This is a genomic window from uncultured Massilia sp., from assembly GCF_913773735.1.
Taxonomy (GTDB): domain Bacteria; phylum Pseudomonadota; class Gammaproteobacteria; order Burkholderiales; family Burkholderiaceae_D; genus Telluria.
Map to the genome: position 1 here is coordinate 1 of NZ_CAJYEB010000004.1, position 57,671 is coordinate 57,671.

Sequence of the window (57,671 nt, forward strand, 5' to 3'; positions counted from 1 at the left end):
GCATCCGCACGCGCGGCGCGATCCACCTGCAGAACGTGAACGGCTGGCACAGCCGTTTCAAGACCTGGCTGCTGCGCTTTCGCGGCGTGGCCAGCCGCTACCTGATCGACTACTCGGGCTGGCAGCGGATGCTGGACGACAAGCGGTTGACGACGCCGGCGCTGCTCTTGCGGGCAGCGGTCCAGTTCGGCAAGCGGCTGGACAGGAAACGCAATTAACGCGAACAGCGCCTTTTTTTTTGCGCGGACGCCGGAGGTTCAGGCGTCCCCGTGCACGATTGCCAGCTTGCCCATGTGCGTGCGTCCTTCGGCCAGCATCGCATAGGCCGCGGCGGCCTCGTCGATGCCGAAGCGGCGGTCGATCACCGGCACGATGCGGTGCACGGCGACGGCCTGCGCGGCCTCGCGCAGGTCCGCCACCGAACCCGTGTTGTTGCCGATGATGCGCAGCGCCTTGGACATCACCGCCAGCACGTCGACCGTCGCGTGCACCCCGCCGACGAAGCCGACCGTGAACACGGTGCCGCCCGTCGCCGCGGCGGCGACCGAGCGCGCGAACGTGGAACCGCCGACACTTTCCACGACGAGGTCGGCGCCCCGGCCGCCCGTGATGTCCAGCACGGCCGCATCCCAGTCGGGCCGGGCGACGTAGTCGACCAGGTGGTCGGCGCCGAGGCGGCCGCCGCGTTCGAGCTTTTCCTCCGACGACGACGCCAGGATCACTGTGGCGCCGCTGGCCTTGGCAAATTGCAGCGCGAACAGGCTGACGCCTCCGGTGCCGAGGACGACCACCACTGAACCGGGACGCACCCGGGCCGCACGCACGGCGTTCCAGGCCGTCGTCGCGGCGACCGGCAGGGCGGCGCCCTGGGCGAAGTCGAGGTGGGCGGGCATGGGGACGACGCTGGCGGCCGGCACCGCGACGTAGTCGGACAGCGAACCCGGCAAGGTGATGCCGCGCATCCTGCGGACGTTGCGCTGCTGCAGCGGCCCGCTGTGCCAGTCCGGCATGAAGTGGGGAATGACGTGCATGCCGAGGTGGACCTCCTCGACGCCGTCGACGTCCGGACCGAGGGCAACGATCTCGCCGGCGCCGTCGCCGACGGGAACGATGGGAAATTGCGCACCCGGAAAGCGCTGGGTGGCGACGGCGAGGTCGATGTAGTTCAGCGTCGCGGCGTGCAAGCGCACGAGGACTTCGCCCGGACCGGGCTGGGGGTCGGGCAGCGTGGTGCTGCGCAGGGAAGAGAGGGAAGGGGCGACGAGTTGGATGGCGTGCACGATGGACTCCTGGAAAAAGAGCCGCCAGTGTGATTGCGAATCAGAAAGAGATAAACTGCCAATCGCTTGAATGATTTCAAACCGGAGCTTGCGAATGGACTTGCTGGACAGTATGCGGATGTATGTGCTGACGGTCGACAAGGGCAGCCTGAGCGCGGCGGCCGCGCAGGCGGGTATCTCGGCGACGATGGCCGGCAACCACCTGCGTGCGCTGGAGGAGCGGCTGGGCATGCAGCTGATGCGCCGCACCACCCGGCGCCAGTCGCTGACGGCGTTCGGCGAGGACTACTACCTGCGTTGCAAGGAGATCCTCCGGCTCGTGAGCGAGACCGACGTGCAGGCGCAGGCGATGCGGCTGGCGCCGGCCGGCAGGCTGCGCGTCAGCGCGCCGGTGACGTTCGGCACGCAGGCGCTGGTGCCGGCGTTGCCCGACTATCTGCAGCGTCATCCGCACGTCGACATCGACCTGGACCTGTCCGACCACGTGGTGGACTTGATGGAGGGCGGCTTCGAGGCCGCCATTCGCATCGGCCAGCTGCCGGCCGACGCCGGCCTGGTCGCCCGGCCGCTGGCGCCGTACCGCCTGATGATCTGCGCTTCGCCCGACTACCTGGCGCGGCGCGGCGTGCCGGTCCTGCCGTCGGACCTGCGTGGGCACGACTGCCTGGCGTTCAGCGCCGCCAACGTCACGCAGTGGCGCCTGCAACGCGACCTGGACGTGTGCAGGGTGCCCGTCGAGGGCCGCGTCAGCATCAACAACGGCCAGGCGCTGCGCGAGGCGGCCCTGCACGGCCTGGGTGTCGTGCTGCAGCCGGCGCTGCTGCTGGAGGCCGACGTGCGGGCGGGGCGGCTGGTCCGCCTGTTGCCGGACTATGCGTTGCCGAGCCGGCCGATGCACGTCGTCTACCTGCCCGACCGCTACCGCTCGCCCAAGCTGCGCAGCTTCATCGACCACGTGGCGCAGCGTTTCGCGCCGGAGGAGGCATGACGGCCGATGCGGCGTGCGCGGCAACCGTCCTCCCTCATCGATTATTATCGAATACACTGTTTCCGCCCCTGCATCCTCAACCTGAACGATCCCGAAAGGAGACGGTATGAACATTCGATCCCTCGCCACCCTGCTGGCCTGCACCTGCGCCACGGTCGCCGGCGGCGCCATGGCCCAGTCCACCGACAAGCTGGACGTGCCGATGACCCTGGTGACGCCGGACGGCACCGGCAAGATGATCGGCTCGGTGACGATCGCCGAATCGAAGGCGGGCCTGGTGTTCACGCCCAAGCTGACCGACCTGCCGCCGGGCCAGCGCGGCTTCCACGTGCACGAGACCGGCAGCTGCGGCGCCAACGAAAAGGATGGCAAGAAGGTCGCGGCCGGCGCCGCCGGCGGCCACCTGGATCCGCACGGCACCAAGCACCACGAAGGCCCGACCGGCAACGGCCACATGGGCGACCTGCCGCCGCTGGTGGTGGCGGCCAACGGCAGCGCCGGCACCGCGGTCACGGCGCCGCGCCTGACCAAGCTGTCGGAAGTGAAGGGCAAGGCCCTGATGATCCACGCCGGCGGCGACAACTTCTCCGACCAGCCGAAACCCCTGGGCGGCGGGGGCGATCGCATCGCCTGCGGCGTCATCCAGTAACGCCATCGGCACGGCGTCCGCGCGAACGGACGTCCGCCATGATCACAATCCCAGGTCGGACAGGCCGGGATGATCGTCCGGCCGCCGTCCCAGCGGCCAGTGGAACTTGCGGTCCGATTCCTTGATCGGCATGTCGTTCAGGCAGGCGAAGCGGCGCTGCATCAGGCCGTGCTCGTCGAACTCCCAGTTCTCGTTGCCGAAGGTGCGGAACCAGTTGCCCGAATCGTCGTGCCACTCGTAGGCATAGCGCACGGCGATGCGGTCGCCCTCGACCGCCCACAATTCCTTGATCAGGCGGTAGTCCAGCTCCTTCTTCCACTTGCGGTCCAGGAACTGCACGATCTGTTCGCGCCCGGTCACGAACTCGGCGCGGTTGCGCCAGCGGCTGTCCGGCGTGTAGGCCAGTGCGACTTTTTCGGGATCGCGGCTGTTCCAGCCGTCTTCGGCCAGGCGGACCTTCTGGAGGGCGCTCTCGCGGGTGAACGGGGGCAGCGGCGGGCGGGATGCGATGTCGGACATGGTGATTTCCTTTCTGTTGTGATGTAGACAGGTCTGTATCGTAATCGTGCCGACGCGCCTCCAGACCTGTCAGTGGTGATAGGTTGAGGTAGACAGGTCTGTATGCCATACTGGAGTCCCATCGTTCATCCGCGAGCTTTCCAGCATGACCCAGCCTTCCGCGCGCGAGCGCATCCTCGACGTCGCCCGGCGCCTGTTCTACCGCGACGGCTTGCGTGCCACCGGCATCGACCGGATCGTCGCCGAGTCGGGCGTGGCCAAGATGTCGCTGTACCGCCATTTCCCGTCGAAGAACGACCTGATCGGCGCCTTCCTCGACTGGCGCCACGAACACTGGATGACCTGGTTCACCGGCGCGGTCGAGGCGCGCCTGGCGCACACGCCGGAACTGGCCGTGCTGGCCGACGCGCTGGGGGAGTGGTTCGCGCAGGACGACTTCCGCGGCTGCGCCTTCATCAACGCGGTGGCCGAAACCGGCGCCGGCGACGAGCCGCGCCACTTGGCGCAGGCCTTCGCCCACAAGCAGGCCCTGGAAGCGTATATCGCCGACGTGGCTGCGCGCCTCGGCCTGGCCGGGCGCGAGGCGGTGGCGCAGGAAGCGATGCTGTGCGTGGAAGGGATGATCGTGCGCGCCCAGTTCCGGCCCGATCCGGCGATCGTGCAGGCCGGCCGCAGGCTGCTGGCGCGCATCGAGCACGACGCCAGGCCGGCCCGGCGCCGCAGGGAAACGACGCACGCGGCCTGAGCGGAGGGCGTGCGGTTCCCAGGCGTGCATACGCAAATTTAACATTGCTGTATCATGGGAAACTCAGCATCACGGTTTTCCACTCCGCCCACCACCTATGCCCTGGCCCTTCGACCTCGACGCCGCCGACGATCCGCACCGGACGATGAGCGACATGGAACGGCAGATGCACCGCTTCCCGTGGGAGACGACCAGCGTCGGACCGGTGCCGTCCTGGCCGGCCGGACTGAAGTTCGCCGTGCGCACGCTGCTCGACTGCCAGTTGCCGGCGCACCTGTCCTGGGGCGACGACTGCATCCAGTTCTTCAACGACGCCTACACGCCGCTGCTGGTCAACAAGACCCGCGCACTCGGTTGCGACCTGCGCGAGACCTGGCCCGAAATCTGGCCCGACGTCGCGCCCCTGTTCGACCGCGTGCGCCGCGGCGAGACGCTGGGCGGCAGCGGACAGCGCCTGCGGATGAACCTGCACGGCTATCTCGAAGACCGCTATTTCACCTATTCGTACAGCCCGGTCTACCGCGATGACGGCCGGCCCGGCGGCGTGCTGGCCACCTTCCTCGACACGACCGCGAGCACGCGCGCCGAGCGCCGCCAGGCGCTGCAGGTGGCGCTGGCCGACGTGCTGCGCCGCGAGGCCGCGCCGCTGGCGCTGGAAACGGCGGCGGTGCGCCGCATCGCCGAGTATTTCGACGGCGCCCGCGTCGGCTATGCCGTCATCGACCAGGCCAGCGGCGCGGCCGTCGTGCAGGTCGACGTCGAACGCGGCGACGATGCCGGCCGCCTGGACGCCGCCGTGCCGCTCGGGATGCTGTGTTTCGGCCTGGAAGACAGCTTGCGCGCCGGCGCGACGGTGTGCTCGGCCGACGTCGGCGCCGACGCCCGCATCGCCGATCCGCTGTGCTGGCGCACCCTCGGCATCGGGGCCGGCATCGTGGTGCCGCTGATGGAGGACGGCCGCCTGGAGGCGCTGGTGTTCGTGCACGAAGCGGCGCCGCAGCGCTGGATCCCGGACGAAGCCGGCATGCTGGAAGACCTGGCGCAGCGCATCTGGGAAGCCGTGCGCCGCGTGCGCGCCGAGCACCTGCTGCGCGAGGAGACGCGCGTGCTGGAGCTGATGAAGAGCGCCAGCGAGACGCTGGCCTCGACCATCGACTTCGGGCCGCTGATGCAGGCGATCACCGACGCCGCCACGCAGCTCACCGGCGCGGAAGCGGGCGCCTTCTTCTACGACGGCGCCGACGACAACGGCGACGCCTGCCTGCTGCACACGTCGTCCGGCCCGCGCGGCGCCGCCTTCGCGGGGCTCGACGCCGTGCTGGCCGGCCAGCCGCGCAACGCCGCCGCCGCGGTGCGCAGCGACGACATCCAGGCCGATCCGCGCTACGGCGCGATGGCGGCGCACCTGGACGGCGGCCCCGGCCAGGCGCCGCTGCGCAGCTGGCTGGCGGCGCCGGTGGTGTCGCGCGCGGGCGAGCCGATCGGCTGGCTGGTGTTCGGCCATGCGAAAGCGGCCATGTTCGGCGCCCGCATCGAGGAACTGGTCGGCGCTTTCGCCGTGCAGGCCGCGATCGCGATCGACAACGCGCGCCTGTACGGCATGGCGCAGCGCTCGGCGCAGGAACGCGACCAGCTGCTGGCGTCCGAGCGCGCGGCGCGTTCCGAGGCCGAGCGCCACAACAAGATGAAGGACGAATTCCTGGCGATGCTGGCGCACGAGCTGCGGAACCCGCTGGCGCCGATCACCAGCGCCGCCCAGCTGCTGCGCCTGCCCGAGGTGAACGAGGGCCTGCGCCTGAAGGCCAGCAACATCATCTCGCGCCAGGTGCGCCACATGACGGAACTGGTCGACGACCTGCTGGACGTGTCGCGCGTCACGCGCGGCCTGGTGAAGCTGGAAAACGAGATCCTCGACCTGAACAAGGTCGCGATGGCCGCGGTGGAGCAGGCGCGCCCGCACATCGAGGAACGCCTGCACGCGCTCAGCGTCGAGCTGCCGCCCGATCCGGTGCCGGTCGAAGGCGACCGCACGCGCCTGATCCAGGTGCTGGTCAACCTGCTCAACAACTCGGCCAAGTACACGCCGCAGGGCGGCAGGATCACCATCGCCGTGGTCGACGACGGGAGCGCGGCCGAGGTCTGCGTGCGCGACAACGGCAGCGGCATCGACGCCCAGCTGCTGCCGCACGTGTTCGACCTGTTCACCCAGGCCGACCGCGCGCCGGACCGTTCGCAGGGCGGGCTGGGCATCGGCCTGGCGCTGGTGAAAAGCATCGTGCGCATGCACAACGGCCGCGTCGCCGCGCACAGCGCCGGCGCCCAGCAGGGCACGACGATGACGGTGACGCTGCCGCTGGCGGACGCCGAGGTCGGCCAGGCGGTGCGCACCGGCGAGGGCGCCGGCGAGGCGCGGCCGCTGGCCGTGACCATCGTCGACGACAACGGCGACGCCGGCCATTCGCTGGCGGTGCTGCTGCGCGCCCACGGCCACGCGGTGCACGTGTACGAGGACGCGTCCAGCACCCTGAAGGCGGCGCAGGGCGCCGATGCCGACGTGTTCATCCTCGACATCGGCCTGCCGGACATGACGGGCTACGAGCTGGTGCGGCGCCTGCGCCGCGACCCGCGCCACGCGGGCGCCGTCTACGTGGCGCTGACCGGCTACGGCCAGCAGCGCGACCGCGAACTGTCGCGCCAGGCCGGCTTCGACCACCACCTGGTCAAGCCGGTGGAGATCGGCAAGCTGGCGCAGATCCTGGCGGCCGCGGGGGAGCGCAAGGCGGCGGGATAAGGACGGCCGTCGCACCGGCGCAGGCCGGTGCCCAATATCTCGTCCGGAACCGTATCCCACGCCCGGCCACGCGGCTCGACGACTTCGAAGAAATTGGGCCCCGGCCTGCGCCGGGGCGACGGTGGCGCTTACTGCTTCCCTTCCCGCACCTTCCCGAACTGGTCGCCCGCTTTCCACGCCGGCATCTGCGGCGCATCCGCCACCGCGCGACCCAGGTTCAGCGTGAACTGCGCCTGCTGCACCATGCCCGACAGGTCCCAGTTCGGATCATATTCGTCGCTCACCTGGTGGTAGCGCGCGCCATATGCCTTCTGCTTCGCGTCGCTGGCCTCCTTGTCCTTCACCCAGTCGCGCCCGCCCGAGATCGAGAATGCCGGCACGCCGGCCTTGGCGAAGCTGAAGTGGTCGCTGCGGAAATAGCCGCCGCCCAGGTCGGGGCGCGCCGCCGCCACGTTCAGGTGCATCGACTTCGCGACCGCCGCCGCCGTCGCGCCCAGGCTGCTGCGTTCGCTGCCCTGCACGCCGATGTCCTTCGCCGCGCCGACGAAGTTCAGGCTGTCCAGGTTGAGCGCCGCCGCGGTCTTGTCCAATGGCCAGAGCGGCTTGGCGGCGTAGGCCGCGCTGCCCAGCAGGCCCTGTTCCTCGGCCGCGACCCACAGGAACATCTGGCTGCGCTTCGCAGGATGGCGCGCCGCTTCCTGCGCCATGGCCAGCAGGCCCGCGCTGCCGGAGGCGTTGTCGACGGCGCCGTTGAAGATCGTGTCGCCGCTGTCACCTTGCTTGCCCAGGTGGTCCCAGTGCGCGCTGTAGATCACCACTTCGCTCTTGAGCTTCGGGTCGGTGCCCGGCACCACGCCGGCGACGTTGAACTGCTCCAGCGTGCGCACCGCGGCCTGTTCCCGGCCCTGGGCGCGGGCGTTCAGGACCACCGGCTTGAACGCCTTGTCCTCGGCGGCGGCACGCAGCTTGTCCAGGTCCTGGCCGCCGGCCGCGAACAGGGCGCGCGCGCTGGCGTCGGTCAGCCAGCCCTGCAGGCCGGAGCCCAGGTCGGCGTCGGCCAGCTGGAAGCGCTCGGCCATCCAGCTGTTCTGCACCACGCCCCAGCCATAGGAGGCCGACGCGTCGGTGTGGATCAGCAGCACGCCGGCGGCGCCGCGGCGGGCGGCCTCCTCGAATTTATAGGTCCAGCGGCCGTAGTAGGTCAGGCCCTTGCCGGCGAAGCGGTTCGGTTCCGCGGCCGTGGGGGCGGGGTCGTTGACCATCATGACCAGCACCTTGCCCTTGACGTCCAGGCCCTTGTAGTCGTCCCAGCCGCCTTCTTCCGGCGCCGCGATGCCGTAGCCGACGAACACCAGTTCCGCATCGACGTCGTGCACCGCCTGCGCATCGCCCGGGGCCCACACCCAGTCCTTGCCGAAGGCGAGGGCCAGCGGCTTGCCGCCCGCGACCAGCGCGATCGAGCTGTCCTGCGGCAGCGCCTTCACGCCGGCGATCCTGACGCTCTGGCGGTAGCTGTTGCCGTTGGCCGGCTGCAGGCCGGCCGCCATCACCTGGTTTTCCAGGTAGCTGACGGTGAGGTCGCCGCCGCGCTGGCCGGTGCCGCGGCCTTCGAGCAGGTCGGACGACAGGAAGGCCAGGTGGGCGCGCAGCGGCGCTTCCAGGACGGTGGCCGGCCGGGCCGGCGCGGCTGCGCCGGCAGGGGCGGAAAAGGCCAGCGCCAGGCTGGCGGCGATGGCGGAGGATACGATCTTGTGCATGGAATCCTGCTGCGAGAATGGTTGGACGGACGCGCCGGCCCGGCTCGTGGCCTGGCACATGACTCGGCGGCGCGCCTGCATTGTATTGCATGTCCGCTCAGGGAAAGCGCAGGACCGCGGCCACCACCGTGGCCTCGGTCAGCGGCAGCAGGGTGGGACGCAGGCCGGGGGGGCGCGGCGGCAGCGCGTCCGGCAGGCCGGGGATGCGCTCCTGGATGAAGATGGTGAACGACGGATCGCCGACCAGGTCGAAGGCGAAGCGCAGCTCCCGGTCGCCCATGCCATGCAGCGTCATCCGCCAGCCGCGGTAGCGGCGGTCGGTCAGCACGCGGCCGTTGACGCTGGTGCGCAGCGACTGGGCGCCGACCATGCGCAGCGTGAGCTCGGGCGCGGCATTGTTCGAGCGCAGCACGAATGCCACGTGGCGCACGTCGCCGCGCCGGTCGTCCTTCTCGATGAGCAGGTACGGATGGGCGACCGTCTCGACGGGCGGCGCCGCCGCATACCACACCGGCTCGCTGTCGGCGCCGAAGGTGTAGGGCATCACGTAGGGGCGCAGCGCGTTCGGGAACACCTGCCGGGTCCAGGCGTCGACCGGTCCCGCCGGGTGCACCCAGTAGGCCTGCCAGCTCGGCGTGTCCTTCAGGTAGACCAGGCGGTTCGGCGCCGGCAGTGCCGGCACGGCGGGAGGGGCACCGTGGGCCACGGCGGCGCAGGCGGCGCCGGCCAGCAGCAACGGCGCGGCGGTCCAGCGCAGGCGCAGCTGCGCCAGCAGCGGCGCGCACAGCGCCACCAGCAGGCATGCCAGCAGCGCCGGCAGCAACAGCCAGCGCGGCGACAGCCAGGCGGCGCCGTCCCAGGCGGCCGGCACGACGAGCAGCAGGGCCGGCACGGCCGCCGCGGCGCGCAGCGCCTGGCGCCGGGCGCGCGGCCAGGACCGGGCAGCGGGCGAGGCCAGCACCAGCCACGCCGCCTGCGCCGCCAGCAGCGGCCACGCCAGCACGTAGCTGGCGCCCGGCGCGACGGCATTCGTGGCGCACAGCGCGACGGTCGCCGCCAGCAGCACGCCGAGCGCCGCGCACGCGCCGCCCAGGCGCGCCTGGAGCTGGCGCTGCAGCACGGCGAACAGGCCGGCCGGCAGCAAGAGGAAGGCCGCGACCGTCCAGCGCGTGCGCGCGTCGCCGGCCAGCACCCCGGCGTCGTAGCGCGGCTGCAGGTCCGCCAGCAGTTCGCGGCACAGCCAGGTGGCGAACACCGCCGCGGCGGCCATGAACAGGAAGCCGAAGGCGCCGTGCACGATGTCGCTCCCGGCGATGCCCAGGCGCCGCACGGCCGCGCGGCAGGCCAGCGCGTCCAGCACGCAGGCCAGCAGCGCCAGCGGCCAGGCCAGCGCCAGGCCGTAGTGCACGTGGCCGATGCCGGGCAGGGCGAAGAATATCTGCCCGCGCCCGCCCGCGTGCGCGCCGGGTTCCGGCAGGGCGGCGTCGCCGAAGTGGCGCAGCAGCGCCAGCATCGTGTCGCCCTCGTGCTGCAGGCTGGCGCCGGACAGGCGCGCGGGAATGTCGGCGGCGCCGGCGCCGCCCAGCGTGCCATCGAGCGTGGCGAAGTGCAGCACCGACGCGCCGTGCATGGCCAGCGGCGCCGCCGCGGCGCGCTGCGGCAGGCCCCGCGTCAGCTCGGCCATGAACGAGGAACCGTGCGTGCCGTGGACGCCGGACGCCAGGCGGGTCCAGGCGGCGAGCGCGAAGCCGTCGGCATGGGTGGCGTCGACCAGCGCCAGCGGACCGCGGTTGCCGGCATGGTCGAAGCGCAGCGCCACGCGCACCCGCCGCGCCCACGGATGCGCTTCGGCGAAGCCGCGCGCGCCCAGCGCCTGCACGTCGGCGTCGGTGAACACGACCAGCAGGTCGTTGTGCAGCGGCGCGCCGGCCTGCAGCACGCGCAGCGCCTCCAGCAGCGCGGCGGCGTCGGCGGCGCCGTCGGCCGCGCCCGGCGTCGCATTGCCGGAATCGTAGCGGGCGCTGGCCAGCACCGCCTGGCGCGTGCCGCCGCTGCCGCGCTTGCGCACGACGACGTTGCGCACCTCGGCCAGCACGACGCTGGCATTGGCCACGTGGTCGGCGCTCGCCTGCTGCACGGTGGCCACCTGGATTTCCGGCTCCAGGCCGAGCGCGCGGACCTGCGCCACCAGGTAGTCGCGCGCGCGCGCATTCGCCGCGCTGCCGGCGGGGCGGGGCGCCGCCGCCAGCATGTGCACGTGCTGCAGCGCGCGCGCCGTCGAAAAATCGGTGGCCGGCGCGGCCGGCGGCGTGGGCAGGGGACGCCACGCCAGCCAGGCCAGCGCCGCCGCCAGCAGCAGGAGGGCGCCGCAGGCGGCGAACAGCAGGGGGCCGGCGCTGCCGGGCAAGGCGGGGTCCTGGCGCATCGCGCGCCTCCTTTGCGTGAACAGGTGAAAAAAAACCCGCCGAGGGGGGGCGGGCGAAACGGGTCCGGCGCCTCAGTGCATGCGTGTGCTCATTCGAGCGTCCAGACATAGGCCAGCCTGGCCCATCCTGCCTCCGCCACGCCGTTGTTCATGGCCGGCTTGAACGTGCACAGGCTGAGCGCGTGCAGGGCCGCCTGGTCCAGTTCGCGCGAGCCGGACGAGCGCTCGACGCGCGCCGACGTCACGCGGCCGTCCACGCCTACCAGCAGCGCCAGCGTCGTCGTACCGCTTTCCTCGTTGCGCAGGGCGCGCGTCGGATAGGCGGGCAGGGCGCAACCGTTGGCGTCGGCGAACACGGCGCTGCGGATGCCGCCAGTGGCCGCCGGCTTCGTGGCCGGCGGCGCGTCGGGCACGGGATGCGCCGCCGGCGCCGGCGCGGGATCGGGGACGGCTGTCGTGGCCTGCAGCGGTGCCGGGTCCGGCGGCGGCGCCACGTCGACGTCGATCTTCGGCACGAACAGCTTGGGCGGGGCGACTTGCGGCAGGGCCTGCGGCGGATTGGGCGGCGGCGGGGCCGGCGGCACCGGTTCCGGGTGCAGCAGGACCGTGAGGTCGTCGGGCAGGCCGGGCAGGGAAATCCGTTGCGTGTCCAGGCCGTGGATGAAGAGCGCGGCGAGCAGCGCGTGCAGGCCGGCGACGAGGGCGAACTTGCCGAACCTGCCGCCGCCTGCCCGATTCGTATGCGAAAACTGCATGGTCATCCTCCTTGTCGTTGCCGTTCGGGAATTCGTGGAAGTCTTTATTTCTAACTGTTGGAATCAATATATTCCATGAGATAGCAATGCGTAAAGCGTTTTCTTGGTGATTTTTAATGCGACCTCCGTTCTCGGTCGCCACCAGGCACCGGAATCTCCTCGCGCCCCGGGCGCTTGTATGAAATAATCGCAAGGTGCGCCTGTCGACGAGGTGGCACGCTTCGCTGCCAGTGTCTGGCAAGCGACACCAGCCAGGAGAAAGCAAGTGCAGAAAGACCAACAGCCGATCCGCGTCATGCTGGCGGACGACCACCCGATCGTGATGACGGGCTTCGCCATGTCGCTCGGCGCGCAGGGCATGGACGTGGTCGGCCAGGCCAAGAGCCCGAGCGAGGCGGTGGCCATGCATGCCGAGCAGAAGCCCGACGTCGCCGTGCTCGACATCCGCTTCGGCACCGAGCTGACGGGCCTGGACGCCGCCCAGAACATCCTGAAGGCCGACCCGAAGGCGAAGATCGTGTTCCTCAGCCAGTTCGACCAGGACAGCCTGATCAAGGAAACCTACCGCCTCGGCGCGCACGCCTTCGTGACCAAGGATTGCGATCCGGCCGACCTGGCCGACGCGGTGCGCCACGCGCACGAGGGCCGGCTGTACTTCCCGCCGCAGATCGCGGAACGCCTGGCCAGCCTGGCCGTGCGCGGCGACGTCTCGCCGCAGTCGCAGCTGGACGAGCGCAGCCTGGAAATCTTCAAGCTGATGGCCGAGGGCCTGACCAACGCGGAGATCGCGGAACGCCTGGACCTGTCGACCAAGACCATCAGCAACATCAGCCAGGCGGTGAAGGAAAAGCTGGGCGTGCACCGGCAGGCCTACATCACCAAGCTGGCGGTCAAGCATGGGTTGATCGAACCCTGATCGGCTGACCCGACGTGCCGCGTCGCTTGCTTCGGATGCTGAAATTGGGTCCCCGCCTGCGCGGGGACGACGTGTCGAAGGCGCAGGCCGACGTCGCTGCCTCAGCGCCGCCGCGCCCTGTAACAACGTCATCCCCGCGCAGGCGGGGATCCAATCTCCCGCGCGCCGCCGCCATCGCCATCCTGGCCGCCATCGTCCCGGTCCACGCCGCCAGGTACGACCCCGCCCAGGGCTTCCGCTTCCAGATCGTCGCCACCGACGACAGCGCCGTCACCCGGCGCATCGTCGACGACCTGTCGCGCCGCCTGGTCCCGCTGTTCGCGGCCTTCCGCACCGAGCTGGCCCAGCGCCGCCGCCTGGTCTACGTGGCCGTGGGCCCGGACGCGCTGCGCGACGTGGCCGCGCGCCGCTGCGATTGCGTGGTGGTCTCGGCCTTCACCGCGAGCCAGGTGGTGCGCGCGATCCAGGCCGCGCTGCCGGCGCAGCAGGCCGCCGCCATCACCGCCGTGTACGCGGAACCGGCGCCGGCCGACCAGCTGCGCCTGGCCGCGCTGCTGTACCGGCGCCCGGTGCGCCTGGCCGCGATCCTCAGCCCCGACGCCGCCTTCCTCAAGCCGGCGCTGGAGGCGGCCGGCGCCGGGGCCGAGGAGCGCGGCAGCCGCGTCACCGTGCTGGACGCGGCGGCCGGCGAGGACATCAACCGCCTGCTCAACCAGATCGCCCAGACCGACGCGCTGCTGGCCCTGCCCGACAGCGCGGTCTACAACGCCGAGAACTTCCGCAACATCCTGCTGTCGACCTACCGCCACAAGCAGGGCGTGATCGGCTTCTCCAGCGACATGGTCAAGGCCGGCGCGCTGGCGACCACGTATTCCGAGATCGAGGACATCAATGCCCAGGTCCAGGAACTGGTGGCCGGCTACGTCGCCAGCGGCGAGCTGCCGGCGCCGCAGTTCCCGCACTACTTCCGCACCGTCGTCAACGAGGGCGTGGCGCGCTCGCTCGACCTGGACGTGAGCGACGCCGTGCGCGGTTTCGCGCGCCCGGCGCCGGCGCGCAAGCCATGAACCCGCGCTGGCAGTTCTGGCGCGGCTGGAGCATCGGCCTGCGCATGGCCTTCATCACCATGCTGCCGGTGGCGCTGCTGTTCACGTCCTTCATCTGGTATTCCTGGTATGCGCACCGCGCCCAGGTGGACGAGGAACTGGCCGAGCGCGGCCGCATCCTGGCGCGCGCGCTGGCCGAGACCAGCGAGTACAACGTCATCTCCGGCAACCTGGCCGACCTGCGCCTGACGATCAACGGCCTGGTGCAGTCGGACAGCAGCGTCTACCGCATCGACGTCGTGGAGGCCAGCGGCCGCAATGCCGTGTCGGTGATCTCCGAGCACCCGATCGAGGCCGAGGAGCGCGCCTTCGAGGCGCAGATCCGCAAGCAGGTCCTGTGGATCAACCTGTTCTCCGACAACGGCACGCCGCACGTCTCGGCCTCCAGCGACACCCGGCCGCCGACGCTGACCACGCAGGTCGTCGGCCACGTCCGGGTGACGATGTCGCCGACGAACATGCTGGCGCGCCAGCTGCGGCGCTTCCGCATCGAACTGGCGATGGCGGCGCTGGCGCTGCTGGCCAGCGGCGCGCTGGCCTGGGTGCTGGCGCGCAGCCTGATCGTGCCGCTGCGCGAGGCGATCGCCCGCCTGCGCCAGATCCGCGGCGGCGACTACCGCGTCGAGCTGCCGGTGACCACCGGCGGCGAGGTGGGCGAGCTGCAGGGATCGATCGGCGAGATGTCGGTGGCGCTGGACGAGTCCAAGAAGGACCTGGAAAACAAGGTGGCCGAGCGCACGCGCGACCTGCTGGCCTCGCGCAACGAGGCGCTGCGCGCCGACGCCGACAAGCGGAAGCTGATCCAGAAGGTCAACAGCATCATCGAGGACGAGCGCAAGACCATCGCCATCGAGATCCACGACGAACTGAACGCCTCGCTGATCGCCGTGCGCCTGGAATCGCAGACGATCCAGCAGCTGGCCGCGCGCGCCGCGGCCGCGGCGGGACCGGACCCGGCGCCGGAACTCGCGCAGATCGGCGCCAAGGCCCAGGCCATCACCCGGCTGGCGCTCGACCTGTACGCCAACGGCCGCCGCCTGGTGCGCCGCCTGCGTCCGGAAGTGCTGGACATGCTGGGCCTGCACGGCGCCGTCGAGGAGATGGTGAACCACTACCGCAGCGCCGGCGTGCACTTCGAGTTCGACACCCGCGGCGACTTCTCCAGGCTCGGCAACGAGCTGGCGATTTCCGCCTACCGCATCGTGCAGGAAGCGCTGTCCAACGTGATGAAGCATTCGCATGCGGGCTTCGCGCACGTCAGCCTGGCGCTGTCGGAAGAGGACGGCGCGCTGCACATCGCGGTGCGCGACGACGGCGACGGGTTCGACCCGGCCGTGGCGTCCGAGGGCATCGGCATCATCGGCATGCGCGAGCGCGCCTACGCCGCCGGCGGCAGCGTGCGCGTGCAATCCAGCCCGGGCGAGGGCACGCTGGTGACGATCACGCTGCCGCTCGACCCGCAACTGGGTTAACATCCCCGGCAGATTCCACTCCACCATCGTGAACGACATGCTCAACGCCATGACCACGCCTTTCGAGAAGGGCAACCAGAACCAGACCACCACCTGGGCCGAATGCATCGCCTGGTACGAAGACCTCGCGCGCCAGTACCCGAACGTGCTGCGCTTCGGCGTCGTCGGCACCTCCGATGCCGGCGTGCCGATCCACGCCGGCGTGGTCTGCGCGGACGGCGTGTTCGAGCGCGAGCAGGTCAAGCGCGAAGGCCGCCCGGTCTTCTTCAACAACAACGGCATCCATCCGGGCGAGCCGGAAGGCGTGGACGCCTGCATGGCGCTGGTGCGCGACTTCTGCCAGCAGCCGCAGCGCCTGGCGGCGCTGGGCCGCACCGTGTTCCTGTTCGTCCCGCTGTACAACGTCGACGGCGCCTTCAACCGCGCGAACACGTCGCGCGTGAACCAGGACGGCCCCGAAGCGTTCGGCTTTCGCGGCAACAGCCGCCACCTCGACCTGAACCGCGACTTCGTCAAGTGCGACACGCTGGCGGCGCAGACCTTCAACAAGCTGTTCGCGTCCTGGGATCCGGACGTGATGGTCGACACCCACACCTCGAACGGCGCCGACTACAGCTACACGATGACGCTGATCCACACCCAGGCCGACAAGCTGGGCGGCGACCTGGGCGGGTTCCTGCGCGAGACCATGCTGCCGCACATGTACGCCGAGATGGCGCGGCGCGGCTGGCCGACCTGCCCCTACGTCAACCCGGTCAAGGACAGCCCGGACGACGGCATCGCCGAGTTCCTGGAAACGGCGCGCTTCTCGACCGGCTACGCGGCCCTGCACCACACGATCGGCTTCATGCCCGAGACGCACATGCTCAAACCCTTCGCGGACCGCTATCATTCGATGCGCGCGCTGGTCGAGACGGCGCTCGACTTCACCGTCGCCCACGGCGAGAAGATCGTCGCGCTGCGCCGCGCCGCCAAGGCGGACGGCCGCACCCGCGGCACCTGGCCGATCCACTGGGCGCTGGACGAGGCGAATCCGTCCAGCTTCCGCTTCAAGGGCTATGCCGCGAAGTACAAGGCAAGCGTGCTGGGCGACTACCAGCGCCTGTGGTACGACCGCAGCGCGCCGTTCGAGCGCGACATCCCCTACTACAACAGCTTCCCGGCCGACATCACGGTGCCGGCGCCGCTCGCCTACGTCGTGCCGCAGCAGTGGCGCGAGGCGATCGAGCGCCTGCAGTGGAACGGCGTGAAACTGGAGCGCGTGGACAGCGCGCGCGAGCAGGAAGTCACGACCTACCATATCGTGTCCGTGTCCTCGCGCCCGCACGCCTACGAGGGCCACATGTTCCACGACGACGTGCGGCTGGAGCGCCGCCGCGAGACGGTGACGATCCGCCCCGGCGACTACATCGTGACGCTGGACCAGGACAACGCGCGCTACGCCGTCGAGACGCTGGAGCCGCAGGGCCACGACAGCTTCTTCCGCTGGGGCTTCTTCAACAGCGTGCTGGAAAAGAAGGAAGCGTATTCGGACTACGTGTTCGAGGACGAGGCCGAGCGCCTGCTGGGCGCCGAGCCGGAACTGGCCGCGAAGTTCGCGGCCTGGAAGGCGGCCAACCCGGACCTGCTGACGGACCAGGGCGCCGTGCTCGACTTCATCTTCGCCAACTGCGCGCGCTGGCGCGAGCCGGAATGGCGCCGCTATCCGGTCTTCATGATCGACTGAACATCAGAGGGGGAGACATGCACGGGAAGAACACCATCGCGGCGGCCTGGCTGGCGCTGGCTTGCGCGCCGGCAGCCTGGGGCGCGCCGCCGGCGGGCCAGGCCTATTTCGAGCGCAACTGCGCCAGTTGCCACACGGTCGACAGCAAGCTGTCCGCGCGCGCCGGCCCGGGCCTGTACAACGTGGTCGGCCGCAAGGCCGGGGCGGTGGCCGGCTACAACTACACGGACGCGCTGGCCAGGGCCGGCGCCGCCGGCAAGACCTGGACCAGGGAGGAACTCGACGTCTTCCTCGCCGATCCGACCAGGGACGTGCCGGGCACCGCGATGCCGATGGGGATCGCGGATGCGAAGCAGCGCGCCGCCGTCGTCGACTGGCTGGCCACGCAGGGCGGCAAGCCGGCGGCCGCCGCCGCGCCCGCGCCGGTAAAAGCCGCCGCCGGCGCCAAGGCCGGCGCCTGGACCGAGGACATGCCGGGCGACCTGCACCACATCACCGCCGACCGGCTCGTGGCACCCTACGCCAGCGAGAGCGCCGGCAACGGCCCGAAGGTGGCGAAGCGCCCGGACGGCGCGCTGCCGGCCGTGCCGCCGGGCTTCAAGGTATCGGTCTTCGCCGCCGGCACCGGCCGTGCGCGCTACGCGCTGCGCGCGCCGAACGGCGACATCCTGCTGGCCGACACGGGCCGCGACCGCATCATGGTGCTGCGCCCGGATGGCGACAAGGCGGGCGAGGCGGCGGTGTTCGCGGACGGCCTGGCGCGTCCCTACGGCATGGCGCTGTGGCCGGCCGGCCCCGATCCGCAATACCTGTACGTCGCCAACGTCAACTCGGTGGTGCGGTTCCCGTTCGCGGCGGGCGACCGGAAGGCGCGCGGCCCGGCCCAGACCATCGTCAAGGAGATCAGCGACACCAGCGGCGGCCACACCACGCGCACGCTGGCGTTCTCGAAGGATGGCAAGACCCTGCTGCTGTCGGTCGGCTCGGCAACCAACGTCGCCGAGGGCATCGGCGCCCGGCCGCCGCAGCCGCTGGCGCAGTGGGAAAAGGTCCACGGCCTCGGCGGCGCCTGGGGCGAGGAGACCGATCGCGCCGCCGTGCTGGCCTTCGACCCGGACGGCGGCAACCGCCGTTCCTACGCCAACGGCCTGCGCAACTGCGTCGGCATGCTCGTGCACCCGGGCAGCGGCGACCTGTTCTGCAGCGTGAACGAGCGCGACGAACTGGGCGACAACCTGCCGCCGGACTACGTCACGCGCGTGAAGCAGGGCGGCTTCTACGGCTGGCCGTGGTACTACCTGGGCGCCCACGAGGATCCGCGCCTGAAGGGCATCCGGCCCGACCTGAAGGACAAGGTCATCGTGCCCGACACGCTGGTCCAGGCGCACTCGGCGCCGCTGGGCATGGTGGTCTACCACGCACCGGCGGGGGCGAAGCACGCGTTCCCCAGGGAGTACGAGGGCGACATCTTCCTGGCGCTGCACGGCTCCTGGAACCGCGGCATCCGCACCGGCTACAAGGTGGTGCGCGTGACGATGAAGAACGGCGTGCCGACCGGCCAGTACCAGGACTTCATGACCGGCATGGTGCTGTCCGACCGCGACGTCTGGGGCCGGCCGGCGGCGGTGGAGGTGGCGCAGGACGGCGCGCTGCTGGTCGTGGACGACGCCGGCGGCGTGGTGTGGAGGATCGTGCCGGCCGGTTGAGGTATGCATCGGAAAAAGCGTGATTCCCGGCCGGCCGGGCCGTATGATGCGACGACGTCTTGTCGTGTCCGCATACTGTCTGTCCGGAGGGTACATTGAACCATCACGTTGTTCGCGTATCGAGGGCGGCCCTGGCCGCGCTGGCGGCATGTTCCATCGGCGCTGCAGCCGCCGAGCCTGCGCTGCCGCAGAGCGCCGTCCAGTGGCGCCAGGCCGCGGTCGACGACATCGAGGAGGCGGTCAGGCTCACGCGCGACAACCACCCGGGCACCCATGACCGCGCCAATCCCGCCTTTCCGGCGCGGCTCGACGCCGCGCGCCGCGACGCCCTGGCCCTGGCCGCCAGGGTGGACGGCCCGGCGGCCTACACCGCCGCGCTGATGCGCTTCAACGCGACGCTCGGCGACGGTCATGCCGGCATCGTTCCCCAACTCGGCCCCGCGGCGCAGCCATCCGCGCGCTGGCCCGGTTTCGTCACGGCCTGGCGCCAGGGTGGCCTGTTCGTCCAGGCGTCCGGCGGCGACGCGCCGCCGGTGGGCGCGCAGGTGCTCGATTGCGACGGCAAGCCCGTCGCGCAGCTCATCGAGCGCAATGTATTTGCCTTCGACGGACGCAGTGACGAACCGGGGCGCTGGTGGAGCCGGGCCAGGACGCTGTTCCTCGATACCGGTAACCCGTTCATCGCGTTGCCGGGGCGCTGCCGGTTTGCCGTGGACGGCAAGACCGTCGAGCGCGACCTGGCGTGGCGGGCCGTGGACGCGCAGGCCACGGGCTGGCTCAAGGATGGCTACAACGGCCCCGTACTGGAGGTGGGCCTGAGCGAGCCGCGCAAGGGCCTGTTCTGGGCTGCGATGCCGACCTTCGACCCCGACCCCGCGCAGCGCGAGGCCTACCGCGCCATGACGGCGCAGGTGGCCGGCCAGCGCCAGCGCTTCCTGGATGCCGATGCGGTTGTCATCGACCTGCGCCGCAACCAGGGCGGTTCCTCGGCCTGGAGCCGCATGTTCGCCGCGGCGCTGTGGGGCGAGGGCAGGGTCGAACGCCGCCTGAACGCCAGGTCGGCGAAGACCGAGACCTGGTGGCGCGCCTCGCAGGGCAATGCCGACTACATGGCCGAGGTGCTGGACGAATTCACGCGGGAGAACCGGGTCGAGAGCCTGGCATGGGCGAAGCGCAACAGCGCCGGCCTGCAAGCCGCGCTGGCGCGCGGCGACACCTATTACGTCGAGAAGGACGATGCGCCCGCCGGCGCGGTTGGCGCCGCCGCCGACGACCTGCCGGACGATCCGCCGCCGTTCACCCGGCCCGTGTACGTCATCGTGCCGGGGCAGTGCGCCAGCGCCTGCCTCGATGCGCTCGATGCGTTCACGCAGTTCCCGAACACGATCCTCATCGGCGCGCCCAGCTCGGCCGACTCGACCTACATGGAGGTGCGGCTCCAGAAACTGCGCTCGGGACTGGCCTCGGTGGTCATCCCGAACAAGGTCTACGTGAACCGCGCCCGCGCCAACGGGCAGGTGTACCTGCCGGCCATCTACGTCAACGATGTCGACTGGTCGTTCGATACGTTTCGGCAGGTGGTCGAAAAGGACCTGGCGCGCCGCCGGCGTTGAACGAGGTATCGTGGTTCGGAGTGGTTCAAAGTGACGGAAATTATTGACATTTACCGACACTATGGAACAATCGATGCATGAAGAAAAATCCATCTCCCGTCATGGCGCTGGCGCACTCGCGTGCGACCTTCAGCGCATCGGACGCCGTCGCCCTCGGTATTTCGCGCGTCACGCTGTCACGCCTTGTCGAACGGGGCGAACTGTCGCGCGTTGCTCGAGGCATATACACGAGCACGAAGCGGCAACCGACGGAATTCGACGGGATGCTCGAAGTCGCGGCGCAAGTTCCATCGGGTGTGTTCTGCCTCCTGACGGCGTTGCGCTTCCACCGGTTGACAACCCAATCTCCGTTCGAAATCTGGATGGCGATTCCCGGCAAGGCGCGCGTACCGAACATCGATTATCCGCCGGTACGTGTGGTCTGGTATTCCGGTGATGTCTTGAGTGAAGGTATCGAAAGCCATCTGATCGAAGGGCAGTCGATTCGTGTTTACAGCGTGGCCAAGACGGTCGCCGACTGCTTCAAATACCGGAACAAGATCGGTATCGACGTCGCCATCGAAGCGCTCCAGGATGCGTGGAAAAAGCAGGCCGTGACCATGAGCGAACTGCACCGCTTCGCAAAAATCTGTCGCGTGGAGAAGATCATCCGCCCATATCTGGAGTTCCTTGTATGAGCGTGGTGAAGAACGTTTCCGCTTCGGTCCTGGCAAAGCTGAAGAGCAAGGCCAGGGAAGATGGCGTGGAATTTCAGCAGATGCTGACACGATACGGCCTGGAGCGCATGCTTTACCGGCTTTCCCGGTCGGCACATGCAAGGTCGTTCCTCTTGAAAGGAGCGATGCTCTTCAATTTGTGGTTCGACATGCCGCACCGGCCGACGACGGACGTCGACATGCTGGGCTATGGCGATTCCGGATTGGACACGTTGGCCAGTATCTTTCGCGATGTGTGCGAGATCGCCTGCGAGGATGGAATCGCATTCGATCCCGGAACGGTGAAGGCGGAAGAGATTCGCAAGGACGCGAATGACGAGGGTGTGCGCGTGACTTTTCTCGGGTTCATCGACAAGGTGCGTTGCCCCATCCAGGTAGACATCGGGTACGGCGATGCGGTAACGCCGGAGGCGCTCGATGTCGAATATCCTGTCCTTTTATCCGATCTCCCACGCCCCAGCTTGCGCGCCTATCCGAAAGATACGGTCGTAGCCGAAAAGACCGAAGCGCTCGTCAAGCTTGCCATGGCAAATACCCGGTTGAAGGATTATTTCGACCTGTGGATATTGAGTCAATATACGAGCTTCGATGGCCGCATATTGGCGAGCGCCTTGGCTGAAACATTTGGAAGGCGCAAGACCACCGTCGAGGCAAGTCCGATCGGCCTGTCGGATGAGTTTGCCAGTGACGCGATGAAGGTCCGGCAATGGGATGCGTTCATCAAGAAAAACCGCTTGCAAGCCCCGATGTTGCCGGAAGTCGTGCAAGGACTTCGGCAATTCCTGCAGCCCATGCTTGCCAGTATCGATCATGCCGACGTCTTTTCCGGACATTGGCCCGGCGGCGGCCCCTGGCAAAGCACAGCCTTGGGTATTTGCCAGGATTGAGCCAAGCGGGCATGGCATGCCCGCCCTACCTCATTTCGATTCGGCGATCCAGCGATCCACCTTCTTCTCCAGCAGCTCGAGCGGCAAGGTGCCTTCGCCCAGCACGATCTCGTGGAACCTGGGCAGGCTGAACTTGTCGCCGAGGGCATCCTGGGCGCGGCGGCGCAGTTCCTGGATCTTCAGCGCGCCGATCTTGTAGCCCAGCGCCTGGCCCGGCCAGGCCATGTAGCGTTCGGTCTCGCTGCGCGCGATCGATTCCGGATAGCCCAGCGTCTCGCGCATGTAGCGGATCGACTGCTCGCGCGTCCAGCCCTTGGCGTGCATGCCGGTGTCGACGACCAGGCGCACGGCGCGCAGCATCTCGTCGTTCAGGTGGCCGAAATAGTCTTCCGGCTTGTCGAACAGGCCCATCTCCTTGCCGAGCGTCTCGGCATACAGCGCCCAGCCCTCGGTGAAGGCATTGTTGCCGCCGAACTGGCGGAAGTTCGGCAGGCCGAGTTCCTGCATCAGCGCGATGTGGAAGTGGTGCCCCGGCTTGCCCTCGTGCAGGAACAGCGTGACCATGCCGGTGCTGCCGTACTGGGTCGGGTCGTTCACCACAGACCAGAACACGCCCGGACGCGAGCCGTCGGCGGCCGGCGGGGTGTAGTGGTCGGACGCCGTCGCGCGCGACAGTTCCGGTTCCAGGCGCAGGTCGAGCGGGATCTTCGGGCGCAGCGTGAACAGCGCCGGCAGCTTGGTGTCCAGTACGCCGTCGAGCTTGCGGTAGACGTCGATGACTTCGCGGTCGGTCTTGAACGGCTTGTATTTCGCCTGTTCCGAGACCCAGGTCGGCAGGCCGGCGGCCGGGCCGTCGTAACCCATCTGCGGGCCGATGCGCGCGTACTCGCCCTGGATGCGCGCCACTTCCTTCAGGCCGGTCTGGTGGATCTGTTCCGGCTGCAGCGCGGTCGTGGTCTGGCTGGCCACGCGCACGAGGTACCAGTCCATCCCCTGCGGCAGCGCGCTCCAGCCGGTGCTGGCGCGGCAGGCCGGGAGGTAGTCGCGTTCCAGGAAATCGGCCAGGCGCTTCAGGGCCGGGTTCAGCTTGCCGTCGATGGTGGCGCGGTAGGCGCCCGCCAGGGCCTTCCTGTCCGCATCCGCGAACGCGTCCGGGAAGGATTTTACCGGCGTGTAGTAGATGCTGTCCTCGGCGCGCGCCGCCACCAGCTGCTTGAACTGCGGCAGCGCCGACACCATGATCGCCTTCGGCTGCACCACGCCGCGCCGCATCCCTTCGCGCATGTTGGCGATGGCCTGGTCGATCCACGGGCCGAGCTGGTCCAGGCGGCTCAGGTAGGCGCGGTAGTCCTTGACGCTGGACAGCGGCTGGGCGCCCTGGCCGCTGGCGTAGTTCGCCAGCGTCACCGGCAGGCTGTCCATCTGGTTGATCGGCAGCAGGTGCTCGGGGAAGGGCTCGAAGCGCAGGGCGGTCTTGAGCTCGTAGTCGAGGATGTCCCAGCTGGTCTGCTCGCGCTGCGCCAGGCCGGCGCGCGGGATCGCGTGCAGGCGCTTGAGGAAGCCCTTGTACAGCGCGAACTGCGCGGCGCGTTGCTTCGGCGCGATCGACATGCCGAGCTGGTCGGCGAAGCGGTTGTCGCCGCTTTCGCCGGCCGACACGGGGTCGAAGCGGGCCAGCGCGTCCCAGTAGTCGTCGGCCAGCTTGTTCAGCTGCCTGGACGCGGCGGCGGCGGCCGGCTTCGCGGTCGCGGCAGGGTCGGCAGCGGTGGCGGCGCCGGCCGGGGCGCAGGCGATCATGGCGGCGCAGGCGAGCGCGCCCAGTTTCAGGAGGTGGTTCATGGGTCGGTGGTCTCGTCGGGGAAAAGAGAAGGGGGCGCCAGCGATGCCCGCGCCGCCCCGGGCCCGGTCTTTACCGGGCGGTGTTCAATAGCTCGCCAGCGGCGCCAGCTGGCCGCCCTTGAAGGTGTAGACCGTGACGGCCGTCTTCTTCAGGTTGCCGCCCGCATCGTAGCCGTAGGTGCCGGCCACGCCCTGGTAGCTGGTCGTGTGCAGCGCCTTGCCGACGGCGGCCGCGTCCACCGCGCCCGCGCCCTTGATGGCCTGGGCGATGAACATGGTCTGGTCGTAGAAGGCCGGGGCGTAGACGTCCGGGTCGCGCTGGAAGCGCTGCTTGTAGCGCGCCTTGAAGGCGGGGCCGCCGGCCTGCTTGTCGAGCATGGCGCCGGCCTGGGCGCACATGACGTTCTCGCCGACGGCGTCGCCGCCCAGCTTGGCCATCTCCGGGCTGCACAGCGTGTCGCCGCCGAGCAGGCGCACGTTCGCCATGCCGAGCTGCTTCATCTGGCGCGCCATCGGGGCGCCCTGCGGCGCGTAGCCGCCGTAGAAGATGGCGTCGACCTTCTGGGCGCGGAACGCGGTCAGGATCGCCGCGAAGTCGCTGGCCTTGTCGGTGGTGAACTGGCGGCCGGCCACGGTCAGGCCCGAGGCGCGCGCCTGGCGCGCGAATTCGTCGGCGATGCCCTGGCCGAAGGCGGTGCGGTCGTCGATCACGCCGACCGTGCGGATCTTGAGTTCTTTTGCGGCGTAGGACGCCATCGAGGCGCCGACCTGCGTGTCGCTGGCGACGATGCGAAACACGTTGGGGTAGCGCGCCTGGGTGATCTTGGGGCTGGTGCCGACGGTCGACATCAGGATGCCGGCGTCGTTGTAGACGCGCGAGGCGGGAATCGCCACGCCCGAGTTGTACGGGCCGAGCACGAACCGGACGCCGGCATCGGCGAATTTCTGGGCGACGTTCACGCCGGCCTTCGGGTCGCCCTGGTCGTCCTCGGACAGCAGTTCGAAGCGCAGCACCTTGCCGCCGGCCTTGATCTTCTGCGCGTTGAGTTCCTCGACGGCCAGGCGCACGCCGTTCTCGTTGTCCTTGCCGGCAAAGGCGTTGGCGCCCGACAGGGGGCCACTCACGCCGATGCGCACCACCTGTTCCTGGGCCTGCGCGCCGGCGGCCAGGGCCAGCAGGCCGGCGGCCAGCGCGATGTTGAATGTCGATGGCATTGCTCGTGTCTCCGTTGTGTTCCGAACGGCCGCCATCATCGCACGATCAGGCCACGCAACGGAAGGTCAGGCCGCCAGGCCGTGCGAGATCAGTTCCAGCGGCAGCGCGGTCGTGCTCTTGATCTGCTCCATCGAGAACGCCGACGACACGCCGGACAGCTGCGCGGTCTTGATGAGCTTCTTGTAGAAGCGGTCGTAGCCGTCGATGTCGGTGGTGACGACCTTCAGCAGGTAGTCGACGTCGCCGCTCATGCGGTGGAACTCCAGCACTTCCGGCAGCGCGACCACGGCGGCGGCGAAGCGCTCCAGCCACTTTTCGTCGTGCTCGTTGGTGCGCACGCTGACGAACACCGTGACCGGCAGGCCGACCTTGTGGCGGTTGACGATACTGACCCGGCTTTCGATATACCCCTCTTCTTCCAGGCGCTTGACGCGCTTCCAGCAGGGGGTGCTGGACAGGCCCACTTTTTCGCTCAATCCGGAAATCGACAGGGTCGCGTCCGCTTGCAGGGCGGCAAGAATCGCACAATCGTATTTGTCGAGTGAGTTCATTATTTCCGTCCTGATGTTTGGAGAATATTTATTCTTCTGCCGAAGAAGAATTAGTATTCTTTAGTACGTCCAATTCGGCATGAGTACGTAACATATTACTCAACAATGAAGCGCATGGCGCAATTTTTTTGGACTTTTAGCAATTATTTTCATGACTCCAGAACTCTACCTCGATGCAAATGCCACTTCTCCCGTGCTGCCCGCCGCGCTCGCCGCCGCGGTGGAGACCATGGAGGCGCGGTTCGGCAATCCGAGCAGCAGCCACGCGACCGGCCTGCGCGCGAAGCGGATCCTGGACGACACCCGGGCGCTGGCGCGCCGCGTGCTCGGCGCCGGCGCGGGCCGCGTGCTGTTCACCAGCGGCGCGACCGAAGGCATCCAGACCGCCGTGCTGTCGGCGCTGTGCGCGGTGCGCGCGCGGCGCGCGGCGGGGGAGGCCACCGGCGACCTGCTGCTGTACGGCGCCACCGAGCACAAGGCCGTGTCGGAAAGCCTGGCGCACTGGAACACCCTGCTCGGCACCGGCCTGGTGCTGCAGGCGCTGCCGGTCGACGCCGACGGCCGCCACCGCCTGGACGTGCTGCGCGCGCTGGCGCCGCGCGCGGCCATGGTCTGCACTATGGCCGCCAACAACGAGAGCGGCGCGATCTCCGACCTGGACGGCATCGCCGCCGTGCTGCAAGACGCCGCGCCGCGGGCGTACTGGATGGTCGACTGCGTGCAGGCGCTCGGCAAGCTGGCGCTCGGCCTGGCCGGCACGCGCATCGACTACGCGCCGTTCTCCGGGCACAAGCTGTATGCGCCGAAGGGCATCGGCATGCTGTACGTCCGCGAGGGCGCGCCCTACACGCCGCTGATGATCGGCGGCGGCCAGGAAGCCGGCCTGCGCTCCGGCACGGAGAACATGGCCGGCATCGCGGCGCTGGGCGCCGTGCTCGCCGCGCTGGAGGGCGGGCACACCTTCCGCACCCATGACGAGCTGGCCGCCATGCGCGAGCGCCTGGCCGCCGCCCTGCGCGACGCCTTCCCCGGCATCGTGTTCAACGCGCCGTTCGCGCACGCGCTGCCGACCACGCTGAACTTCGCCGTGCCGGACATGGCCAGCAAGGACCTGCTGGACCTGTTCGATGCGGCCGGCATGCGCGTCAGCGCGGGCTCCGCGTGCTCGGCGGCCAAGGCCGCGCCCAGCTACGTGCTGGCCGCCATGGGCCTGCCGGCATGGCGCAGCAGCGGCGCCGTGCGCCTGTCGTTCGGGCCGCTGGCCGACGACGCCTTCATCGACGCCGCCTGCGCGCGCATCCGCCGCTGCGGCGAGGCGCTGCGCGCGACCGCGCTGGAGGCGCCGGGTCCCGCCGCCGGCGTGCTGCAGCTCAGCCACGAGGGACGCCACGGCTGGATCGTGTTCGACGGCGCGGCGCGCCAGGCCGTCGTGATCGACCCGCCGGCGGCGCTGGCGACGCGCACGGCCGCGCTGCTGCGCGCGCGCGCGCTGGACGTCGTCGCCGTGCTGGGCACGGACGACGGCGCCGACGGCGCGCGGGCGCGCGGCCTGTTGCGCGCGGCGCTGGGACTGGAAGCGAGGGAGCCCGGCGTTTTCGGCTGGCCGCAGGGCGGGGCCGAGGTCGTACTGGAAGACGGCAGCCGCGTGCCGGCGCTGGCCATCGGCGCCGACGTGCTGGCGCGCGCCGGCACGGCCTGCCTGCTGGGCAGCGCGGCCGGCGGCGTGCTGCGCGCCGCCGCGGTGCGCCTGGCCTTCGTCGGCGTGGACGGCGCGGCGGGAGACAATGTCCATCCCGGCACGCTGCTGTGCCGCGCCCAGGACGCCGGCGGCGTGCCGTTCGGCGCGGCCTCCGGCGCCGTGGCAGGCGCGCCGGGCCAGCTGCGGCCGGAAGCGCTGGCGCCGTTCCTGGATAGCGGCGAGGAGGCCGTGCTGGTCGACGTGCGCGAGGTGGAGGAAACCGCGGTCTGCACGGCGGCGCTGCCGGGCCGCGCGCCCGGCCTGGTGCGGCGCATCCCGATGTCGCGCCTGGCGGAGCATGCCGCCGGCCTGCTGGCCGACCCGCGCCCGCTGGTCTTCGTCTGCCGCAGCGGCAACCGCAGCGCGCGGGCGGCGCTGTGCCTGCACCGGATGGGACACCCGCGCGCGCTGACGGTGGTCGGCGGGCTGGCGCTGGCCGGCGATCGCTGAGCCGCCGGTCCTGGTGGGCACGGGGCGCCCATCCTGCGGCATCGATACACGTATTGGCCAGCACACGTCGGGTGGGCATGTGAGGCTGGGGCCGCAAATGAAACGTGCCCACCCGGTATGACGAACCCCTACGTTCGCTAGCGCACAGTCATCCCATCCGCAATCTTCTAGCATGGCAATTGCCGTGCGCCCCTGCCTCGTTCCCTTCCCGCCGACTGGCTGCATCCGCGCGCACGCCATCACCGAGGTTCCTGTTGAAACAAGAAAAAGATCTCCAGCCCGCCGCGCCAGGCGCGGGGCAGCCTGCCATGTCCGCGCCGACGCTCGCCAACGACGATGCGCCGCTGCGCGCGGAAGTGTTTTCCGCCGCCCAGATGGCGGTGCACGGACGCCGCCTCGCGGCGCGCCACCAGATCGCCGCCTCGCCGGGCAGCGCCGGCCTGCTCGACCGCCTGGCCGACAACGCCGCCGTCATCGCCGCCGCCTGCACCGGCCTGACCCGCGCGGCGAATGCCGGCGTGCGCCTGGCGCCGGCCGCCGAATGGCTGCTCGATAACTACTACCTGGTCGAGGAGCAGGTGCGCATCGCGCAGCATCACCTGCCCAAGGACTACAGCCGCGAGTTGCCGCGCCTGGCCGATCCCGATGCCGGCGGCGTCCCGCGCGTCTACCAGCTCGCGCTGGAGGTGATCGCCCACGGCGACGGCCACCTGGAGCCGGAAAGCCTGGCGCGCTTCGTCGCCGCCTACCAGGAAGGCGCCCCGCTGGCGCTGGGCGAACTGTGGGCGATCCCGATCATGCTGCGCCTGGCGCTGATCGAGAACCTGCGCCGCATCGCCGCGCGCCAGAGCGACAACCGCGCCCAGCGCGAACAGGCCAACCGCTGGGCCGACCGCATGGCGGAAAAGGCCGACGAGCGTCCCGGCGACCTGATCCTGCTGGTGGCCGACATGGCGCGCGAGGTCGAACCGATGGGCTCCGGCTTCGTCGCCGAGCTGACCCGGCGCCTGCAGGGCCGCAACGGGCCGCTGACCCAGGCGCTGCAATGGATCGCCACGCGCCTGGCCGACGAGGGCCGCACGATCGAGCAGGCGGTGCAGGCCGACATCGGCCAGCAGGCCGCCGACCAGGTCTCGGTCGCCAACAGCATCGGCAGCCTGCGCCTGCTGGACGTCACCGACTGGCGCGAATTCGTCGAGACGATGAGCACCGTCGAGCACGCGCTGCGCGGCGATCCGGCCGGCGTCTACGGCAGGATGGATTTCACCACGCGCGACCATTACCGCCACGTCGTCGAGCGCCTGGCGCGCGCCAGCGGCCGCGCCGAGATCGAGGTCGCGGCCGAAGCCGTGGCGCTGGCCGCCGACGGCCTCGCCGCGGCGGAGCAGGGCGGCAAGGCCGACCCGCGCCTGCGCCACGTCGGCTACTGGCTGACCGGCAAGGGCCTGCCGCAGCTGGAGCAGCGCCTGAACATGCGGCCGGGCTTCGGCGCCGCGCTGCGCCGCACGGGCCGCGCGCGCCCGCTGCTGTCCTACCTGGGCGCGATCGGCGCCTTCACCGCGCTGTTCACCGGCGCCATCGTCGTGCATGCGGCGCAGGCCGGGGGCGCGCACTGGCTGCTGGTCGTCATCGCCGTGCTGGGCGCGGTCGGCGCGAGCCAGCTGGCGCTGGCCCTGGTCAACCTGCTGGCCACGCGCCTGGTGCTGCCGGCGCCGCTGCCGCGCATGGATTTCAGCGCGGGCATCCCGGGCGACGCGCGCACGGTCGTCGTCGTGCCGTCGCTGCTGTACAGCCGCGCCAACGTGGCGGCGCTGTGCGAGGCGCTGGAAGTGCGCTACCTGGCCAACCGCGACCCGAACCTGCGTTTCTGCCTGCTGACCGACCTGGCCGACGCGCCGCAGCAGGAGATGTACGGCGATGCCGAGCTGGTCGAGCAGGCGCGCGCCGCCATTGCCGCCCTCAACGAGAAGTACGGCAGCGCCGCCGGCATGCCGTTCCTGCTGCTGCACCGTCCGCGCACCTGGAACGAGAGCGAGCAGGCCTGGATCGGCCGCGAACGCAAGCGCGGCAAGCTGGAAGACCTGAATGCCTTCCTGCGCGGCGGCGCGCGCGAGCGCTTCGCCGTCGTCGAGGGCGACACCGACGCGCTGGTGGAAACCCGCTACGTGATCACGCTGGACGCCGACACCCAGCTGCCGCGCGACGCCGCGCGCCAGTTCGTGGCGACGATGGCGCATCCGCTCAACCACCCGGTGCTCAGCGCCGACGGCAGCCACGTCGTCGACGGCTACGGCCTGCTGCAGCCGCGCGTGACGACCTCGCTGCCGCTGGAAAACGCCTCGCGCTACGAGCGCCTGTGCAGCGGCGAGCCGGGCATCGACCCGTACACGCGCACCGTGTCCGACGTCTACCAGGACCTGTTCGGCGAAGGCTCGTTCACCGGCAAGGGCATCTACGACCTCGACGCCTTCGAGCGCGTGCTCGGCGACCGCCTGCCGGACAACCGCGTGCTGTCGCACGACCTGCTGGAAGGCTGCTACATCCGTTCCGGCCTGCTCAGCGACGCCCAGGTGGTGGAAGCCTATCCGCCGCGCTACAGCGACGACGTCAGCCGGCGCCACCGCTGGATCCGCGGCGACTGGCAGCTGGCCGGCTGGCTGCGCAACAAGGTGCCGCTCCCGGGCGGCAAGCGCGGCCCCAATCCGCTGGCGCCGCTGGCGCGCTGGAAGCTGTTCGACAACCTGCGCCGCAGCCTGGTGGCGCCGGCCCTGACCGTGCTGCTGCTGGCCTGCTGGGCGCTGCTGCCGGCGCCGGCGTTCTGGAGCGCGGCGATCCTGTCGGTGTTCTTCCTGCCGTTCTTCCTGGGCGCGCTGATCGGCCTGGCCGACAAGGCGCACGACATCCCGCTGCGCCAGCACCTGCTGAACTGGGCGCAGGGCGCGCGCATCGGGCTGGGCCACGCCGTGCTGAACATGGCCTTCCTGCCGCACGAGGCCTGGTACACCCTGGACGCCATCGCGCGCACCGCCTGGCGCATGCTGGTGTCGCGCCGGCGCCTGCTGGAGTGGCGCGCCTCGAGCCTGTCGCGTTCGAGCACCGACATGGAGAGCAACTGGCGCAACATGTGGTTCGCCCCGGCCTTCGCCGTCGGCAGCGCCATGCTGCTGACCTTCGTGAACCCGCCCGCGCTGTTCGCCGCCGCGCCGCTGCTGCTGCTGTGGTTCCTGTCGCCCGTGCTGGCCTGGTGGGTCAGCCTGCCGCTCGAGCGCCCCGCGCACCAGCTGCGCGACGAGCAGCGCACGTTCCTGCACACGGTGGCGCGCCGCACCTGGGCCTTCTTCGAGGACCACGTGGTCGCCGAAGAGAACTGGCTCCCGCCCGACAACATGCAGGAGCATCCGTCGCCGGTGATCGCGCACCGCACCTCGCCGACGAACATCGGCCTGGCGCTGCTGGCCAACTTCACGGCCTGGGACTTCGGCTACGTGGCCGGCGGCGAACTGCTGCAGCGCACCCGCGCCACGCTCGGCACGATGGGGCGCATGGAGCGCCACCGCGGCCACTTCTACAACTGGTACGACACCCAGACGCTGGCGCCGCTGCTGCCCATGTACGTGTCGGCCGTCGACAGCGGCAACCTGGCTGGCCACCTGCTGACCCTGGCCGCCGGCCTCGAGCAACTGGCCGACCGGCCGGTCGCGTCGCGGCGCGTGCTGGACGGCATCCGCGATGCGCTGCGCGTCGCCGAGGAGCACGCCGCCGGCATGGCCGACGCGCCGGGCGTGCCGGACGTGCGCGCGGCCCTGGCGGCGCTGTGGGACCGCCTGACGCCGGAGCAGTGCCGCAATGCCGACACCCTGCCGGGCCTGGCCGAGTGCCTGGGCGGCCTGGCGCGCGCCACGGCCGAGCTGCACGCCGCGCTGGCGCCCGAGATCGATCCGGTGCTGCGCGCCTGGACCGGCAAGCTGGCCGCGCAGGCCGCGGCGGCCCATGCGGACCTGCTGGCGATGGCGCCGTGGATGCGCGCGGTGCACCAGTTCGTCATCGATTCGACGCTGACGCGGATCCCGACGCTGCGCGAGCTGGCCGCGTTCGACATGCGCGCGCCGGGCGAGGACCTGGACGACGACGAGCGCGCGCGCCAGCAGCAGCTGGCGCGGCTGGTGGCGGAAGGCCGCGCCAACGCGCGTGCGCGGCTGGACGAGATCGCGCTGCTGGCGCGCCAGGCGCGCGAGTTCGGCGTGATGGACTTCGGCTTCCTGTACAACGCCGACATCGACCTGATGGCGATCGGCTACAACGTCAGCGAGCGCCGCCTGGACGGCAACAGCTACGACCTGCTGGCCTCGGAAGCGCGCCTGGGTTCCTTCGTCGCCATCGCCCAGGGCCAGTTCCCGCAGGAGCACTGGTTCGCGCTGGGGCGCCAGCTGTGCCTCGTCGGCGGCCAGCAACTGCTGCTGTCGTGGAGCGGCTCGATGTTCGAGTACCTGATGCCGCTGCTGGTGATGCCGACCTACCGCGACACGCTGCTCGACCAGACCTACCACGGCATCATCCATGCCCAGATCGACTACGCGCGCCGCCGCAATATCCCGTGGGGCATCTCGGAGTCCGGCTACAACACCGTCGACGCGGCCATGAACTACCAGTACCGCGCCTTCGGCGTGCCGGGCACGGGCCTGAAGCGCGGCCTGGGCGGGGACCTGGTGATCGCGCCCTATGCGTCGATGATGGGCCTGATGGTCGAGCCGGAACTGGCCTGCGAGAACCTGGAACGCATGGCAAAGCTCGGCTTCACGGGCAACTACGGCTTCTACGAGGCGGTCGACTACACCGCGTCGCGCCTGCCGCGCGGCCAGGACCATGCGATCGTGCGCTCGTTCATGGTGCACCACCAGGGCATGGGCTTCCTGGCCCTGTCCTACCTGTTGCACGACCGCCCGATGCAGCGTCGCTTCGAGGGCGACCCGCAATTCCAGGCCACGCTGCTGCTGCTGCAGGAGCGCGTGCCCAAGTCGGGCGCCTTCGAGTCGGCCAGCGCCGAGGCCGAGGCCATGCGCACGCCGGCGCCGGAAGCGACCATGCCGACGCGCATCGTCGTGCAGCCGGATGGCGCCCCGCCCGAAGTCCAGCTGCTGTCCAACGGCCGCTACCACGTGATGGTGACCGGCAGCGGTTCCGGCTACAGCCGCTGGAAGGACCTGTCCGTCACGCGCTGGCGCGAGGACGCGACCGTCGACGACTGGGGCCAGTTCTGCTACGTGCGCGACCTGGACGACGGCCGCCTGTGGTCGACCGCCTGGCAGCCCACGCTGGACCGCCCGGAACACTACGAGGTCAGCTTCTCCGAGGGGCGCGCCGAATTCCGCCGGCGCGACCACGGCATCGAGCTGCATACCGAGATCGTGGTGTCGCCCGAGGACGACATCGAGCTGCGCCGCACGCGCATCGCCAACAAGTCGCCGGTGCGCCGCACGATCGAGGTGACCAGCTATACCGAAGTGGTGATGGCGGCGGCGGCCGCCGACGCGTCGCATCCGGCGTTCTCGAAACTGTTCGTGCAGACCGAGATCCTGCAGGACCGCGGCGCGATCCTGGCCACGCGCCGCCCGCGTACCAAGGACGAGCAGTCGCCCTACCTGCTGAACCTGATGACGGCTTACCGCGCGAATGGAGACAGCCCCCTGGCGGCGCCGGAATTCGAGACCAGCCGTTCCCAGTTTCTCGGCCGCGGCGGTCGCATCGCGCTGCCGCAGGTGCTGGCGCCGGACAACCGCGCGCCGCTGGAAGGCCAGCACGGTTCGGTGCTCGACCCGGTGGCGGCGATCCGCCGCACCTTCGTGCTCGAGCCGGACGAGGAGGTCGTGTTCGACGTCGTGCTGGGCGCGGCCGAGACCCGCGAGCAGGCGCTGCACCTGGTCGACAAGTACCAGGACCGCCACCTGGCCGACCGCGTGTTCGAACTGGCCTGGACCCACAGCCAGGTGGTGCTGCGCCAGCTCAACGCCAGCGAGACCGATGCCCAGCTGTACGGCCGCCTGGCCGGCAGCGTGATCTACCCGCACGCCGGCCTGCGCGCCGATCCGGCCGTCATCGCGCGCAACGGGCGCGGCCAGTCCGGCCTGTGGGCGTACGCGATCTCGGGCGACTTCCCGATCGTGCTGCTGCAGGTGCGCGACTCGTCCAACGTCGACCTGGCGCGCCAGCTGGTGCAGGCGCACGCCTACTGGCGCCTGAAGGGGCTGGTGGTCGACCTGGTGATCTGGTGCGAGGACGCCAGCGGCTACCGCCAGGCGCTGCACGACCAGATCATGAGCCTGATCGCTTCCGGCAGCGATGCCCAGTCGATCGACCGTCCGGGCGGCGTGTTCGTGCGCCTGCTCGACCAGATCTCGAACGAGGACCGGGTGCTGATGCAGTCGGTCGCGCGCGTGGTGCTGTCCGACGAGCGCGGCAGCCTGGCCGACCAGCTGCGCCGCGCCGGCCTGCCGCGGCCCGGCCTGCCGGCCCTGCCGCCGGTGCTGGCGGCGCCCGTCCCGGCGGCGGCGGCGCCGCTGCCGGCCGCGCTGGCGCTGCCCGAACTGGTGCTGGACAACGGCATCGGCGGCTTCAGCCGCGACGGCCGCGAATACCTGGTGCGCACCGGTCCGGGCCTGCACACGCCGGCGCCGTGGGTCAACGTGCTGGCCAGCCCGATGTTCGGCAGCGTGGTCTCGGAAAGCGGCCAGGCCTACAGCTGGAACCAGAACGCCCATGAATTCCGCCTGACGCCGTGGGAAAACGATCCCGTGCTGGACCGCGGCGGCGAAGCCTTCTACCTGCGCGACGAGCACACCGGCGTGTTCTGGTCGCCCACGGCGTTGCCGGCGCCGTCCGGCGCCCACTACCTGGCGCGCCACGGCTTCGGCTACAGCGCCTTCGAGCACAGCGCGCACGGCATCCGCAGCGAGCTGCTGACCTACGTGGCGCTGGATGCGCCGCTGAAGTACGTGGTCATCAAGCTGCGCAACGAGGGACCGGTCGCGCGCCGCCTGTCCGTCACCGGCTACGTCGAGTGGGTGCTGGGCGACCTGCGCGGCAAGTCGGCGATGCACGTGGTGACCGAGCAGGATCCGGTCAGCGGCGCGCTGTTCGCGCGCAATGCCTACAACACTGACTTCTCGGGCCGCGTGGCGTTCTTCCACCTGGACGCCGAGCACGTGTCGTACACCTGCGACCGCGCCGAATTCATCGGCCGCAACCGCAGCCTGGCCAATCCGGCGGCGCTCGAGCGCGCCGGCCTGTCGGGCCGCACCGGCGCGGCGCTCGACCCGTGCGCCGCGCTGCAGGCCATCGTCGACCTGCAGCCGGGCGAGGAACACGAACTGGTGTTCATGCTGGGCGTGGGCGGCCGGCGCAACCTGGACGCTTCCGGCATGGTCCAGCGCCACAGCGGCGGCGCCGTCGCCGCGGCCGACCTGGCCAAGGTGCGCGAGTACTGGGAAGAGACGCTCGGCGCGGTGCGCATCGAGACGCCGGAACCGTCGCTCGACGCACTGGCCAACGGCTGGCTGATGTACCAGACCATCGCCTGCCGCATGTGGGCGCGCAGCGGCTTCTACCAGTCGGGCGGCGCCTACGGCTTCCGCGACCAGCTGCAGGACGCGATGGCGACCGTGCACGCGCGGCCGGAACTGCTGCGCGACCACATCCTGCTGTTCGCCGGCCACCAGTTCGTCGAGGGCGACGTCCAGCACTGGTGGCATCCGCCCACCGGGCGCGGCGTGCGCACGCATTGCTCGGACGACTACCTGTGGCTGCCGCTGGCCGTGCACCGCTACGTCACCGTGACCGGCGACGCGACGCTGCTGGACGAGGTCGCGCCCTTCATCGAGGGCCGTCCGCTCAAGCAGGAAGAGGAGTCCTGGTACGACCTGCCGGCCCAGTCGCGCGAGCAGGCCAGCATCTACGAGCACTGCGTGCGCGCGATCCGGCGCGCGCTGGCGTTCGGCCAGCACGGCCTGCCGCTGATCGGCACCTGCGACTGGAACGACGGCATGGACCGGGTCGGCAACGAGGGCCGCGGCGAGAGCGTCTGGCTGGGCTTCTTCCTGGTCGAGGTATTGCAGCGCTTCGCCGAACTGGCCGAGCGCCGCGCCGACTACGGCTTCGCCACCACCTGCCGCAGCGCGGCCCAGGTGCTGTCGCACAACATCGAGGAGAACGCCTGGGACGGCAAGTGGTATCGCCGCGCCTACTTCGACGACGGCACGCCGCTCGGCTCGCAGCAGAACGACGAGTGCCGCATCGACTCGATCTCGCAGAGCTGGAGCGTGCTGTCCGGCGCGGCCGACCCGCAGCGCGCGCACGCCGCGATGCTCGAAGTCGACGCCCACCTGGTGCGGCGCGACGCGGGCCTGATCCAGCTGCTCGATCCGCCGTTCGACAAGGGCAAGCTCAATCCCGGCTACATCCGCGGCTATGCGCCGGGCGTGCGCGAGAACGGCGGCCAGTACACGCATGCGGCGATCTGGACCGCGATGGCCTTCGCGCGCCTGGGCGACACCGCGCGCGCCTGGGAGCTGGCGCGGATGATCAATCCGGCCAACCATTCCGCCAGCGCGCAGGCCTGCGCCGTGTACAAGGCCGAGCCCTACGTGATGACCGCCGACGTGTACGCGGTGGCGCCGCATGTGGGCCGCGGCGGCTGGAGCTGGTACACCGGTTCGGCGGGCTGGATGTACCGCCTGATCCTCGAATCGCTGCTGGGCGTCGAGCGCAGCGCCGACCGCCTGGCGCTGGCGCCGCAGCTGCCGCCGGAGTGGGACGGTTTCCGCCTGCACTACCGCTTCGGCGCGACGCCCTACACCATCGACGTGCGGCGCGGCGACGCGACCGTGCTGACGGTGGACGGCGTCGTGCAGGAAGAGGGCGCGATCGCGCTGGTCGACGACGGCCTGCCGCATGCGGTGACGCTGAGCGTGGGGCCGGCCGGCGCCGCGAACGCGCGGCGGGTCGGGGACGGCGAACTGGGAGATGGATAGCGCCGCGTCGTCCCGGCGCAGGCCGGGACCCGATGTGCTGGCAGCCGACGCGCCTGCACGATCGGAACCCCGGCCTGCGCCGGGGTAGCGTTCGATACTATTTTTATATTTATCAATCGAATAACAATTAGTTAATCGGGGTATGAGCCACGAATCAATGTGGCAATCGATGCAATTGCAAAAATTGCATCATGAAAACCCTGCACATTCCCCCCTTCCTGGTGCTGGCCGCGGCCGGCTTGTTCCACCCTGGCGTGGCGATTGCCGCGCAATCGGCATCCGCCCCGCTGGCGGCGGTCCGGCACGAACACCGCGAGTTCGATGCCACGCTGGCTGCCCCGTACCGCGGCGACGGCCGCGGCCAGCCGGAGGCGCGCACGTTCACCCTGTCCTTCGACTACCCCGGCCTGGAACGGCCGGCCGCCGTCGCCTGGCGCCTCGAGCTGCTGGCGCCGTCCGGGCGCCGCGTCCTGCAGTGGCGGGGCAGCGCGGCGCTCGCGGGCGAGCCGGTCGAGGTGGCGGTGCGCTGGCGGGGCCTGCTGGGTGGCGCCCGGCCGGCGCCCGGCATCTACCGCGTGCGCCTGCGCGCGCAGGTCGGCGGCGAGGCGCTCGCGCAGTCCTGGGACATCGCCGTCGGGCGCCTCGCCGCGCCGCGCATGCCGGCATTCGCCCCGCTGCCGACGCGCCGCGCGCCGCTGGCGGCCGCGCCGGCGCCGGACGGCCTGCCGTACACGGTCTACTACGGCAACCTGCACAGCCAGACCAGCCACAGCGACGGCGGCGCGCCGGTCGACGATTGCAAGGGCGCCCAGGCGCCGCAGAGCGCCCCGTACGGCCCCGACGCCGCCTGGCCGTACGCGCGCGGGCACGGGCTGGACATGCTGATGGTCTCGGAACACAACCACATGTACGACGGCTCGGAAGGCACGAACCCGGATGCCGACCCGGCCGCCGCCAGGTCGCTGTACCGCACGGGCCTGGACAGCGCGCGCGTCTTCAGCGCCACCCATCCGGACTTCCTGGCGCTGTACGGCCTCGAATGGGGCGTGATCAACAACGGCGGCCACCTGAACATCTTCAACGCCGACGAGCTGCTGGGCTGGGAAAGGACGGCGCACGGCGCGCTGCTGGCCGACACCGAGACCGCGCGCGGCGACTACCGCGCGCTGTACGCGCTGATGCGGGCGCGCGGCTGGATCGGCCAGTTCAACCATCCGGCCGTGGCCGGCCAGTTCGCGGTGGACGGCAGGCCGCTGGCCTACACGGCGGACGGCGACGCGGCGATGGTCCTGTGCGAGGTGCTCAACAGCTCGGCCTTCTCGACCCGCGAGGACGAAGGCGAGACGCGCCGCAGCAGCTTCGAGGCGGCCTGCAACACGCTGCTGGAAGCGGGCTACCACGTGGCGTTCAGCAGCAACCAGGACAACCACTGCGCCAACTGGGGCGCGTCCGCGGCCAACCGCACGGCGGTGCTGGTGCCGAACGGCGTGCCGCTCACGCGCGCCAGCTTCGTCGAGGCGCTGCGCGCGCGCCGGGTGTTCGCCACGATGGACAAGGACGCGCAACTGGTGCTGCGCGCCAACGACCGCCTGATGGGCGAGCGCTTCGAGAACAGCGGCCCCTTGCGCCTGCGCGTGCATTTCGCCGGCGGCGCCGGACGGCAGGCGGCGTCGGTGGCACTCATGGAGGGCGTCCCGGGCCGCAACGGCGCAGTGGGGCGCCTGTCCGACCGCGCCGACGTCGAGGTCGTGCCGGCGCCCGGCCCGCATTTCTATTATGCGAAGGTGACCCAGGACGACGGCCGCATCCTGTGGTCGGCGCCGGTGTGGGTCGACCAGCTGCCGTAGGCCGCTTAGACCGGGGAGGACGAAAATGCTATCCTGCTCGCGCCCACGGCCCGCCGTGCCGCCCTGACGACCCATACCGAGGAAACCGAGAGTGCAATCCCTGAACCGTATCGCCGCAGCCCTGCTGCTCGCCTTTTCCGGCGCCGCCCTGGCGCAGACCGCCCCCGCGCCGGCGGCGCCGCTTGCGCCATCCGCCACCGCGCCCGCCTTGCCCGCCGCCGACACCGCCGCCATCGGCGCCTGGCTCGACCAGGACGTCGAACGGACCATGAAGCTGTTCGACGTGCCCGGCATCGCGATCGCCATCGTCAAGGACGGCAAGGTGCTGGCGACGCGCGGCTACGGCGTGCGCAAGCTGGGCGCGCCGGACAAGGTCGACGCCAGGACGCTGTTCGAGGTGGCGTCGAACTCCAAGGCCTTCACCGCCGCCGCGCTGGCGATGCTGGTCGACGAGGGCAAGCTGGCCTGGGACGACCCGGTCACCAAGCACCTGCCGGACTTCCAGATGTACGACGCCTACGTCACCCACGAGATGACGGTGCGCGACCTGCTGGTCCACCGCAGCGGCCTGGGCCTGGGCGCCGGCGACCTGCTGTGGTGGCCGACCACGAATTTCTCGACCGACGAGATCATCCACAAGCTGCGCTTCATCGCGCCGAGCACGAGCTTTCGCAGCAGCTATGCCTACGACAACCTGTTGTACATCGTGGCCGGCAAGATCATCGCGGCGAAGTCCGGCAAGACCTGGGGCGAGACGATCCGCGAGCGCATCCTGGTCCCGGCCGGCATGACGACCACGACCACCAGCCTGGCGGACAATGCCGGCAACCCGGACGTCGCCAATGCCCACAGCAAGATCGACGGCAGGATCGCGGCGGTGAAGGCGATGCCGGTGCCGAACGCGGTGGGCGCGGTCGGCATCAACACGAACGCCGAGGACATCGCGCGCTGGATGAACGTGCTGCTGGCGCAGGGCAGCCTGGGCAAGGGCGCGGACGGCAAGGAGCGGCGCCTGTACAGCGCGAAGCAGGCGCGCGAGATGTGGACGGCGCAGACGCCGATGCGCATCTCGGAGCCGAACCCGAAGCTGGCCGGCACGCGCGCGAACTTCGCGGCCTACGGCCTCGGCTTCCAGCTGCGCGACTGGCAGGGCAAGCTGCTGGCCCTGCACAGCGGCGCGCTGCAGGGCTTCTATTCGAAGGTGGTGCTGGTGCCGGAAGCGAAGCTGGGCGTCGCCATCCTGACCAACGCCGAAAGCGGCGGCTCGCTCAACGCCCTGCAGTACCAGCTGGTCGACCGGCTGCTCAACCCGGGCGCGCAGCCCGACTGGATCGGCGCCGTCAAGGCTGTCGACGACGAGATGCATGCGAAGGAGCAGGCGCGCCTGGCCAAGGCCGACGGCGCCAAGGCGGCGGCATCGCAGCCCTCGCTGGCGCGCAGCGCCTACGACGGCGACTACCAGGATCCGTGGTACGGCATCGCGACGATCCGGCACGTGGGGGGCAAGCAGGTGTTCAGCTTCTCGCGCACGCCCGACCTGACCGGGGAGATGGTGCACTTCCAGCACGACACCTTCATCGTGCGCTGGAAGGAGCGCAACTTCAACGCCGACGCCTACGTGACCTTCGCGCTGAATCCGGACGGCAGCATCGAGCGCATGAAGATGCAGCCGATCTCCACCGAGACCGACTTCAGCTACGACTTCCAGGACCTGAACTTCACGCCGGTGAAGAAGAAGTAAAACGTCCGGCACGTCGCAGGCCGTCGTCCCGGCGCAGGCCGGGACCCAATTTCGTGGCGCAACCGCAGCGCATGCAAGATTGGACCCCGGCCTGCGCCGGGGCGACGTGCCGGCGCCGGCGCTCAGATCGGCGGCACCGGGTTGAAGCCGGAAATGGCCCGGTACTTGCCGCTGCCGTAGCGCAGCACCTGGCGCTGGTCGATCGCGACCGGCGGCGACAGCCGCGTTTCCGAGCGGCTGATCGCGCCCTGGTAGTGGATGCTCAGGTCGCCCGGGTGCGCGCCGCCCGGCTCGATCGTCCAGGTGCTGTCGATCGCGTAGCAATCGTGTTCGGCGCCGCCCACCGCCTCGGCGCGCGCGCCCGGTTCCGCGTCGCGCGACCGCACCAGCGGCTGCAGGCGATGCGCGCAATCGCCGGCGCCCGCCATGTTGGTGCCGGACAGCGCCAGTTCCACCGCCGGCTCGCGCCGGATGCCGCCCTTGTCCACTTCGTACAGCGCCAGCCAGGTGCCGCAATAGCCCTGCCAGCAACCGCCGTATTCCACGCCCAGGCCCTGGCGCCGTTCCGACAGCGCGACCGCGTGCAGCGTCGCCGTGCCGGCGAAGCCGCGCCAGGCGAAGATGCCCTGGCGGCTGCTGACGCGCCAGCCGCCCCTGGCGCGCTCGAACTGGTAGGCCGCCAGCGCCATCGGCGTCTGGGGCGTAGCGGCGGGACGGCCGTCGTCGGCCGCCGGCACCAGGCCGGCGATCAGGGTCAGGCGCTCGCCGTCGCCGCGCAGCACCAGCTTCGGCGCGACCACGACGCGCGCCGCGCCGCTGGCCCAGCCGCCCGCGCCGTTGGCGCCACCGCCGCCGGGCGGCACCTGCACGGTGTGCACGCGGCCGCCGGCGCTATCGCTCCAGCCGGGGAAGACCAGCGCCGCCAGCTGGCCCGGTGCCGGCAGGGCGGGTTCGGTGGCGGCGCCGGCGGCGCCCGTGCCGGTGCCGAGGAAACAGGCCAGCGCCACGGCAGCGGCGGTGCGAACGGTCTTCATGACAACCCTTGAACGTGAAATGTTAATTTTTGTGTTCCGAAATATACACGTTGCCCTCCCCGAAAAAATGCACGAATTGTCACCGTGGTGCATGGCGCGGTCGTGACGCACCGGGGCGGACGGTGGCGCGCGCGGGACATGCATACGCGATGTGTCCGCGAAAACGCGCGCGGACACAGGCCGGACGCCTGGCGGACACGCTTGCGGACAGTCCGGCGCCCGAAGCATGTCCATGCTTCGCACGCCTACGTCGGTGGCATAAAGATTGCCTATTCAAAACGTCAACTTGCTGCTATGGTTTAACAGTTTTCCCATGCGATTCCGTCGCATGTTCATGACGCACCGCAGTAAAACAAGAACGAGCGGCCGTCTTCCCGGCCGTTGTCCGAGATGTAGCGTGATTCAGGAGACTTAATGGAACGCCGTACCTTCCTCAACATCAGCGGCCTGGCTTTCGGGTCGATGCTGGTCCCCGTGTTCGGCCGCGCGATCGCCGCCGAAGAACTGCTCAACCCGATGGCGGTCGCCGCCAAGAAGGCCCTGGCCGACACGGCGATGAACGCCGCCACCCAGGCCGGCGCGTCGTACTGCGACGTGCGGATCGGGCGCTATCTGAACCAGTACATCGTCACGCGCGACCTGAACGTCGAGAACGTGACGAATACCGAATCGGCCGGCGTGGGCGTGCGCGTGATCGCTTCCGGCGCCTACGGCTTCGCCGCCACCAACGACATGAGCAGCGACGGCGTGGCCAACGCCGCGCGCCAGGCGGTGGCGATCGCCAAGGCCAATGCCCGGCTGCAGGGCGAGCCGGTGCAGCTGGCGCCGGTGAAGGGCGTGGGCGAAGTCTCGTGGGCGACGCCGGTCAAGAAGGACTGGCGCACGGTGCCCATCAAGGAAAAGGCCGAGCTGCTGATCGCCGCCAACAAGGCCGGCATGGACGGCGGCGCCAACTTCATGCAGTCGATGCTGTTCCAGGTGAACCAGCAGAAGTATTTCGCGTCCACCGACGGCTCCTACATCGACCAGGACGTCCAGCGCCTGTGGGCGCCGGTCTCGGCCACCGCCGTCGACAAGGCGAGCGGCAAGTTCCGCTCGCGCAGCGGCCTGTCGACCCCGGTCGGCATGGGCTACGAATACCTGGACGGCCGTCCCGCGGACAAGATCAAGGCCGCGGGCGGCGTCGCCACGCTGTACACGAACTCCTACGACATCGTCGAGGACGCGCGCGCGGCCGGCCGCGACGCCAAGCGCAAGCTGACCGCCAAGTCGGTCGTGCCGGGCAAGTACGACCTGGTGCTCTCGCCCGAGCACCTGTGGCTGACCATCCACGAGTCGGTCGGCCACCCGACCGAGCTCGATCGCGTGCTGGGCTACGAGGCCAACTACGCCGGCACCAGCTTCGCCACGCTGGACAAGTGGGAATCGAAGAACTTCAAGTACGGTTCGCCGCTGGTGAACATCGTGGCCGACAAGACCACCCCGGGTTCGCTGGGCGCGGTGGGCTACGACGACGAAGGCGTCAAGTGCAAGCGCTGGGACATCATCAAGGACGGCGTGCTGGTGAGCTACCAGGCCACGCGCGACCAGGCCCACATCATCGGCGAGAAGGAATCGCAGGGCTGCTCGTACGCGGACAGCTGGAGCAACGTGCAGTTCCAGCGCATGCCCAACGTCTCGCTGCAGGCGGGCACCAGGAAGATGACGCCGGACGAGATGGTCAAGGGCGTCAAGAAGGGCATCTACATCGTCGGCGACGGCTCGTTCTCGATCGACCAGCAGCGCTACAACTTCCAGTTCGGCGGCCAGCTGTTCTACGAGATCAAGGACGGCAAGATCGGCGAGATGCTGGAAGACGTGGCCTACCAGTCGAACACCCAGGACTTCTGGAACGCCTGCACGGCGCTGTGCGACGAGCGCGACTGGCGCATGGGCGGGTCCTTCTTCGACGGCAAGGGCCAGCCGCCGCAGATCAGCATCGTCTCGCACGGTTCCCCGACCGCGCGCTTCAACGGCATCAACGTCATCAACACCGCCCGCAAGATCGGCTAAGGCAGGAGCACACACACCATGACCATCCTGAACCAGGAACAAACCAAGCGCATCTGCGACCGCGTGCTGTCCTACTCCAAGGCCGACGAGTGCGTCGTCACCGTCGGCGGCAGCCGCGAGGGCAATATCCGCTTCGCCCGCAACGCCGTGTCGACCGCCGGCCTGGCCGACGACACCAACGTGACCGTGCAGGTCGCCTTCGGCAAGCGCCAGGGCACCGCCAGCATCAACGAATTCGACGACAAGTCGCTGGAAAAGGTCGTGCGCCGCGCCGAGGACCTGGCGCGCCTGGCGCCGGAAAACCCGGAGTTCATGCCGACCGTCGACAAGCAGGCCTACAAGGCCTCGAAGACCTTCGATGCGAAGACCGCCGCCATCGATCCGGAATTCCGCGCCCAGGCCGCCGCCTATGCGATCGAGGCCTGCCGCAAGAACAAGCTGGTCGCGGCCGGCTTCTTCAACGACAGCACCGCCTTTTCCGCCGTCGCCAACTCGAAAGGCGTGTGGGGCCACCAGGACGCCACCGGCCTGGACTTCACCTGCACCGTGCGCACCGAGGACGGCCGCGGTTCCGGCTGGGTCAAGCGCTCGGCCACCGAGGCCGCCCGCTTCGACCCGCGCGAGGCCGCCGACGTGGCGATCGAAAAGGCGCTGCGCTCGGTCGATGCGAAAGCGCTGGAGCCGGGCCGCTACACCGTGATCCTGGAGCCGGCCGCCACCTCCGAGCTGCTGGGCGCCATGCTGTCCGGCTTCGACGCGCGCCGCACCGACGAGGGCCGCAGCTTCTTGTCGAAGAAGGGCGGCGCCTCGCGCCTGGGCGACAAGCTGTTCGACGAGAAGGTCAACATCTGGGCCGACCCGTGGAACCCGGACGTGCCGGTGCTGCCCTGGGACGGCGGCAGCCTGGTCGCGCGCCAGCGCATGGAGCTGATCAAGGACGGCAAGGTCAATGCGCTGCAGTACTCGCGCTACTGGGCCCAGAAGAAGGGCGTGGCGCCGACGGCGCGGCCGGGCAACATCATCATGGCCGGCACCGACAAGTCGACGCTCGACCTGATCGCCAGCACCAAGAAGGGCATCCTGGTCACGCGCACCTGGTACATCCGCATGGTCGATCCGCAATCGGTGCTGCTGACGGGCCTGACGCGCGACGGCACCTTCTACATCGAGAACGGCAAGATCAAGTACCCGATCAAGAACTTCCGCTTCAACGAGAGCCCGGTGACCATGCTGAACAACATCGAGGAGATCGGCAAGCCGGTGATCATCGGCGGCGACGAGGTGCCGTACCAGATGTCGATCCCGCCGATGAAGGTACGCGACTTCAACTTCACGTCGCTGTCCGACGCGGTCTGATACGCATGCGGGCGGTGCGCACGTACACCGCGACGCCGTAGGGTGGGCACCCTGTGCCCACCATCGCATCCCAACGGAGCATCCATGGAACGCCGTACCTTCCTCAAGATCGGCGCCGGCACCGCCGGCGCCATGCTGGTCCCCATCCACGGCAGCGTCATCGCCGCCGAACAGCTGCTCGATCCGCTCGCCGCGAGCGTCAAGAAGGCGCTGGCCGACGCCGCCATGGACGCCGCGAAAAAGGCCGGCGCCTCGTACTGCGACGTGCGCATCGGCCGCTACCTGAACCAGTACGTCACCACGCGCGACCTGAACGTCGAGAGCGTGACCAATACCGAATCGACCGGCGTCGGCGTGCGCGTGATCGCATCCGGCGCCTACGGCTTCGCCGCCACCAATTCGCTGCACCCGGACGCCGTCGCCAGCGCGGCGCGCCAGGCCGTGGCCATCGCCAGGGCCAATGCGAAGCTGCAGGCCGAGCCGGTGCAGCTGGCGCCCGTGCAGGGCGTGGGCGAAGTCGCGTGGGCCACGCCGTTCAAGCGCGACTGGCGCACGGTGCCCATCAAGGACAAGGCCGAGATGCTGATCGCCGCCAACAAGGCGGGCCTGGATGCCGGCGCCAGTTTCATGACGGCGAACCTGTTCCAGGTGAACCAGCAGAAGTACTTCGCGTCCACCGACGGCTCCTACATCGACCAGGACATCCATCGCCTGTGGGCGCCCCTGACCGCCACCGCCGTCGACAAGGCGACCGGCAAGTTCCGCTCGCGCGCCGGCCTGGCGCCGCCGGTGGGCATGGGCTACGAGTACTTCGACGCCAGGCCCGAGCACAGGATCCGCGCCGCCGGCGGCGTCGCCACGCTGTACGACGGCGGCTACGACATCGTCGAGGAAGCCAGGAGCGCCGGCCGCCAGGCGCGCGAGAAGCTGACCGCGAAGAGCGTCGATCCGGGCAAGTACGACCTCGTGATCGCGCCGGAAAACCTGTTCCTCACCATCCACGAGTCGGTCGGCCACCCGACCGAGCTGGATCGCGTGCTGGGCTACGAGGCCAACTACGCCGGCACCAGCTTCTGCACGCTGGACAAGTGGGAGTCGAAGCGCTTCAACTTCGGTTCGAAGATCGTCAACTTCGTCGGCGAGAAGACCACCCCCGGCTCGCTGGGCGCCGTCGGGTACGACGACGAGGGCGTGCCGGCCAGGCGCTGGGACATCGTCCGCGACGGCATCCTGGTCAACTACCAGGCCACGCGCGACCAGGCCCACATCATCGGCGAGAAGGCGTCGCACGGCTGCTCGTACGCGGACAGCTGGAGCAACGTGCAGTTCCAGCGCATGCCCAACGTCTCGCTGGTCGCCGGCAGCAAGAAGCTCACGCCCGACGAGATGGTCAAGGACGTCAAGCGCGGCATCTACGTGCTGGGGCGCGGATCGTATTCGATCGACCAGCAGCGCTACAACTTCCAGTTCGGCGGCCAGCTGTACTACGAGATCAAGGACGGCAGGATCGGCCAGATGCTGGAAGACGTGGCCTACCAGTCGAACACGCAGGACTTCTGGAACGCCTGCACCGCGATCTGCGACGAGCGCGACTGGCGCATGAGCGGCTCCTTCTTCGACGGCAAGGGCCAGCCGAGCCAGGTCAGCGCCGTCTCGCACGGGTCGGCGACCACGCGCTTTGACGGCATCAACGTGATCAATACCGGACGCAAGATCGGGTGAGGGGCAGGGCATGGCCGTCTACGATTTCTATTTCACGCGCCTGACCTACGAGTCGGGCGACTGGGACGTGGACCAGCGCATGCCCAGCAACGTGCTCAATTCCCTGGTCGAGTACACCACGCTGCGCGTGGACCCGGCCGAGCGCGTGATCGCCCTGTCCGACCCGAAGATGCTGGAAGCGCCGTTCTGCTACCTGGCCGGGCACAAGCTGGTGCAGTTCACGCCGGCCGAGCGCAGGAACTTCGAGCGCTACGTGAAGGGCGGCGGCTTCGTCTTCGTGGACGACTGCAACCACGACATCGACGGCCTGTTCGCCAAGTCCTTCGAGGCCGAGATGGCGCGCATCTTCGGCGCGCGTGCATTGAAGAAGATCCCCAACGACCACCGCCTGTATTCGAGCTTCTTCCATTTCGACGGGCCGCCCAACACGGCGGTGGAGCTGAACGGCTGGGGCGACGACCTGGTGCACGAGTACCTGCGCGCCATCGAGGTGAACGGCCGCATCGGCGTGCTGTACTCGAACAAGGACTACGGCTGCGAGTGGGACTACGACTTCCGCAACAAGCGCTGGCTGGCGGTCGACAACACCCGCTTCGCGGTCAACATCATTCAATACGCATTGGGAGCATAGGCAGTGGCACAGCAAGTGGCGTGGACGGAGAACGAGATCGCCGACCTGGTCGGCAGGGTCGAGGCGCTGAAGGCCAGCATGGGCCGGGTGATCATCGGCCAGAAGGACGTGATCGACCTGCTGGTCACCTGCCTGCTGGGCGGCGGCCACGCGCTGGTGGAGGGCGTGCCGGGGCTGGGCAAGACGCTGCTGGTGAAGTCGCTGGCCCAGGCCACCGACATGCAGTTCCGGCGCGTGCAGTTCACGCCCGACCTGATGCCGTCCGATATCGTCGGCACCGAGATCCTGGAAGAGGACGCCGCCACGCGCCAGCGCGTGTTCCGCTTCCAGCCCGGCCCGGTGTTCACCCAGGTGCTGCTGGCCGACGAGATCAACCGCGCGCCGCCCAAGACCCAGTCGGCCCTGCTGGAAGCGATGCAGGAGCGCTCGGTCACCTTCGCCGGCCAGACGCACGCGCTGCCGAAACCGTTCTTCGTGCTGGCCACGCAGAACCCGATCGAGCAGGCCGGCACCTATCCGCTGCCCGAGGCCCAGCTCGACCGCTTCCTGCTGCGCATCGACGTCGGCTACCCGACCGAGGACGAGGAGATCGCGATGGTCGGCGCCACCACGCACGCCGGCCTGGCCGATGCCGAGCCGGCGCTGGATGTCGCCGCGCTGCTGCGCCTGCAGCAGCTGGTGCGCGACATCGAGATCTCCGACACCATGCTGCGCCATGCCACCCGCCTGGTGCGCGCCACGCGCCCGGCCGACTCCCCGGTGGAAGCGATCCGCAAGCACATCGGCTGGGGCGCCGGACCGCGCGCCGGCCAGGCGCTGGTGCTGGCGGCCAAGGCGCGCGCGCTGATGCACGGCCGCCTGGCCGTCACCCGCGACGACATCGCCGCCATGCTGCTGCCGGTGCTGGCGCACCGCGTGCTGCGCAACTTCGAGGCGGAGGCCGACGGCGTCGCCATCGCCGACATCCTGGCCGCGCTCGCCGCCGGCGTGCGCGCAGAGTAGGGCGCCGTGCCGGCCACTGCGGCGCTGGCCGCGCACACGGGCAAGCTCGCGCTGGCCATCCGCCACGTGCTGGCGGGACTCGGCCATGGCATCCACGTCGGGCGCGAGCGCGGCGCCGGCGTCGAGTTCTCGGAATACCGCGCCTACGTGCCGGGCGACGAGTGGCGCCGCGTCGACTGGAAGCTGATGGCGCGCGCCGACCGCTACTTCGTGCGCGAGGCCGAGCGCGACAGCCACGTGGCCGTGTGGCTGGTGCTGGACGCCAGCGCGTCGATGCGCGAGCCGAGCCGCGCGGTCGAGGGTTTGAGCAAGCTGGGCTACGCCAGGCTGCTGCTGGGCTGCGTCGCGGCGATCGCCCAGCGCCAGGGCGACGCCTTCGGCCTGGTCGTGTGCGGCGGAGAACGCGCGCACTTGATCCCGGCCCTGCGCGGACCGCGCCAGCTGCAGCGCGTGCTGGCGCGGCTGGAGGCCGCCGACGCCGGCGGCGGCCTGCCCGACGGCGAGACGCTGCGCGCCAGCCTGCACTTCGCGCGCGCGCCGGCCGTCGTGTGCGCCGCCGGCGACTTCCTCGACTGGCCGTCGCCGCTGTCGGCGGCGCTGCTGCGCCTGCGCGGCATGCGCCACGACGTGCGCGTCCTGTGCCTGCACACGCAGGCCGAGGCGGACGGCGGCTTCGATCCGCAACTGGCCTACCGCGATCCGGAAGGCGCCGAGGGGACGATGCGCTTCGGGCGCGACCTGCGCGCCGGCTACCTGCATCACCGCGCCGCGCATTTCGACGAGGTGGCCCGGCAATGCCGCCGCCACGACCTGCCGCTGGTGCAGGCCTGCATCGAGCAGGCGCCGGCCGAGGTCTTGCGCAGCCTGCTGCGCCGCGGAGGCGGGCGATGAACGCGAGCCTGTGGTGGTGGGCGCTGCCGGTCCTGTTGCTGCCGATCCTGTGGCACCGCAGGAAGCGCCAGCAGGCGGACAGCGTGCCGCTGGCGACCGCGCGCTTCCTGCCCCGGGCCGAGCCGCTGCAGCGGCGCACGTGGTCCTGGGACGACCCGCTGCTCCTGCTGCTGCGCTGCCTGCTGCTGCTGGCGGCGCTCGCCCTGCTGGCCGATCCGGTGTGGCCCTGGCGCGGTTCCGCCGTGCTGGTCGTGCCGGGCAGCGACCCGGCCCTGGTCGAACGGGAGGCGCGCGCGGCGGGCCTGCAGGAGGCGCCGCGGCTGGCGCTGCCGGATCGCGACGCCGTCCGCTGGATCCATGCGCACGAGCGCGAATTCGCCCTGGACGCGCGCCTGCTGGCGGTGGGCGACGTGACGATGCCGGCCGGGCTGCCGCGCTTTCGCCATGCCGTGACCCTGCGTAGTACGCCGGCGCCGGCGCCGGCGCCGCTCGCTGCGGTCGAGCGTCATGTCGCCGTGTTCAGCGCGCGCGCGGACGCGTGGCGGCGCCTGTTCGGCGCCGTCGACGGGCCGCTGCGCGTGGTCGTCGATGCGCAGGCCGGCGCGGGCACGCACCTGGTCGTCTGGGACCGCGCCGAGGCGCCGCCGGCCGGCCTGCGCGCGCCGCTGTGGTGGATCGCCGACGCGACCGCCTTCCCCGAACTGGCGCGCGCGCCGCAGGTGCACGGCATGCGCTACCTGGATACGCCGCGCGGCCGCCTGTGGAGCGCGGACGGCTGGCCGCCCCTGGATGCGCAAGAGGCGCGCGTGCTGCTGTCCGACTGGCAGCGCCTGCACGACGGCCCGCGGCCCTTCACCGCGCCCCCTCTCGCGCTGGCGCCGGATGCGGCGGCGCCGGCCTCGGACGACCATGAGGAGAGCGCATTGCGCGAGCGCCTGGCATGGCTGCTGGTGGTCCTGTTTGCCCTGGAAAGGATGCTGACCCATGTCCGCCGACGCTGACATCGTCGCACGCGTCGCCGAACGCCTGTGGCGCGCCGCGCTGCTGCGCCGCGCGGGCATGTGGACGGCCGGCGCGCTGCCCTGGCTGGCGCTGCGCTCCGGTCCCGGCCTGCTGGCCTGGACGGCGTTCTGCGCCTGGGACGGCCTGCGCCTGCAGCGCCGGGTGGCGCAAGGCTGGACCGGCTGGCTCGACGCCGCCGTGCCCGAGATGGAGGACAGCGCGCCCCTGCTGGTGCAGGCCACGACGCCGCTGGCGCAACTGCAGCGCCAGCGCCTGCTGGGGCGCGTCGACGCCGTGCTGGAACCGCGCCGCCTGCGCGCCATCGTCGCGGCCCGCGTGCCCTTCGGCCTGCCGTGGCTGGCCGGCAGCCTGGCGCTGGCGGGCCTGGCCTGGAGCGCGGCGGCCTGGCAGCATCCCGTGGCTGCGCCGGCGACGGCGGCATCCGGCAAGGCGGGCGCGGCGCCGGTGGCCCCGGCCGGCTTGCGCGTAAGGCTGGCGCCGCCGCGCTATACCGGCATCGCGCCCTCCGTGCAGGCGCCGCGCGACCTGCAGGCGCCGCAGCAGACCGTGGTCGAGTGGTGCCTGGACGACCCGGCGGCCGCGCCCGAGACGATCGAGCTGAGCGACGGCACGCGCCTGCAGGCCGGCCGCGCCTGCGCGCGCTGGAGCGCCGTCGAATCGGTGTTCTGGCGCTGGCGCGGCGCGCGCTACACGCTGAAGGTGGTGCCCGACCTGCCGCCGGACATCGTGGTGACGCAGCCCAACGAGATGGTCAAGGACCTGGCGCGCGATGCCGGGAGCGCGGCCATCGCCGTGAGCGTGAGCGACGACTACCGCATCGTGCAGGCGACCATGCACCTGACGCTGGCGCGCGGCAGCGGCGAGAACATCCGCTTCAGCGACCGCGAGCTGCCGCTGCCGGCCTCGAGCGACCCGCGCCGGCGCGCTTGGCGCCGCACATGGGCGCTGGCCGATCTCGGCATGGCGCCGGGCGATGAGCTGTATGTCTTTGTCCGCGCCGCCGACAACGCGACGCCGCCGCACACGGTGCAGTCGCCGACCTACACGCTGCGCCTGCCGGCGCCGCCGTCCGAGCAGGACGAGGACACGGCGGCGCTGCCGGTGCTGGTCAAGCCGGAAAGCCTGCGCAGCCAGCGCCAGGTGATCATCGATACCGAACAACTGGTGGCTGACATGCGCAACAGGAAGATGGACCAGGCCGCGGTGCGCGAGCGCAGCGAGGCGATCGCCTCCGACCAGGCCGCGCTGCGGCGCCGCTACGGCCAGTTCCTGGGAGAAGAGTCGACGCTGTTCGGCGCGCAAGACCATGACGACCACGACGACCATGGAAGCGAGGACGGGCACGGCAAGCAGGACGTGCTGCACGCCTTCGGCCACGCCCACGACCAGGCCGAGAACGCCACGCTGTTCGACGATGCGACCAAGGTCCTGCTGCGGCGCGCGCTGGCGGCCATGTGGGATGCCGAGAAGTCGCTGCGCGCCATCCAGCCGGGAACGGCGCTGCCGCCCGAGCACAAGGCGCTGGAAGCGATCAAGCAGTTGCAGCAGTCCGAGCGCATCTACCTGCACAAGACGGCATTTACCCCGCCCGCGATCAAGGAAGACAAGCGCATGAGCGGCGACCTGACGGATGCGGCCAGCTACCAGCGCAAGCAGGACGATGCTCCGGAGGCGGTGCCGGCGAACCTGCGCGAACTGGTGCGCGCGCTCGGCGGCGACGGTCCGCTGCCCGCGCTGTGGACGCGCACGGCGCACGACTGGGTGCGCGAGCGCATCGGCGACGACGAGCGCCGCCTGGCCGCCCAGCGCGCGATCCAGGACGTGGCCGACGGCCGGCTGGCGGCCCGTCCCGTGCTGCGCGCCTGGCTACGCGGCGCCGTGGCCGATGCGCCGGTGCTGCTGCAGGCCCTGCCTGTGGTCGAGACGCCGTTCGCGAAGGCGCTGCGCGGAGGCGGACGATGAACTGGCTCGCCATCGCCGCCGGCGCCATCGGCATGTCGAGCGCCGCGTTCTACCTGGCGCGCCGCCGCTGGACGGATGCCGCGCTGGTGCTGGCGGCGGGCGCCGCGCTGGCCGGCGCCGTCGGCGCCTTCGACGGTGTCGACCTGCCGGGCGCCGCCGGCACGACACTGGACGTGTCGACGCAGGCGCCACCGACGGCGCTGGACGGCGTGCGCACGCTGCGCCTGGACGGCGACGGCTTGCGCGGCGCGCAATGGGACGACCTGCCGGCGCGGCCGCTGGCGTGGACGGCGCCGGCGACGCCGTCCATCCGTCTCGATTTCCCGCGCACGCTGGCGCTGGGCCGCATGTTCGCCTTGAGGCTGGAACGCTCCTGGCGCGCGCCCGGCCGGCTGCAACTGCTGGCCGAGAACGGCCAGGTGCTGGCCGAGGCGAAAGGCGAGGGCGCGCTCGCCGTGCAGTGGCTGCCGCCGCTGGCGGAAAGCCTGGTGCTGCGCGCGCGCCTGTTCGACGCGGCCGGCAAGGTCGTCGACGAGGGGCCGGTGCCGTTCGTGGTGGAGGAGCCGCTGCCGCTGCGGGTGCGTGGCCGCTTCGGCGCGCCCTCGTTCGACCTGCGCGTGCTGGACGACCTGCTGGCCGCCAGCGCTGCCCTGATCGACTGGCAGGTCGCGCTGGGGCGCCAGCTGCGGCGCGCCGAGACGGCGCGCGAGGAGATCGCGCAGCCGGACCTGGAGATCGTCGACGCGGCCTGGTTCGAGCGCGCCGGCGAGCCCGCGCGCAAGGCCCTGCTGGAGCGCGTGGCGCAGGGCGCCGCGCTGCTGGTGCTGGGCGCGAACGCGGGCGACGCCGGCCCGTGGTCGCGCAGCCTGGGCCTGCATCTCGCGCCGCAGCCGGCCGGCAAGACGGTCGGCACGGTGCTGCCGATGAGCTCCGGGGCGCTGGCGCCGAACGACCGGGACGCGGGTGCATGGCGCGGCGCCGACGGCCTGTGGACGCGCGACTGGCAGCGCGGGCGCATCGGCTGGCTGGGCGTGGGCGACTGGCACCGCCACGCGATCGCCCAGCCGCGCCAGCTGGCGCTGTGGTGGCAAGGGATGCTCGACCGCCTGCGCGTGCGCCGCGAGCGCGACGTCGCCTGGCTCGACCCGCAGGACATGCCGCTGCCGCGCGAGCGCCTGGCCGTGTGCGCGCGCGGCGTGCGCCTGCCGGGACAGGTGGCGTTTCCCGGCCTGGCGCAGATGCCGGCGCTGGCCTGGCAGCGCCGGCCCGGCGACGTGGACGCCGCCTGCGTCGCGGTGTGGCCGGAGACGGCCGGCTGGCTGCGCATGCGCGCCAGCGCCGGTGCGGCGGCCAGGGAGGTCGAGGGCCGCGTCTACGTGTATGCGCCGGGCGACTGGCCGCTGTGGCAGCGCAGCGGGCGGCGCGACGCCAGCGCGCGCTACGCGGCGCGCACGCCGGCGCCGGCCGCGCCCCTGCGGCGTGCGCTGCCGGCCTGGCCGTTCGGCCTTGCGTTCGTCCTGGCCATGCTGGCGCTGTGGTGGCGCGAGCGGCGCTGAGCGCTTCCTGGCCGAATTCGGCCCGCGTCAGCCGGCGTGGTCGCGCATCCACTCCTTCAGGCCGTTGACCCAGTCCTTGGCCGGCAGGTTGTAGCGCCGCTTGATCTCGCCGGCGCGCTCGTACAGCGCCGAGAAATCGATCCGGGGCGCCTCCTTGAAGGCGATGACGACAATGTTGGCGTCGTGGACCTCGGGCAGCCAGACGACGGCGTCGAACGCGCCTTCCATCGCCAGGAAGTTCTTGTCGTAGCTGGAAAAGTCGCCGAACACATTGGCCGTCATGATGCCGTCCGGGCCCAGGCAGTCGGCGCAGGCCCGGTAGAACTCGGGCGTGTCGAGCACCGGGCCGCGCGCCTCCTCGTCGTACAGGTCGACCTGCAGCACGTCGACGGCGCCGTGGTTGGCCGGGTCCATGACGAAGTCCAGCGCATCCATCTCGCGCACGTCCAGCCGCGCGTCGTTGGGCGGCAGGCCGAAGTACGCATGGCAGATCGCGATCACGTTCGGATTCAGCTCGGCGGCGGCGACGCGCGCCTCGGGAAAGCGCTGGTAGCAGAACTTGGTCAGCGCCGCGCTGCCCAGCCCCAGCTGCACGATGCGGCGCACGTCGCGCCGGAACAGCAGCCACGCCATCATCATCTGCACGTATTCGAGCTCGATCGCATCCGGCCGCGCCAGGCGCATCGCGCCCTGTTCCCACGAGGTGCCCAGGTGCAGCGAACGCACGCCCTCGAATTCGGTGATGGTGGCCGGCGGATGGCCGGGGCGGGAAAAGCGGGGATCGTGGCGGGCGGACATGGCGGAAGGCGAAGGGGACACCGCCCCATCTTACCAAACCCGGATCGTCAGGCGGGCAGGATCAGCGTCACCGCCAGGCCGCCGCCCTCGCGGTTGGCCAGCGTGATGCGGCCGCCGTGCGCTTCGGCGATCTCGCGCGCCAGCGCCAGGCCCAGGCCGGTGCCGCTGCGCTTGGTGGAGTAGAAGGGGACCAGGGCGTTGGTGAGCACGGCGTCGTTCATGCCGCTGCCGCGGTCCAGCACCTCGATGCGCACGGCGTCCTGCACGCGCCGCACCAGCAGCGCGACGTCTTCAGGACGCGAGCCGGATTCGTGGGCATTCTTCAGTAGGTTGAGCAGGGCCTGCTCCATCTGGGCGGCGTCGATGCGCGCCGGCTCCTCGGGCAGGCCGTCGGCCAGCGCGAACGGCACCTGCGCGACCAGGCGCGCGACGAAGTCCGCCCAGGCCACCGGTTCCAGGCGCGGTGCCGGCAGCTTGGCGAAGCGCGCGTAGCCGAGGATGAAGCTTTCCAGGTGGCGCGTGCGCTCGCCGATGGTCTGCAGGATCTGCGGCAGGCGCTCGACCTGGCCACGCCGCACCAGCTCCGCGCCCGAATGCGCCAGCGAGGCCAGCGGCGCCAGCGAGTTGTTCAATTCGTGGCTGATCACGCGGATCACCTTCTTCCAGGTCTGCACTTCCTGGCGCCGCAGCTCGGCGGTGAGCTGGCGCAGCAGCAGCAGTTCGTGGCGCCGGCCGTTCAGGCTGAAGTGGCGCCGCGCCAGGTGATAGACCTCCTCCTCCTCGCCGGCGCCGGCCGTGAACAGGCCGTCGCCGCCGCGCTCGAGCGCCTCCACGAGGGCCGGCGTCGCCTGCGCCAGCACCTCGCCCAGCGCATGGCCCTCGAGCTTGCGCCCGCCCGACAGCAGCTGGCGCGCGGCCAGGTTGGCGTAGACGATGGCGCGGCCGGCCGGCGCATGGGCGCTCGGCGCGTCCGCCACCAGCAGCATGGCCACCGGCGTGTTCTGCACCATGGTGTCGAGCAGCAGCTCGCGCTGGACCAGGCCCAGGCGCTGTTCGCGCAGCACTTCGCCGAGCGTGTTGTGGGCCCGCACCAGGTCGGCCAGTTCGTCGTTGTGCTCCCAGTGCAGGCTGAAGGAAAAGTCGCCGTCGCGGTAGCTCGTCACCGTGCCCTCCAGGGCGCGGAACAGCGACAGGATCGGCTGGATCTGGCTGCGGATGGTGATGACGGCGATCGGCACCACGCACAGCAGGCAGATCGCCAGCACCGCCAGCGGCCGGCCCGGCATCAGGTGGTCGAGGCCGAGCGCGATCAGGATGCCGACGGCCAGCAGCGTGCCGACCAGCGCCGACCAGCGCGTGACCAGCGAGAAGCGGCGCCGGCGCGGCGCGGCCCGGACATGGTCCATGGCGTTCAGGGACTGCGTTCGATGCCGAGCCGCTCCATGCGCCGGTACAGCGCCTGGCGCGACAGCCCGAGGTCGGCCGCCGCCTGGGCGATGACGCCGTTGGCGCGCGCCAGCGCGCGGGCGATGGCGTCGCGGTCCGGTTCGGCGTCGGCGGCGGCGCCGGCCGGCAGCGGCAGGCCGAGGTCGGCCGGCTGGATCGTGCTGCCCTGGGCCAGCAGGCCGGCGCGCGCCATCACGTTCTTCAGCTCGCGCACGTTGCCGGGCCAGGCGTGGGCCAGCAGCGCGCTCTCCGCGGCCGGTGCCAGGACCTTGCCGGCGGGGAGGAAGGCCTGCGCCAGCGGCAGGATGTCGCCGGGGCGCGCGGCCAGCGCCGGCAGCTTCAGCTCGATCACGTTGAGGCGGTAGAACAGGTCTTCGCGGAAGGTCCCCTGGCGGATCATCGCGGCCAGGTCGGCGTTGGTGGCGCTGATCACGCGCACCCTGACCTGGCGCTCGCGGTTCGAGCCGAGGCGCTCGAAGCGGCCCGTCTCCAGCACGCGCAGCAGCTTCATCTGGCCGGCCAGCGGCAGGTTGCCGATCTCGTCGAGGAACAGGGTGCCGCCGTCGGCCGCTTCGAACTTGCCCTCGCGCGCCTTCGAGGCGCCGGTGTAGGCGCCGGCGTCGGCACCGAACAGCTCGGCCTCGATCAGTTCGGAGGGCAGGGCGCCGCAATTGAGCACGACGAAGGGGCCGTCGCGGACCTGCGAATTGGCCTGGATGATCTCGGCGATGCGCTCCTTGCCGGTGCCGTTCGGGCCGGTGATCAGGATCGGCACGTCGGCGCGCGCCACCTGGCACGCGAGGCTCAGCACGCGCTCGGTGGCGGGGTCGGCCCAGACCAGGCCGCGCAGGTCGTGGTGCTGTTCCAGCTCGCGGCGCGCGCGCCGCTCGCGCTGCAGGCGCTGGTTGAGGGCGCGGTTGGCCTGGCCCAGTTCGATCAGGTTGGTCACCGTGGCCAGCAGGCGGTCGTCGTCCCAGGGCTTGGACAGGTAGTCGGCCGCGCCGGCCTTGACCAGGTCGACGGCCGCGTCCAGGTGGGTCCAGGCCGTCAGCAGGATCACCGGCAGGTCGGGATGGCGCTTGCGGATCGCGCGGAACAAGGTGACGCCTTCCGCGCCGGACGTGGTGTCGGCGGTGAAGTTCATGTCCTGGATGACCAGGTCGACCGGCTGGCGCTCGAGGATGGCCAGGCCCTCCTCGGGCGAGGCCGCGCGCAGCGCGGCGATGTCGTGCAGCGAGAACAGCACGTCCAGCGCCATGCCGACGGCGGCGTTGTCATCGATGATCAGTACGGTGGGCATGGGTGCCAGCATATCACTGTTGCACGGCCGGTCATACGCTGCGGGTGGCCGTGGCCGGCGAGATGCTGGCCGCGCGCCACGCCGGGCCGTAGGCGGCGAGCACGCCCAGCACCCAGAACACCGCCGCCCCGGCCAGCAGGTAGCCGGCCGGCAGGCGCGCCAGCTCCAGCTGGCTGACCAGCAGGTGGTTCAGCGCCAGCCCGAGCACGACGCCGCCGAACACGCCGGCGCTGGTGATCATGAAGTTCTCGGTGATGAAATGGCGCAGGATGTCGACCTTGCGCGCCCCCAGGGCGCGGCGCACGCCGATCTGCTTGCGCCGCTGCGTGACCCACAGGCTGGCCATGCCGACGATGCCGGAGCAGGTGATCAGGAGGAGCAGGACGCTGACCGTGACCAGCATCCATTGCAGGGCGACGTCGTTGCGGTAGCGGCGCTGGCG

General features: G+C 70.6%; 38 protein-coding genes and 1 pseudogene (1 of these 39 running past the window's edge). 26 read left to right on the forward strand and 13 right to left on the reverse strand.

Annotated elements, in window-relative coordinates:
- Nucleotides 1-218, forward strand: a pseudogene (locus QZ749_RS02265) (hypothetical protein); the annotation flags it as partial.
- 39 nt (nucleotides 219-257) lie between these two features.
- Here QZ749_RS02265 and QZ749_RS02270 read toward each other — a convergent pair.
- Entirely contained in the window at nucleotides 258-1,280 is a 1,023-nt protein-coding gene (locus QZ749_RS02270; protein WP_296942814.1) for an NAD(P)-dependent alcohol dehydrogenase, read from the reverse strand.
- Nucleotides 1,281-1,374: 94 nt separating this feature from the next.
- On the opposite strand from QZ749_RS02270, the gene QZ749_RS02275 reads away from it, so the two are divergent.
- Both QZ749_RS02275 and sodC read left to right on the forward strand, forming a co-directional pair.
- Complete coding sequence (locus tag QZ749_RS02275) at nucleotides 1,375-2,268, forward strand: LysR family transcriptional regulator (protein WP_296942816.1); 894 nt, start codon at nucleotides 1,375-1,377, stop codon at nucleotides 2,266-2,268.
- A 106-nt stretch (nucleotides 2,269-2,374) separates the two neighbouring features.
- Nucleotides 2,375-2,917, forward strand: a complete 543-nt coding sequence (gene sodC, locus QZ749_RS02280; RefSeq protein WP_296942818.1) for a superoxide dismutase [Cu-Zn] SodC — start codon at nucleotides 2,375-2,377, stop codon at nucleotides 2,915-2,917.
- Nucleotides 2,918-2,959: 42 nt separating this feature from the next.
- Here sodC and QZ749_RS02285 read toward each other — a convergent pair whose 3' ends face one another.
- On the reverse strand, nucleotides 2,960-3,436 hold the full coding sequence (locus tag QZ749_RS02285; RefSeq protein WP_296942820.1) for a nuclear transport factor 2 family protein: 477 nt from the start codon (nucleotides 3,434-3,436) through the stop codon (nucleotides 2,960-2,962).
- Between the two features lie 145 nt (nucleotides 3,437-3,581).
- Here QZ749_RS02285 and QZ749_RS02290 point away from each other — a divergent pair, with 145 nt between their 5' ends.
- Entirely contained in the window at nucleotides 3,582-4,181 is a 600-nt protein-coding gene (locus QZ749_RS02290) for a TetR/AcrR family transcriptional regulator (RefSeq protein WP_296942842.1), read from the forward strand.
- Between the two features lie 97 nt (nucleotides 4,182-4,278).
- On the forward strand, nucleotides 4,279-6,972 hold the full coding sequence (locus QZ749_RS02295; protein ID WP_296942844.1) for an ATP-binding protein: 2,694 nt from the start codon (nucleotides 4,279-4,281) through the stop codon (nucleotides 6,970-6,972).
- 128 nt (nucleotides 6,973-7,100) lie between these two features.
- Here QZ749_RS02295 and QZ749_RS02300 read toward each other — a convergent pair whose 3' ends face one another.
- The 3 genes from QZ749_RS02300 to QZ749_RS02310 form a co-directional block, all read right to left on the reverse strand.
- The gene (locus QZ749_RS02300) at nucleotides 7,101-8,729 is read right to left on the reverse strand and encodes a M28 family peptidase (RefSeq protein WP_296942846.1); all 1,629 of its coding nucleotides are present in this window, start codon (nucleotides 8,727-8,729) and stop codon (nucleotides 7,101-7,103) included.
- Nucleotides 8,730-8,826: 97 nt separating this feature from the next.
- Complete coding sequence (locus QZ749_RS02305) at nucleotides 8,827-11,154, reverse strand: M28 family peptidase (protein ID WP_296942848.1); 2,328 nt, start codon at nucleotides 11,152-11,154, stop codon at nucleotides 8,827-8,829.
- 89 nt (nucleotides 11,155-11,243) lie between these two features.
- On the reverse strand, nucleotides 11,244-11,909 hold the full coding sequence (locus QZ749_RS02310; RefSeq protein ID WP_296942850.1) for an energy transducer TonB: 666 nt from the start codon (nucleotides 11,907-11,909) through the stop codon (nucleotides 11,244-11,246).
- A gap of 265 nt (nucleotides 11,910-12,174) precedes the next feature.
- On the opposite strand from QZ749_RS02310, the gene QZ749_RS02315 reads away from it, so the two are divergent.
- From QZ749_RS02315 to QZ749_RS02350, 8 genes are all read left to right on the forward strand, one after another.
- Nucleotides 12,175-12,825: a response regulator transcription factor gene (locus QZ749_RS02315; protein ID WP_296942852.1), complete on the forward strand. Its 651-nt coding sequence runs from the start codon at nucleotides 12,175-12,177 to the stop codon at nucleotides 12,823-12,825.
- A gap of 44 nt (nucleotides 12,826-12,869) precedes the next feature.
- The gene (locus tag QZ749_RS02320; protein ID WP_296942854.1) at nucleotides 12,870-13,892 is read left to right on the forward strand and encodes a hypothetical protein; all 1,023 of its coding nucleotides are present in this window, start codon (nucleotides 12,870-12,872) and stop codon (nucleotides 13,890-13,892) included.
- Nucleotides 13,889-15,403 (forward strand): ATP-binding protein, encoded by a 1,515-nt coding sequence (locus QZ749_RS02325; protein ID WP_296942855.1) that lies wholly within the window; start codon nucleotides 13,889-13,891, stop codon nucleotides 15,401-15,403. Before QZ749_RS02320 ends, QZ749_RS02325 begins: the two co-directional genes overlap by 4 nt.
- Before the next feature lie 49 nt (nucleotides 15,404-15,452).
- Entirely contained in the window at nucleotides 15,453-17,129 is a 1,677-nt protein-coding gene (locus tag QZ749_RS02330; RefSeq protein ID WP_373896769.1) for a M14 family zinc carboxypeptidase, read from the forward strand.
- A 17-nt stretch (nucleotides 17,130-17,146) separates the two neighbouring features.
- Nucleotides 17,147-18,835 carry a c-type cytochrome gene (locus QZ749_RS02335; RefSeq protein WP_296942859.1) on the forward strand — a complete coding sequence of 563 codons (1,689 nt, stop codon included), beginning with the start codon at nucleotides 17,147-17,149 and terminating at the stop codon, nucleotides 18,833-18,835.
- 95 nt (nucleotides 18,836-18,930) lie between these two features.
- Nucleotides 18,931-20,448 carry a S41 family peptidase gene (locus QZ749_RS02340; RefSeq protein ID WP_296942860.1) on the forward strand — a complete coding sequence of 506 codons (1,518 nt, stop codon included), beginning with the start codon at nucleotides 18,931-18,933 and terminating at the stop codon, nucleotides 20,446-20,448.
- A 77-nt stretch (nucleotides 20,449-20,525) separates the two neighbouring features.
- The gene (locus QZ749_RS02345) at nucleotides 20,526-21,125 is read left to right on the forward strand and encodes a type IV toxin-antitoxin system AbiEi family antitoxin domain-containing protein (protein WP_296942862.1); all 600 of its coding nucleotides are present in this window, start codon (nucleotides 20,526-20,528) and stop codon (nucleotides 21,123-21,125) included.
- Complete coding sequence (locus QZ749_RS02350) at nucleotides 21,122-22,051, forward strand: nucleotidyl transferase AbiEii/AbiGii toxin family protein (protein WP_296942864.1); 930 nt, start codon at nucleotides 21,122-21,124, stop codon at nucleotides 22,049-22,051. The genes QZ749_RS02345 and QZ749_RS02350 overlap by 4 nt, the downstream gene beginning before the upstream one ends.
- Nucleotides 22,052-22,081: 30 nt before the next feature.
- On the opposite strand, the gene QZ749_RS02355 is transcribed toward QZ749_RS02350, so the two are convergent.
- From QZ749_RS02355 to QZ749_RS02365, 3 genes are all read right to left on the reverse strand, one after another.
- Nucleotides 22,082-23,890, reverse strand: coding sequence for a DUF885 family protein (locus tag QZ749_RS02355; protein WP_296942865.1), 1,809 nt, complete (start codon nucleotides 23,888-23,890; stop codon nucleotides 22,082-22,084).
- A gap of 84 nt (nucleotides 23,891-23,974) precedes the next feature.
- On the reverse strand, nucleotides 23,975-25,105 hold the full coding sequence (locus QZ749_RS02360) for a branched-chain amino acid ABC transporter substrate-binding protein (protein ID WP_296942867.1): 1,131 nt from the start codon (nucleotides 25,103-25,105) through the stop codon (nucleotides 23,975-23,977).
- A gap of 66 nt (nucleotides 25,106-25,171) precedes the next feature.
- Nucleotides 25,172-25,657 (reverse strand): Lrp/AsnC family transcriptional regulator, encoded by a 486-nt coding sequence (locus QZ749_RS02365; RefSeq protein WP_296942869.1) that lies wholly within the window; start codon nucleotides 25,655-25,657, stop codon nucleotides 25,172-25,174.
- A gap of 151 nt (nucleotides 25,658-25,808) precedes the next feature.
- Here QZ749_RS02365 and QZ749_RS02370 point away from each other — a divergent pair, with 151 nt between their 5' ends.
- The 4 genes from QZ749_RS02370 (at nucleotide 25,809) to QZ749_RS02385 (ending at nucleotide 40,456) form a co-directional block, all read left to right on the forward strand.
- On the forward strand, nucleotides 25,809-27,845 hold the full coding sequence (locus tag QZ749_RS02370; RefSeq protein WP_296942871.1) for an aminotransferase class V-fold PLP-dependent enzyme: 2,037 nt from the start codon (nucleotides 25,809-25,811) through the stop codon (nucleotides 27,843-27,845).
- Nucleotides 27,846-28,153: 308 nt separating this feature from the next.
- Nucleotides 28,154-36,868: a GH36-type glycosyl hydrolase domain-containing protein gene (locus QZ749_RS02375; RefSeq protein ID WP_296942873.1), complete on the forward strand. Its 8,715-nt coding sequence runs from the start codon at nucleotides 28,154-28,156 to the stop codon at nucleotides 36,866-36,868.
- Between the two features lie 191 nt (nucleotides 36,869-37,059).
- A complete protein-coding gene (locus QZ749_RS02380; RefSeq protein ID WP_296942875.1) occupies nucleotides 37,060-38,715 on the forward strand; it encodes a CehA/McbA family metallohydrolase in 1,656 nt (551 codons plus the stop codon).
- Between the two features lie 91 nt (nucleotides 38,716-38,806).
- On the forward strand, nucleotides 38,807-40,456 hold the full coding sequence (locus QZ749_RS02385) for a serine hydrolase (protein ID WP_296942876.1): 1,650 nt from the start codon (nucleotides 38,807-38,809) through the stop codon (nucleotides 40,454-40,456).
- 122 nt (nucleotides 40,457-40,578) lie between these two features.
- On the opposite strand, the gene QZ749_RS02390 is transcribed toward QZ749_RS02385, so the two are convergent.
- Entirely contained in the window at nucleotides 40,579-41,490 is a 912-nt protein-coding gene (locus QZ749_RS02390) for a hypothetical protein (RefSeq protein ID WP_296942878.1), read from the reverse strand.
- A 414-nt stretch (nucleotides 41,491-41,904) separates the two neighbouring features.
- Here QZ749_RS02390 and QZ749_RS02395 point away from each other — a divergent pair, with 414 nt between their 5' ends.
- The 9 genes from QZ749_RS02395 to QZ749_RS02435 all read left to right on the forward strand — a co-directional run bounded on the left by QZ749_RS02395 (nucleotide 41,905) and on the right by QZ749_RS02435 (nucleotide 53,685).
- Nucleotides 41,905-43,542, forward strand: a complete 1,638-nt coding sequence (locus QZ749_RS02395) for a TldD/PmbA family protein (RefSeq protein ID WP_296942880.1) — start codon at nucleotides 41,905-41,907, stop codon at nucleotides 43,540-43,542.
- An 18-nt stretch (nucleotides 43,543-43,560) separates the two neighbouring features.
- A complete protein-coding gene (locus QZ749_RS02400; protein ID WP_296942882.1) occupies nucleotides 43,561-44,898 on the forward strand; it encodes a TldD/PmbA family protein in 1,338 nt (445 codons plus the stop codon).
- Between the two features lie 84 nt (nucleotides 44,899-44,982).
- Nucleotides 44,983-46,620, forward strand: coding sequence for a TldD/PmbA family protein (locus tag QZ749_RS02405; RefSeq protein WP_296942884.1), 1,638 nt, complete (start codon nucleotides 44,983-44,985; stop codon nucleotides 46,618-46,620).
- A gap of 10 nt (nucleotides 46,621-46,630) precedes the next feature.
- Nucleotides 46,631-47,251: a DUF4159 domain-containing protein gene (locus tag QZ749_RS02410; protein ID WP_296942886.1), complete on the forward strand. Its 621-nt coding sequence runs from the start codon at nucleotides 46,631-46,633 to the stop codon at nucleotides 47,249-47,251.
- Nucleotides 47,252-47,254: 3 nt separating this feature from the next.
- Entirely contained in the window at nucleotides 47,255-48,253 is a 999-nt protein-coding gene (locus QZ749_RS02415; protein ID WP_296942888.1) for a MoxR family ATPase, read from the forward strand.
- Between the two features lie 6 nt (nucleotides 48,254-48,259).
- A complete protein-coding gene (locus QZ749_RS02420) occupies nucleotides 48,260-49,144 on the forward strand; it encodes a DUF58 domain-containing protein (RefSeq protein WP_296942890.1) in 885 nt (294 codons plus the stop codon).
- A complete protein-coding gene (locus QZ749_RS02425) occupies nucleotides 49,141-50,145 on the forward strand; it encodes a BatA domain-containing protein (RefSeq protein WP_296942892.1) in 1,005 nt (334 codons plus the stop codon). The genes QZ749_RS02420 and QZ749_RS02425 overlap by 4 nt, the downstream gene beginning before the upstream one ends.
- Entirely contained in the window at nucleotides 50,129-52,129 is a 2,001-nt protein-coding gene (locus tag QZ749_RS02430; RefSeq protein WP_296942894.1) for a DUF4175 family protein, read from the forward strand. Before QZ749_RS02425 ends, QZ749_RS02430 begins: the two co-directional genes overlap by 17 nt.
- Nucleotides 52,126-53,685 carry a hypothetical protein gene (locus tag QZ749_RS02435; RefSeq protein ID WP_296942895.1) on the forward strand — a complete coding sequence of 520 codons (1,560 nt, stop codon included), beginning with the start codon at nucleotides 52,126-52,128 and terminating at the stop codon, nucleotides 53,683-53,685. Before QZ749_RS02430 ends, QZ749_RS02435 begins: the two co-directional genes overlap by 4 nt.
- A gap of 27 nt (nucleotides 53,686-53,712) precedes the next feature.
- Here the strand turns inward: QZ749_RS02435 and QZ749_RS02440 are convergent, their stop codons facing one another.
- The 4 genes in view from QZ749_RS02440 to QZ749_RS02455 are tightly spaced (at most 47 nt apart) and all read right to left on the reverse strand, a layout consistent with a single transcriptional unit that may run on beyond the window.
- The gene (locus QZ749_RS02440) at nucleotides 53,713-54,483 is read right to left on the reverse strand and encodes a spermidine synthase (protein WP_296942897.1); all 771 of its coding nucleotides are present in this window, start codon (nucleotides 54,481-54,483) and stop codon (nucleotides 53,713-53,715) included.
- Nucleotides 54,484-54,530: 47 nt separating this feature from the next.
- Nucleotides 54,531-55,889 (reverse strand): PAS domain-containing sensor histidine kinase, encoded by a 1,359-nt coding sequence (locus QZ749_RS02445; protein ID WP_296942899.1) that lies wholly within the window; start codon nucleotides 55,887-55,889, stop codon nucleotides 54,531-54,533.
- 5 nt (nucleotides 55,890-55,894) lie between these two features.
- Nucleotides 55,895-57,229, reverse strand: coding sequence for a sigma-54 dependent transcriptional regulator (locus QZ749_RS02450; RefSeq protein WP_296942901.1), 1,335 nt, complete (start codon nucleotides 57,227-57,229; stop codon nucleotides 55,895-55,897).
- 31 nt (nucleotides 57,230-57,260) lie between these two features.
- A protein-coding gene (locus QZ749_RS02455) for an ABC transporter permease (RefSeq protein ID WP_296942903.1) crosses the window boundary here: on the reverse strand, nucleotides 57,261-57,671 show its end. The gene runs 822 nt beyond the window's last position; 411 of the gene's 1,233 nt are visible here — the last part of the coding sequence; its start codon lies off the right edge, out of view — the gene reads right to left on this strand; it ends in the stop codon at nucleotides 57,261-57,263.

Coding starts and splice junctions, on each gene's coding strand:
- QZ749_RS02430 (WP_296942894.1), top strand. CDS start 50,129: ATGTCCGCCGACGCTGACATCGTCGCACGCGTCGCCGAACGCCTGTGG.
- QZ749_RS02400 (WP_296942882.1), top strand. CDS start 43,561: ATGACCATCCTGAACCAGGAACAAACCAAGCGCATCTGCGACCGCGTG.
- QZ749_RS02355 (WP_296942865.1), bottom strand. CDS start 23,890: ATGAACCACCTCCTGAAACTGGGCGCGCTCGCCTGCGCCGCCATGATC.
- QZ749_RS02285 (WP_296942820.1), bottom strand. CDS start 3,436: ATGTCCGACATCGCATCCCGCCCGCCGCTGCCCCCGTTCACCCGCGAG.
- QZ749_RS02380 (WP_296942875.1), top strand. CDS start 37,060: ATGAAAACCCTGCACATTCCCCCCTTCCTGGTGCTGGCCGCGGCCGGC.
- sodC (WP_296942818.1), top strand. CDS start 2,375: ATGAACATTCGATCCCTCGCCACCCTGCTGGCCTGCACCTGCGCCACG.
- QZ749_RS02275 (WP_296942816.1), top strand. CDS start 1,375: ATGGACTTGCTGGACAGTATGCGGATGTATGTGCTGACGGTCGACAAG.
- QZ749_RS02310 (WP_296942850.1), bottom strand. CDS start 11,909: ATGCAGTTTTCGCATACGAATCGGGCAGGCGGCGGCAGGTTCGGCAAG.
- QZ749_RS02295 (WP_296942844.1), top strand. CDS start 4,279: ATGCCCTGGCCCTTCGACCTCGACGCCGCCGACGATCCGCACCGGACG.
- QZ749_RS02405 (WP_296942884.1), top strand. CDS start 44,983: ATGGAACGCCGTACCTTCCTCAAGATCGGCGCCGGCACCGCCGGCGCC.
- QZ749_RS02440 (WP_296942897.1), bottom strand. CDS start 54,483: ATGTCCGCCCGCCACGATCCCCGCTTTTCCCGCCCCGGCCATCCGCCG.
- QZ749_RS02390 (WP_296942878.1), bottom strand. CDS start 41,490: ATGAAGACCGTTCGCACCGCCGCTGCCGTGGCGCTGGCCTGTTTCCTC.
- QZ749_RS02305 (WP_296942848.1), bottom strand. CDS start 11,154: ATGCGCCAGGACCCCGCCTTGCCCGGCAGCGCCGGCCCCCTGCTGTTC.
- QZ749_RS02335 (WP_296942859.1), top strand. CDS start 17,147: ATGCACGGGAAGAACACCATCGCGGCGGCCTGGCTGGCGCTGGCTTGC.
- QZ749_RS02290 (WP_296942842.1), top strand. CDS start 3,582: ATGACCCAGCCTTCCGCGCGCGAGCGCATCCTCGACGTCGCCCGGCGC.
- QZ749_RS02360 (WP_296942867.1), bottom strand. CDS start 25,105: ATGCCATCGACATTCAACATCGCGCTGGCCGCCGGCCTGCTGGCCCTG.
- QZ749_RS02325 (WP_296942855.1), top strand. CDS start 13,889: ATGAACCCGCGCTGGCAGTTCTGGCGCGGCTGGAGCATCGGCCTGCGC.
- QZ749_RS02350 (WP_296942864.1), top strand. CDS start 21,122: ATGAGCGTGGTGAAGAACGTTTCCGCTTCGGTCCTGGCAAAGCTGAAG.
- QZ749_RS02300 (WP_296942846.1), bottom strand. CDS start 8,729: ATGCACAAGATCGTATCCTCCGCCATCGCCGCCAGCCTGGCGCTGGCC.
- QZ749_RS02425 (WP_296942892.1), top strand. CDS start 49,141: ATGAACGCGAGCCTGTGGTGGTGGGCGCTGCCGGTCCTGTTGCTGCCG.
- QZ749_RS02365 (WP_296942869.1), bottom strand. CDS start 25,657: ATGAACTCACTCGACAAATACGATTGTGCGATTCTTGCCGCCCTGCAA.
- QZ749_RS02410 (WP_296942886.1), top strand. CDS start 46,631: ATGGCCGTCTACGATTTCTATTTCACGCGCCTGACCTACGAGTCGGGC.
- QZ749_RS02370 (WP_296942871.1), top strand. CDS start 25,809: ATGACTCCAGAACTCTACCTCGATGCAAATGCCACTTCTCCCGTGCTG.
- QZ749_RS02435 (WP_296942895.1), top strand. CDS start 52,126: ATGAACTGGCTCGCCATCGCCGCCGGCGCCATCGGCATGTCGAGCGCC.
- QZ749_RS02450 (WP_296942901.1), bottom strand. CDS start 57,229: ATGCCCACCGTACTGATCATCGATGACAACGCCGCCGTCGGCATGGCG.
- QZ749_RS02330 (WP_373896769.1), top strand. CDS start 15,453: ATGACCACGCCTTTCGAGAAGGGCAACCAGAACCAGACCACCACCTGG.
- QZ749_RS02395 (WP_296942880.1), top strand. CDS start 41,905: ATGGAACGCCGTACCTTCCTCAACATCAGCGGCCTGGCTTTCGGGTCG.
- QZ749_RS02445 (WP_296942899.1), bottom strand. CDS start 55,889: ATGGACCATGTCCGGGCCGCGCCGCGCCGGCGCCGCTTCTCGCTGGTC.
- QZ749_RS02375 (WP_296942873.1), top strand. CDS start 28,154: ATGTCCGCGCCGACGCTCGCCAACGACGATGCGCCGCTGCGCGCGGAA.
- QZ749_RS02345 (WP_296942862.1), top strand. CDS start 20,526: ATGAAGAAAAATCCATCTCCCGTCATGGCGCTGGCGCACTCGCGTGCG.